Origin of the sequence: Streptomyces sp. NPDC014894 (assembly GCF_043080985.1) — a bacterium.
Taxonomy (GTDB): Bacteria; Actinomycetota; Actinomycetes; order Streptomycetales; family Streptomycetaceae; genus Streptomyces.
This window is the reverse complement of record NZ_JBIBWD010000007.1, coordinates 251,588-309,008: the sequence shown is the minus strand read 5'-3', so window position 1 is coordinate 309,008 and position 57,421 is coordinate 251,588. Positions and strand designations below refer to the sequence as shown.

The following is a 57,421-nucleotide window of genomic DNA, read 5'->3' as shown; positions in this document are numbered from 1 at the left end:
GCCGGATCGGCCTCCCCCGCCCCCGCCCCCATCGCCGTGTCGCGGACCGGGGGCAGGACCGTGTGCGCGATCCCGACCGCCGCGAAGAGCACGGCGACCCCGGTGAACAGGGCTGCGGTCGAGCCGAGGACGAACGGCGCGGCGGCGAGGGGGCCCAGCGCCATGCCCGCGTTGAAGGCGGAGCCGCTCGCCGCCAGCAGCCGGGGGCGGCGCTCCGCCGCGCACCCGGCCACCAGATAGGCCTTGTTGGCGGGCAGGTAGAGCGCCGCCCCGGCCGAGACCAGGAACAGGGCGGTCACGGCGAGCGCGGGCCGGTCCGTCCCCGGCACGAAGCAGGCGAACCCGGCGGTGCGGACGCCGAGCGCGACCAGCATGGCGGCGCGCAGCCCGATCCGGGCGGCGAGCGCCGCCCCGGCGACCCCGCCGCCGAACTGCACCAGCGAGGCCACCGCGAGGACGACGCCGACGACTTCGAGCCCGAACCCCCAGCGCTGGTGGAGCAGCACGGACATGAAGGGGAGGACGGCGAAGCTGCCGAGGGTGATGAGGAAGGACGCTCCCAGCAGCAGGAGCTGGGGCCAGGAGACCCGTCTCACGCCCCTTCTGCCGACTTCATGACCGGCCGTACGGTGGTCGCGGCGCTCCAGGCGCGGTGCTGGGCGAGTTCGGCGGTGGCGGCCTCGGCGAGGACCATTCCGGTGCAGCCGCGCTGGTCGCCGAGGTCGGGCAGCCAGTCGCCGGGCTCCCGTACGGGATACCACTCGATCCCGCCGGGGAAGGCGTCCAGCCCGTCCAGTCCCTCCCAGTCGACGAGCACGCCGGGCCGGTCGGGGTAGACGAGGACGAACGCGACGGCCGGGCCCGCGCCGGTCAGGGCCGCCGGGTCCGCGTCCAGCAGGGCGGGCCTGCGGCCGAGGGTGACGTCGATCAGCGCCTCGTACACATTGGTGTCCAGGGTGCGGCAGAGCGCCTCGCCGATGAGCGCGCCGCCGATCCGGCGGTTGATCTCGACGAGTTCGGGTCCCCGGGCGGTGAGGACGAACTCGACATGGGCGAAGCCCTGGTCGTGTCCGGCCGCCGCCAGCACCCGGCGGATCCAGTCCTCGATCCCGTCCCGTTCGGCGGCCGGCAGGGCGACGGGGAAGGCCGCGCCCTCCTCGCGGACGGCCGGGGTGCGCGAGGTGAGCCGGCTCGACACGCCGAGCAGCCGGATCTCGCCCGCCCAGCTGAGGGTCTCGGCGCTGTAGAGCGGACCGGAGAGGAACGGTTCGGCGAAGAGCCGTCCCTTCAGCGGGACGTCGGCGGCCTCGGCGAGCGCGGCGCGCAGGGCGTCGGCGTCCCGGACGATCCACACGGCCCGGGAGGAGGTGCCGGAGGAGTCCTTGAGCACGGCGGGCAGTCCCACCGCCTCCAGCACCCGTGCGGCGCTGTCGGGGTGCGCGTCGACGTCGACGGCGGTCCTCGTGCTGACCCCGGCCCGGTGCAGGGCGCGCCGGACCTCGGCCTTGTCCCGCAGCAGCCGGACGGCGGCCGGGTCGGGCCCGGGCAGGCCGTACGCGGCGGCGAGTTCGGCGGCGGGGGTGGACCAGGTGTCGGTGGTGTTGATCAGCCCGGCGAGTCCGGGCAGCGCGCCGAGCACCCGGCGTACGGAGGACTCGTCCGTGGTGTCGATGTCGACGATGTCGAGCGCGTCGGCGGGGAGTTCGGCCAGCTCGTGGCGGTAGACGCCGCGGTCGCCGGTGAGCAGGCAGAGCCGGTGGCCCGCCGCCGCGGCGGCCTCGACCGTACGGGCGATCCCGAAGGAGAGCGATTCGAGCGAGGCGATGGTCATCGGGGTCTCCCGGCGGTCGGAGCGATCTCGGCGGAGGCGTCGGCGGCTGCGGCGCGGGCGGCCCCGCCCGCGTGGACGACGGCCTCCACCCGTGCGACGGCGTCCGCCCGCCCGGCGGACTCGGCCCGTCCGCCGGACTCGGCCCGTCCGCCCGGCTCGACGCGCGCGTTCGGCGGTGCGGAGCGCCCCGCCCATTCCATCACCGCCCACGGCGGTCTCAGCTCGGCCAGTTCCCCGATCCGCTCGGGCCGCAGCAGATCCGGGTCCAGGGCCTCCGCGTGCCGGGCGAACACCCGTTCCGCGTAACGGTGTCCGGTGTCGGCCCCCAGCACCAGATGGACGGCGTCCGGATGCCGCTCCGCCTCCCAGCGGGCGACCAGATGCGCGGCCCCGGTGGAGAGCCCGGCGAAGACGGCGTGGCGGCGCAGCAGATCCACCGCGCCGGCCATGGCGTGCCGGAAGTCGAGCCAGTGGACGGTGTCGTACAGCTCATGACGTACGTTTCCGAAGGGGATCGAGCTGCCGATCCCGGCGATGATGGCCTCCGGGTCGTTGTATCCCTCGCTTCCGAAGGTGACACTGCCGAAGGGCTGGACTCCGACGAGCCGTACCTCGCGTCCGGCGGCGCGCAGCGCCTCGGTGAGTCCGCCGGTGGAGGCCCCGGTGCCGACCGCGCCGACGACGGTGAGCGGTCCGGGCGGCAGCGCGGCCTCGGCGAGCGCGGCGAACTCGCGGTATCCGGCGTAGTGCACCGCGTCGTGGTACTGCCGCATCCAGTGGAAGTCCGGCCGCTCCTCCAGCAGGGCCCGCACATGCCGTACGCGCCGCTCCTGGTCGAGCAGCAGACTGCTGGAGGGCGGCATCTGGTCGACGGTCGCGCCGAGGACTTCGAGCTGTGCGCGCATGGTGGCGTCCACGGTGGTGGAGGCCACGATGTGGCAGTTCAGCCCGTAGCGGTGACAGGCCATGGCGAGCGCGAGCGCGTAGATCCCGCTGGAGCTGTCCACGAGGGTCTGTCCCGGTAAGACCCTGCCGGTGTCGAGGAGCGACCGGACGGCCCCGAGGGCGGCGTACACCTTCATCGTCTCGAACCGGGCCAGCACGACCGGGCCCGAGAGCCGTACGAAGTCGGGGTCCTTGAGGGCGTCGGTGATGTGTTCGTGCACGGGTATGGAGGGTTGAGCCATGGTGTTACGGGTCTCCTGGCGTCTGGTCGGAGCTGCCGCGGCCGGGCTCATGACGTACGGCCCTGGACGATGAGCCGGCGCGAGTGCTGGTCGTAGGGTCCGCCGTCGAAGTCGCCGAAGCACCGCACGTCGGTGAAGCCGGCGGCCACGAAGAGGTCGTGGAGTTCGGCGGCGCTGTAGAGGAAGGAGTGGATGGTGGCGGTCCGGGCGGTGTCGCCGCGGACGAGGGTCCAGTCGGTGCGCAGCCGCCGCCAGTCGTCGAGGACGGTGTCGCGCTGGACGACGTACGAGCCGTCCGGCAGGTCCACGGCCTGGGGGCGGCCGATCCACCCCGCGAGGACCTCCTTGCCCATGACGTCGACGATCAGTTGTCCGCCGGGGGCGAGGCTGCGCCGTGCGTTGCGCAGGACCCGGAGGTTGTCGGCGGGGTCGGCGAAGTAGCCGAAGGACGTGAAGACATTGAGGATCACGTCGTAGGCGCCGGGCTCGACATGGTCGAGCATGTCGGCCCGGACGAGGTCGACGGCGGCGCCGGCCCGGTCGCAGAGGTCGCGGGCGCGCTCCAGCATGGCGGGGCTGAGGTCGACGCCGGTGACCTTGTGTCCGCGCTCGGCGAGCGGGACGAGGAAGAGGCCGGGGCCGCAGCAGAGGTCGAGCACCCGGGATCCGGCCGGGAAGTCGAACAGCCGGGAGTCGCGGACGAGCGCGGCCACCGATTCGGCGCGGTCGCCGGAGAACATGGCGGGCGCGAAGTCGACCCAGAGCGTGTCGTCCGCGTACCAGGCGACCGCTTCGTGCCCGTCCGCTCCGGGCCCGTCCGCTCCGGCGCCGTCCCGCCCGGGCCGGTCCCGCGCCGCCCCGTCCCGTACGCCCGTGTCCCGCCCGCCCGCGTCGTGTACGCCCGTGTCCTGTACGCCTGCGTCCCGTACGCCCGCGTCCTGTGCACCGCTAGCCACATGAGCCTCCTCTACCCGTTCGTCCTCTGATGTAGTCGGACGGTGACGGCCCGGAGTTCCCGGCTCTTGTGTGCGCGGGTCATCCACTCCTGTGGACCGGCGTGGCCCCGCCCACATAGCGGACATAAATGGAGAATATTCGCCATACCCTTCTCATGGCGCGGGAGTCTGGCGCCCGGTCGTTCGGGAGTGCAGATGCCGGAGCCGCAGCCCCACAAGCCCGCGCCCGCGCCGCCCGCGCGCCCCGCGGGAACGCTCCGCCGGACCGGCGAGTGGTGCGCCCGGCACGCGGTCGTCGTCATCATGCTGTGGCTCGCCGCCCTCGCCGGACTCCAGGTGCTGCACCACACCCACGGCGGCGACTACTCCGACGACTTCGCCCTCCCCGGCACCCAGTCGCAGAACGGACTGGACGTCCTCACCGAGCACGAGCCCGCCGCCGCCGGCTACAGCGCGCAGATCGTCCTCCACGACGGCGACCGCCCGCTCAGCGCCGCGAGCGGACCGCTCACCACCGTCACCGGCGATCTCCAGAAGCTCCCCGACGTCCTCTCCGCGCAGAATCCCCTCGCCGTCCCCAGCGCCCCCGGCGTCGGCCCGCTCTCCGCCGACGGCCGCACCGCCTACCTCACCGTCCGCTTCGCCGTCCCGCCGTCCACCCTCGGCGAGGACTACCTCCACGGGGTCGACGACGCCGTCGAACCGCTGCGCTCCGCCGGCGTCCAGGTCGAGTACGGCGGCCAGCTCGGCGAACTCGCCCGCCCCATGGCCGACGACCGGACCAGCGAGGCCATCGGCTTCGCCGTCGCGATCGTCGTCCTGCTCATCGGCTTCGGCAGTGTGGCGGCCGCCGTACTGCCCCTGATCACCGCCGTCGTCTGCGTCGTCTGCGGACTGGCCCTGCTGGGGCTGCTCGCCGCCGCCTTCACCTTCGCCACCGTCTCGCCCACCCTGGCCACGATGATCGGCCTCGGCGTCGGCATCGACTACGCGCTCTTCCTCGTCACCCGGCACCGCCAGAATCTGATGAACGGCGACGACGCCGTCACCGCCGCCGGAAAGGCGACCGCCACCAGCGGGCACGCCGTGCTGCTCTCCGGCTGCACGGTGATCATCGCGCTCTCCGGGCTCTGGGTCTCCGGCATCGGCTTCATCGGCAAGCTGGGCCTGGCCGCGGCCGTCACCGTGGTCACCGCCGTGATCGGGTCGATCACCCTCGTACCGGCCTTCCTCGGCCTGATCGGACGTCATATCGACCGGCTGCGGGTCCGCCGGCCGATCGCCGAGACGGACGCCGAACCGGGCGAGACCGTGCAGGGCGGCTGGCACCGGTACGCGATGCGGGTGCAGCGCAGGCCCTGGTGGTATCTGACCGGCGGGGTGGCCCTGCTGGCCGTGCTCGCCTTCCCGCTGCTCTTCATCCAGCTCGGGCACATCAGCGACGGCGCGGATCCCAAGTCCTTCACCGACCGGCGCGCCTTCGACCTGATGTCGTCGGCGTTCGGGCCCGGCTCCAACGGCCCGCTGACCCTCGTCGTCGACCAGTCCGCCGTGCCGCAGCAGGACCGGCAGGCGCTGGCCGCCCAGGCGCAGCAGACCCTCTCCCAGGTCCGGGACGCGGCGACGATCACCCCGCTGACCCCGAGCCCGGACGGCGACGTGCTCGTCGCCACCGCCTACTCCGTCGCCTCCCCGCAGGACGAGAAGACCAGCGACCTCGTGAACCGGCTCGTCGACGACACCCTCCCGAAGGCGGTCTCCGGCACGGACGCCCACACCTACGTCACCGGCGCCACCGCCGCCCAGGTCGACTTCCTCGACATCGTCTCCCACCGGCTGCCGCTGATCATCGCGGTCGTCGTCGGACTCGCCTTCCTGGTGATCCTCATCGTGTTCCGGGGGCTGCTCGTCGCCGTCAAGGCCGCCGTCCTCAACGTGCTGTCGATCGCGGCCTCGTACGGGGTGGTCGTCGCCGTCTTCCAGTGGGGCTGGGGCGGACCGGCGCTCGGGGTCGCGGGCAAGGTGCCGATCGAGAGCTATGTGCCGATGATGATGTTCGCGATCGTCTTCGGACTCAGCATGGACTACGAGATCTTCCTGCTCTCCCGGATCCACGAGGCGTGGCTGCGCACGGGCGACCCCAGGGCGAGCGTGGCGCACGCCCTGGAAATCACCGCCCGGGTCATCACCTGCGCGGCGCTCATCATGGTCAGCGTCTTCGCCGCGTTCGTCATCAGCGACAACATCGTCGTGAAGATGCTGGGCCTCGGACTGGCCGCGAGCGTCCTCATCGACGCCACGGTGGTCCGGCTGCTGCTGGTCCCCGCCGTGATGACGCTGCTCGACGCGCGCGCCTGGTGGACCCCGCGGTGGCTGGACCGGATCATGCCCCACCTGGAGGCGGAGGGCCACGACGAGAGCGAACGGCGGCCCCGGCCGACCGGGGCCGCCGCGCGGTGACCGTCCCCGGGGCCGTTCAGCCGGCCGTACGGTCACCGCGTCCGCGCGCGTGGGCGCACCCCGCGTGCCGCGCGGCCGCACCGCCGGCGCCCGGCCCCGTCCCCGTGCGCGCACCCGGCCCCGTACGGGCCGCCGCATCCGTACGGGCCGCCGCCTCCATCCCCGCGCGCACCGCCCGGCCCGCCGCCGAGTCCGCGTCGTACACGGTCCGGCCGCCGCGCAGCGTCAGCCGCACCCGGGTGTCGCTGATCTCCCGCACGGGGACCCGGGTCACATCCCGGTCCAGGACGATCAGATCGGCCGCCCGGCCCGGCGTCAGCGTCCCGACCCGGCGATCGAGCCGCAGCTGATACGCCGCACCGGCCGTGTGCATCCGCAGCGCCGAGGCCCGGCCGATCCCCTCCCGCTCCGGATACAGCGGCCCCTGGGTCGCGGACTCCCCCTCGCGGTCGATCGCCGTACGGATCTGGTTCCACACCCTCAGCGGATCGACCGGCCAGTCCGAACCGCCCGCGAGCACGGCCCCGGCGCGCTCCAAACTCCGCGTCGGATAAAGCCGGCGATGCCGCTCCGCGCCGATGTACGGGAGCAGCGCGTCCACCGTCCAGAGGTCGCGCATCGCCCATTGCGTCTGCATATTGGCCGGCACCCCGAGCCGGGCGAATCGGGGCAGGTCGTCCGGGTGGACCAGCTGGAGATGGGTGACGGTGTGCCGGGCGTCCCGGCGGCCGCCCGCGCGGAGCACGGCCTCGTACCCGTCCAGCGCGGTGCGCACCGCCCGGTCGCCGATGGCGTGCGTGTGCACCTGCCAGCCGTGGCGGTCGAAGAGCGCGGTCAGCTCCGCGAACTCGCGCGCGGTGGCGTACAGATCGCCGCGCCGGTCCGTCGGCCGCCCGTCGGCGCCGAGATACGGATCCAGCAGCGCGGCGGTCTGCGCGGGGTGCTCGATCACCCCGTCGAGGAAGAACTTGACCGTCCCGAAACGCACTCCCGGGACCGCTCCGTACCGGGCGCGCACCCCGCGCGCCCAGTCGAGCGCCGCGCGCGGGTCCCGTACGTCCGCCGACTCCAGCTGGAGCGCGGGGACGATCCGCTGCGGGAGGCGTCCGTCGCGGGACAGCGCGGCGTAGACGTCGAGTTCCCACTCGGTCGCGGTGGCATCCAGGAAGGTCGTGACGCCCTGGGCGGCGGCGCGGGCCAGCCCGGTGGCGGCCGCGGCGACGAGCAGATCACCGGGGATCGCCGGGAAGAGGTCGGTGACCAGCGACTGGGCGCTCTCCTTGAGCAGCCCGGCGGGCGATCCGTCCGGGTCCCTGACGATCTCCCCGCCGGGCGGGTCGGGGGTGGCCGCCGTGATCCCGGCCAGCTCCAGCGCGCGGCGGTTGGCCCAGGTGTTGTGGCCGTCGCTGCCGACGAGCGCGACGGGGCGGCGGGTGGCGAGCGGGGCCAGCAGCCGGTGGTGCGGCAGAGTGCCGAGGGGCAGCAGCCCCACCGGGTCCCACTCCTCCACCACCAGCCAGCCGTCCGGCTCCTCCGCCGCGCTCGCGGCGAGGAACCCCTCCAGCGTCTCCAGCAGCTCCGGGACCGTCAGCGCGCGGTGATCGAGCCCCGGCCGCACCGAGCGCGCGGCGGCCCCCACCGGATGCGCGTGCCCGTCCACGATCCCGCTCATCACCGTCGCGCCGCCCGCGTCCACCACCTCGGTGTCCCGCCCGGCCCAGCGGCGTACGACCGCGTCCGGTCCGGTCGCCAGCACCGTCCCGTCGCGGCCCACCGCGACGGCCCGCCGGGGGCGTTCGCCGCGTACGCCGGTGAGCACCCGGGCGTTGTGGACGACGAGCGCGGCGGACCGCCGCCGCCCGCCGGAGCCGGTCGCCGCCGCGGTCCCCGAGGCGGTGAGCGCGGCGGCGGCGCCGAGGCCGCCGGCGGTGGACAGCAGCTGTCTGCGCGGGAGTCGAGAGGTCATGGGGCCGCATCCTCAGCGGTCGCCGCCGTGACCGCCAATGGTTTTCGACCTCGCCGGGCGCTCGGGCGGACGGCTGCCCGGCCGGACGGCCGTCGGGCCGTCGGGCTCAGAAGTGGACGATCTTCACCGCCGTCACCACGAGGAGCGGCGGCCCGGCGATGTAGTAGCGCACGAGCGCCCCCGCCACACTGGCCAGCCGCCGGTCCTCCTCCTTCGGCGATCCCGCGGGTCCCGAGCCGTGCCCGTACGGATCCTCCCCGAGCGTCCTCGCGATCTCGGCGTCGAAGCGGAGGCGGAAGGCGGCCGGCATCTCGGCGTGGACCTTGTCGGCGTGGCCCGAGTACTGGATGCGGTACCGGCTCATGCGTCGTCTCCCGGCTCGGGGTCGTTCTGCCGGAGCACCCCGGCGTACAGTTCCGCCTTCACCTGGGCGATCAGCGCGTCCTCCGCCGCGAGTTCCTCCGGCGGATATCCCCAGCGCACGGTGGCGAAGGTCAGTTCGTGCCCCGGCGTACGGGCGATCTCCTCCTCGAACTCCGCGCGCCGCTCCTCGTCCAGCACCGCCCGGATCCCCTCGATCGTCGCCGGAAAGGTGACCGAACCGATCGGGAAGCCGGACCGGTACATCGGCGACGGAGGTTCACCCGTGAGGGGGTCGCGCGGCGGGTTGGTGGGGCTGACGGGCTCGCCGTCCCCGTCCACCACCCCCCGGAAGTCACCGGCTCTCAGCCGCTCGACCGCCTCGGGGTCCTCTCTCGCCGCACCCTCGGGCAGCGCCCAGTCGAGGATCACGTACACCAGACTCGCCCCCGGCGTCCGCACCGCCTCCGCGTCGAACTCCGCCGCCCTCTCCGCCGCGAGCCCCGCCCGCACGCCCCCCAGGCTCGACGGGATCTCCACCCGCCTCCCCGCGAGCGGAATACTCCACACCGGCCCTCTGTACTCGGTCATGACCGGCCCTCATTTCCCTCGGTGCGGTGGGTGTGCGTCTCGTGGCGGTGGTGCGGGCGGCACCTGTCGTGCCTGTAGTGCCACACGGTACGGAGCCCGGGGGTGCGCCGGGCCCGTCAACGGCACCCGCCCGCCGCCCCGTCCGGCTCCCGGGCCACGCTGAACCAGACCGCCTTCCCGGTCGGTCTGCTTCCCCCCAGATACGTCACCCCCCACGCGTCCGCACACGCGTCGATGAGCGTCAGCCCCCGGCCCCCTTCCGCCTCCACACCCGCCCCCGGGGCCCGGTCGAGCGGCGCGGGCCGGTCGTCGTGCACCCGCACCAGGACGGAGAGCGTCGTGATGACCGTGTCGATGCGGATCACGGCCGCGGTGGTGTGCCGGTGCACATTCGTCACCGCCTCCGACAGACACAACAGCACATCCTCCGCCCGCCCCGGATGCGAACCCCGCACCGGCCCGGCCAACCAGGCCCGGGCGCGCCCGGGAGCGGCGCGGCAGTTCGGAATGTCGATACGGATCAGGCCGACTCCGAGCGCCGGTTCATGCGTTAAGGCTGATGAGGGCGTCATGCCATGTCTCCCCACACAGTTGGACCCGCGCCGCCCGTCGCCGTGGCCTGGCCGCGTCCCGGGGCGCGCCCCAGGACGGGGCGCACGGCAGCGGCTGCACTGCGGTCGGTTACTGACGCGCTACGCGGTGCTACGAGGACCATAGGGGGCATATATGCGACCGAGCAACACTGCTCCCTCGAAGGAGGGAATCCGTAGACCGGCACTCCGTTCTCGCGGCACACTCAGCACCGACCAAAGGGGAGGGAACCCATGCCCACGAGGGACAATCCGACCGCACGGCAGGTGCGGTTAGGTTCAGAACTGCGAAAGCTGCGTGATGCCGCAGGGCGGACCGCACGAGAAGCAGCAGGGATGTTGTCCGTCGATCAAGCCAAGATCAGCCATATGGAAGCGGGCCGCATAGGCATCAGCGAAGAGAGACTGCGCCGACTGGCCTCGTTCTACCGCAGCGACGACAGCGCCCTCATCGACGCGCTCTGCGAGATCAGCACCGAGCGGCGCGGCCAGTACTGGTTCGACGACTACCGGGGCATTCTTGCGCCTGCCTTCCTCGACATCGCAGAGCTTGAGTGGCACGCCCGCGCCCTGCGATCGGTGCAGAGCCTGACAGTCCCCGGCCTGCTGCAAACCGAGGAGTACGCGCGGACCCTCTTCACCAGCATCTGGCCGAGGCTGCCCGCCGATGAGATTGACGCACGCATCGAGCACCGCATGAGGCGTGCCGAGATTCTCGACGGCGACGCCCCCGTTCCGTTCGCAGCGATCATTCATGAGGCCGCCCTGCGCATGCGTTTCGGTGGTCGCAAAGTTGCCCGCACGCAGCTCCAGGCCCTTATGGACAGCACCGAGCGCCCCAGCGTCACCTTGCGCGTCATCCCTTTCACCAGCGAGGTGTTCATCGAGGTCACGCAGCCCGTTCTCTACGCGACTGGGGTGGTCCCTCAGCTGGACACCGTTCAAGCCGACAGCGCGTTCGGCAACCACTTCCTCGGCGCGGAAGCCGAGCTGAAGAGGTACAGGATGTTGCTGAACACCGCGAGGCACGCTTCCCTCGAATCGGAAGAGTCTCGGCAACTCATCCACCACATCGCACGCGAACTCTGAAAGGCAGAGCAATGAGCGACCGCATCACGTGGCAGAAGTCGTCCTTCTCCGGCGGGAACGGGCCGAACTGCGTGGAGATAGCCCACCACGACGGCAGCATCCTCCTGCGCGAGAGCGACACCCCCACCACGGTCATCACCACGGACCGTGCCAAGCTCGCCGCCTTCATACAGGGTGTCAAAGCAGGCGAGTTCGACCACTTCCTCGACTGAGAGCCATCCGGCCGGTCACCGGACGACACCCGCCCCATATGGCCGGCCGGACTCACCACCCCGGCAGGGGCGCGCAAAGGCACAGTCCGATTTCGGCCGACCCCACCGCTTCGGGCCTCCAGGCCGGCACAACTGGCCACACTGAAACCGGAGCAGCCACCCATCGCATGAGGACTGAGGCCACGGCCATGGACAGAACCATCCACTGGCAGAAGTCGTCGTTCTCCGGCGCTGAAGGGGCGGACTGCATCGAGATGGCCCGGCTCGCCAGCACCATCCTCCTGCGCGAAAGCAACACACCCACCACCGTCATCACCACCGACCGCGCCAAGCTCGCCGCCTTCATACAAGGCGTCAAAGCAGGCGAGTTCGACCACCTTCTCGACTAAGAGCTGTCCGGTCGATCATGTGACGGAGGCAGACGGAGACGGCGGTGTTGCCTGTTCGCCCGGCGGCTACAGGTGCGCCGACTCCACCCTGCCCGTGAACCGGCCGCCCACTCGGCCGGCGAGCCAATGGACACGGGCGATCTGGTCACCGTCCCGGTCCTGGGCGTGCACGTGGACGGTGTGGTCCTGCGAGGGATCGTCCTGGTAGAGGTCGCGGGAGTTCACTGTCAGCGTGAGGTACGCGTACTTCTGCGAGATCGCCTCCAGCCCCGCTTCGGGAACCGCGGGCCACGCGTCCAGATCCCACCGAACAGCTCCGGCGTCCGACCCCAGAGCGACGATGAAGGGCTCGGCGAGGTGTAGCGGACGACCCCAGTCGAACACGTGGATCGGCAGGCAGTCCGCGGGGTCGTCGCCGGCCTCCGACGAGCCGTGCTCCTTGCCGGCCGACGCCCACCATTCGAGGTCGGGCAGTACGTGACGTACCTGCGCCAGGACGTCCGGCGATGTGATCACGGCTTCGAAGTCGACCTCTCCCTGACCGACGTCTGCGATGTCCAGCAATGCGCGCACCGCACGTATCGCTTCAGGCAGGTCGGCGGTGGTGAGGACAGCGGCCGCGGCAGAGTTGCTCATCCCGGAACCATAGGACGGCGCTGACAGGTCGGCCGAGCGGTTGTGACCTGCCTCGCGGTCGTCGGGACCGGAGCCGTATCGGCGGCGAGGCCACGGTGACGGCGCCGAGGACGACGTAACCGCGTGCGGCAGGGCCAAGGGGGGCCCGCGCCCCGGGCCTTCCCCGCGCCCGGCCCGTGGGGCGGGCGGGCGCGGGGTGGGCAGCGGGTCAGGCGGGGGATTTCTCCGGGGGCGGGGTGGGGAGGGAGATCCCGTGGGCGATGAGCCCGGCGGCGGCGAGGCCGGTCACGGCCAGGGCGCTGCTGATGAGGAAGGGATCGGCGCCGCCCCACGCGGGGGCGAAGCCGATGCCGACGTAGAGGGTGATGCCGGTGGCGCCGCCCAGTTGGTCGGCGGCCCGCTGGACGCCGGAGGCGATGCCCGCGTCGTCCTCGGTCACCCCGGTCACCGCGACGTACTGGAGCCCGACGATCCCGAAGCCCATCCCGGCGGCGATCAGCGCCATCGCCGGGACGAGCGCGGGACCGGACGCGCCGAGGTGCGAGACCAGGGCGATGGCGGCCATCGCCAGCGCGGTGAAGCCGACGCCGGCCAGGACGCAGACCCGCGCTCCCCACCGCCCGAGGAACCGGGGCACCAGCACGGAGGCGGCGATCAGGGAGAGGGCCAACGGCACCATCGTCAGACCGGCTTCGAGCGGGCCCGCGCCCAGCCGGTCCTGGAGGTAGTAGGTGAAGAGCAGGAACGAGGTGGACAGCGCCGCGCTCAGCAGCGCGGTGGCGAGGTTGGCGAGGACGCGCGGCCGGTTGCGGAAGAACCGCAGCGGGACCAGCGGGTCGGGGGAACGGCGCTCGACCCGGACGAACAGGGCCACCGCCGCCACCGCGCCGAGCAGCGCCACAGGCGGGAGCCACGGAGTCGTACCGTCCGACTCGCCCGCCTCGACGACCCCGAGGGTGAACAGCAGCGGGGCCGCGCTCAGCAGAAGCGCGCCGGGGAGGTCCAGGGGCGCGCGCCGGGCGGGCGGCTGGTCGACCGGCACGAGGACCGCCGCCGCGATGAGCACGACCAGGATGAACGGCACGGAGACCAGGAAGATCCACCGCCATCCGAACAGTTCGGTGATGATCCCGGAGACCACGAACCCGAGGACGAGTCCACAGCTCGCGACGGCCGCCCACACGCTCAACGCCCGTGACCTGCGCGGCCCTTCGGGGAACATGAGCACGATCACCGCCATCGCCGCCGGCAGCGCGATCGCCTCGCCCGCGCCCTGGAGCAGCCGTGCCGCCACCAGCAGCGCGAACGACGGGGCGAGCCCGGCCAGCAGGGACGCGGCGCCGAAGAGCGCGGTGCCGAAGAGGAGGACCCGCCGCCTGCCGAGCACGTCGCCCAGCCGGCCGCCGAGCAGCAGCAGCCCGCCCCCCGTGATCGTGTATCCGACGACGACCCAGGTCAGCGCGTGACCTTCGACGCCGAAGTCCGCGCCGATCGAGGGCAGCGCGATATTGACCACGGTCACATCGACCGCGATGAAGAACTGCAGCATGGCCATGCAGCACAGCACCAGCCACGCGCGCACCGAGGAGGATCCCTCCTGGCGCGCAGAGAGAATGCCTGAAAACACCAAGTGCTCCGTTGCTCAGAAGAAGTTCCGAGCAGCACCGACGTGCCGCTTCGGTTCGACCACGAAGCGACAGAGCGTTCAACGAGTGTGAGACGAACGCCCCGCCGCTAGCGGAGCGTCCTCGTCACCGCGGCGGCCGCCGCGCACGAAGCACCAGACATGGCGTCGACTCTACCGGAGGGGTCCCGGGGGCGACCGGCTCCGCGCGAAGTGCCGTGCCCCTAGGGGCCCCGAGGGGGATTTCCCCCCTCGCGGCCCGGGTGGTCGCTCCATGTCGCGGACGCGCGGCCGGCGGACATGATCCGTCCATGACTTCACGGCGAACGAGAATCCGGATGCTGGCCGGTGCGGCCGTCCTCGGCGGGGTGTCCGCCCTGCCGGCCCCGGTCGCGGCGGCGGCCGGCCCCGAGGGCGAGCGGGCGCGGGGCGGGGCCGTCGTCTCCGTCGAGCGGGCGGCCGACCTCACGGCGGAGGAGGTGGCCGGACGACTCCGGGAGGGAAAGATCGAGTCGGACCAGGTCCGCCACGGCGTGACGGCCTATCGGGTCGTCTACCGCACCACCGACAGCGCGGGCGCGCCCACGACCGCGAGCCAGCTCGTCGTCCTGCCCAGGAACGGGGAGCGCCGGCTGTCCGCCGTCTCCTGGCTGCACGGCACCACCGTCCACCGCAAGGACGTCGCCTCGGAGAATCCGAAGTCGAACGACCGCCTCGTGGCCCTGCTGTTCGCCTCGACCGGCCGGGCCGTCTCCGCGCCCGACTACGTGGGCCTCGGCTCGGGCGAGGGCTTCCACCCGTACGGGGATCCCCGGGCCACCGTCGCGGCCTCGGTGGACGGCCTGCGAGCGGCCCGGACCCTCGCCCACCGCGACGGCCGGGAGCTGAAGCGGAAGGTCCAGATCAGCGGGTTCTCGCAGGGCGGCCCCGCGACCATGCTGGTGGGCCGGGCGCTCCAGCGGGAGGGCGCCGACCGCTACTTCAGGGCGGGGGCGCTGGCCCCGGTCGGCGGTCCCTTCCACCTCTCCGCCTTCGAGGCCGCGGCCGCCGATGACAAAATCGACAAATCCGGTCTCTATCTCGCCTACTTCGCCGTCGCCTGGAACCGGATGTACGGCCTCTACGCATCGCCCGGCGACGCCTTCCGCTCCCCCTACGACAGCCGGGTGGAGACTCTCCTGGACGGTCATCACACCGTCGCGCAGATCGTCGCCGGACTCCCGTCGGCCTCCAAGGATCTGTTCACCGAGGATTTCCTCAACAAGGTCCGGAGGCCCGACGGCGTGCTCAAGGAGAGGCTGCGCCCGCTGGACGAGACCTGCGACTGGCGTCCCTCCGTACCGGTGGAGATCTTCCACGGCAGGGGCGACAAGGACGTCGACTTCGGTCACTCGGCCCACTGTTCCGACCAGTTGACGAGGAACGGCGCGGCGCACGGGCTGACCGACGTCGGCGACGTCGACCACAACCGGTCGGTGCGCGAGGCCGTGCCCCGGGTCGTCGCGTTCTTCGACGAGTCGGCGAAGTCGGGCTGAGACCTGCTGAGCCTGCGGCCTGACCGCAATCCGGCCGGCGCTGAACCAGCGTCGCTGACGGGATATGAAGGGCGGGCAGCCGAATTCGCCGGCTGCCCGCCCTTCATGGGGATCTATCCCTCGTCGATCCCGGCCCAGCTTTTCACCTGGCTCCACGCCCACATGCCGACGCCGAAGCCGATGCCCTTGGCGACACCGCTCACCCCGCCACGGGCAGCCGCACCGCCGACCCCGGGCTCCGCCGCCGGCTGCGGGCACTGATGCGCCTGTCCACCCCGAGCCGCCGACGGGGCCTCGATGGCCGGAGCCGCCGGGGAAGTCGTCTGCTGCTCAGGCGGTCGGTTGCTGCTCCTGATCCGGAAAGGCATTGCCGTTCTGTCCTCTCACCCGCGAAGGGGGGTGGAGGAGACCCTGCTCCTTGAAGCGCTCCCACGCACAAAGGTCCGCTCCACCCCAGAAAGGGAGGAAGCGGCGCTCTTATGGTCTGAGGGCCAGAAGATCAGGTCTGCCGATTCGGCACAAGGCTTGAAGGCGGAGCGGCGCTTCGGAGCGGAACACCATCACGATGAGGGCCAGGACGGCCATGAGGGTCAGGCGGTGCCTGACTGTCATCACACGATGTGGGCACGCGTGAGAAAGCGAGGTCAGCAACCCCGGATGTGGTTCTGAACCACGCTTCTCCAGCTCCATGGGCCAATTGTTCCACAGGTGCTCGCCGCCGACTGAGGTGTCACGTATGTGATTTCGGCCCCAGACCGCCGCCGCCATACGTGTCGTACGGAAGAAGGTCGGCCGCCATTGCCTCCGCTGAGCTGGAAACTCGTGCCTCCCGGCCCAGCCGGTCGGCCCACGCCGCCATCGCCACCGCGACCACCACGGGAATCGGCGACAGCCGGACGGCGAGGTCGGGTTGTCCGCGTTCCACGGGCCGAGCGTTCCGGGTCGCCGGACGGCCGGGCCGAGCGCGCGTGTGCTCGGCCGTGCCCGGGTGTGCTCGGCCGTGCCCGGGTGTTCCGGCTCGCGGCGCGGGCCGGAGCGTGATGGACCCCGTACCCGGGCGGCCGGCTCGTCCACGGCCCAGGTCAGGACGTCGCCGGGCGGGCGCCGTGTTCGGAGGCGAGGGCGGTGATGCGGGAGGCGAGGGCGGTGTCCAGGGCGGTGATCGCGTCGCCCGCGTCGTGGGTGGAGAGGGTGAAGGTGAGGGTGGTGTAGAGGATCCGGATGTCGGCGTGGTGATTGGCCTCGTCCTCGGTGGCGGCGACGGCCGCGTAGAGGGCGGGCAGGGCCGCCCGGTCGGCGGTGAAGGCCGCGGTGAGGCCGCCGTGCTCGACGCTCCAGGCGGGGAGGGCGGTCAGGGCCTGGTCGAGGGCGGCGGAGGTCAGCGGGGCGGCGGGCATGGGCGGGCTCCGTTCGGCGGGGACGTACGGCATCGGACCGGGACCGGCCGGACGCCGGGCTCCGGGCGCAGCCTCTCAGAACCGGGCGGTGGGACACGCCGGTCCGGGCGCGGCCCCGCGGAACGGGCCTCGGGACCCACCGGTCCGGCCGAGGGCCAGGGGCCCGGGCCCGGGCCGCGAGTCCGGGCCGCAGGTATCGGCCCCAGGACCGGGCCGCAAGACCCGGCGGCCCCAGGACCCGGCACCGGGGAGGCGACCCGGCTGACGCCGGTGCTCGTCACCCTGCACCCCGGCTCCGCCCTGGAGCTGCCGCTGCCGCTGCCGGACGCGGGCGGCCCCGCTCACTCCCCCGGGGGAACGGGCCGGTAGGTGCACACATGCACCCCCGCGCCGCTGACGGCGCTCGACACCAGCTCCAGCCTGCGCAGCCCGCCGTCGTCCGGGAAGACCGACTTCCCGCCGCCGAGCAGCACCGGCATGATCATGAGCCGGAGTTCGTCGACCAGGCCCTCGCTCAGCAGGGTGCGTACGAGGGTGGGGCTGCCCATCACCAGCAGATCGCCGCCCTCGGTCGCGCGCAGTTCCCGGATCCGGGCGGCGGCCTCGGAGCCGGCGAGGCGCCGGGTGTTGTGCCAGGTCAGATCGGCGTCGGTGAGGGTGCTGGAGACGACGTACTTCGGGAGGGCGTTCATCCGGTCGGCGAACGGGTCGCCGGCCCGGCCGGGCCAGGCCCCGGCCATCGTCTGCCAGGTGCGGCGGCCGAGCAGCAGGCCGTCGGCCTTGCCCAGCGCGTCGTCGAAGGCCCCGCCCACCACCTCCGCGTCGAAGAACGGGTGCGACCAGCCGCCGTGGGCGAAGCCGCCGTCGCCGTCCTCGCCGGGACCGCCGGGGGCCTGTACGACGCCGTCCAGGCTGATGAACTCGCTGATGATGATGCGCACCGGACTCGCTCCTCTGGGGCTGCGGGGGGTTACGCCGGATCAGACGACGACGGCGCTCCGGAATCATCGCCCCTCGGCGATCCCCGCGGTGTGATCCGGAGCACATGTCATGGCGCGGGGCCCGGACGCCGTACGCCGGACCCCGCGCCGTGCACCACCCCGGACGGACTCGGGCGAAACCTGACGAACCCTGACGGACCCTGACGGACCCGGGCGGACCCGGGCGGAGGGGATCAGAGGATCAGAAGGTCAGCTTCCAGCCGCTGATCAGGCTCACACCCCCGGCCGTGGTGTCCCGCGCCCGCAGACTCCAGGTGCCGCCCGCGGCCTCCGCCGAGACGTCCACGTCGTGGTCGGCGGCGAGCGGCGTCAGGTCGTACTGATCCTTCAGCCAGTAGACCGTGCCGTCCGGCGCGACCAGCTCCAGGGAGAGCCGGCCCTGGTGGACGATGTCCACATGGACGCGGACGATGCCGGGTTCGGCGACCCCGGCGACGTCTATCGGCGAGACGGCGGGCGTGCCGAGGGCGCCGCCGCCGGGCGCGTCCGGGATCGGCACGTCGGTGACGTTCTCGAAGACCGGGCCCGGGGGCCTGGGCGCCGGATTCCCGTACCTGGCCCCGACATTGACCGCGGCCCACGCGTCCATGACGCTCCGGTGGGCGGCGGAGGAAGCGCCGTACAGGTCGGCGGCCGCGCTGAGGGTGGCGGCGCGGGCCCCGGCGTAGTCGGTGGTGGAGATCATGTAGACGGTGAGGGCGCGGTACCAGATCTTCGCCGCGGCGGCCCGGCCGATCGGGGTGACCGGCAGTCCGTCGACGGTCGGGCTGTCGTAGGCCACCCCGTCGACGGTCTTCGCGCCGCTGCCCTCGGAGATCAGATAGAACCAGTGGTTGGCCGGGCCGGGCGACGCCGTCGCCCCGACCGGGCCCGGGTCGCCGGGCCGGGTGCCGATCCCGGGGTACCAGTAGTTCGGCGACCGGCCGTCCCGGGCCGGACGGTCCATGTGGCGCAGCGGAGTCCCGTCGCCGTGGAGGTCGAGCCGTTCGCCGATCCGGTAGTCGCCCTTGTCGACGGGGTTGGCCGCGTGGAACTCCGCCCCGGTGGCGAGGATGTCGCTGGTCGCCTCGTTCAGCCCCTGCGACTCCGCGGTGTAGGCCAGCTTCGCGGTCTCCGCGGTGAGCGCGTGGGTCAGCTCGTGGGCGGCCAGGTCGACGCTGGTGTGGACCTTCGTGGTGACGCCGTTGCCGTTCCCGTAGGAGACGCAGAAGCAGTTGCTCTGCCAGTACGCGCCGTTGAAGTGACCCCGGTTGACCCGGGAGGAGGGGCTCTCGCCGTCGTTGCGGGGGCCGTAGCGGGCGTGCACGTCCTTGTAGTAGTCCCAGGTGACCTGGGCCCCGTGGGCGGCGTCCGCCGCCGGGGTCTGGCGGTGGCCCGGAGTGCCGTCGCCCCAGATGTTGTCGGTGTCGGTGAAGAGCCGTGGCGCGTCCGTCCCGTGGTTCATGTCGTACGTCCGGTGCACGCCGTGGTCGGCGGAGACCAGGCTGTACGCGGGCCCGTACTGGAGGGTGCCCAGGGAGACCTGGCCGCTGTACTGCGTATAGCCGGTGCCCCTCTTCACCCCCTCGTAGCGGTACAGCTCGGCCCCGGTCGAGGCGTCGGTGATCACATGGAGTTCGCTGGGCACGCCGTCGCTCCGGACGCCTTCGACGACCGACTCGTGGGCGAGGACCGGGCGTCCGGCGGCGGCCCACACCACCGTACGAGGGGTGTCGGAGACGACGGCGTCGCGGATGCCGTCCTTCTCGGCGCGCGCCAGCGAACCGGCCCTCGCCTCGGCGGCGCCGCGCGCCGGGGTGGTGGTGGGGAGCGAGATCCGGGCCCGGGCGGCCCGGGTGACTCCCTCGACCGCGCCGGACGGGGCGGTGTGCACCACGAGGTCGCCGCCGAGCACCGGGAGGCCCCGGTAGGCGCGTTCGTAGCGGGTGTGCAGGGTGCCGTCGGCGTCCTTGAGGACCTGGCCCGGCAGCAGGGTCTCCGCGCCGCCGAGACCGATCGCGCGGGCGGTCCGCGCCCGGTCGGCGCGGGCGTCGGCCAGCAGCTCGGCGTGGTCGGCGGGGGTGAGCCGCGCCGGTTCCGCGCCCGCCCGGGCACGGGGCTCCGGCACGGCGGCGGACACGGTGGCGGCGGACGCGATTCCGGCCGGGCCGGCGGGCAGCGCCACGGCGAGCAGCGCGCCGGACGCGAGCAGGGCGGCCGCTGCCGACGCCTTGAACGGTGGTCTTCTCACTCGAACTCCTTCTGCGGAGGCCGCGGTCGGCGGCCGGAGGCAGGGCCCGTCCGGCGTGTGTTCCCGAACGGGGCAGAGCGGGAGGTGCGGGGGCTCCATGGGCCTGCACGGGGCCGTTACGGGGCCGTCCCGCCGCACCGGTGTGGCTGCGGGGGTGTGTGGTGCGGCAGTGGAAGAAGCGTTGCACCAAATCCGCCGGCGGTCCGCAGTCTTCCCCGGGTTGGCCATAACCGATCGCCCGCGGGGCCGGGGGCGACGCGCATCGGCCCGGCGGGGGCGCGGAGCCGTCCCGCCGTGGTGTGATGGCGGGGTGAGCCGCGCCGTGGAAGAGACCAACCGCCTGATGCTCAGGGCGCGGGACGCGATGGACCGGGCCTACGCCCAGCCGCTGGACGTTCCGGCGCTGGCCCGGATCGCCCATGTCTCCCCCGCGCACTTCGCGCGCACCTTCCGGACCACCTTCGGCGAGACCCCGCACCGCTATCTCCAGCGCCGCCGGGTCGAGCGGGCGATGTTCCTGCTGCGGGAGACCGGCCGGCCGGTGACCGACATCTGCTTCGACGTGGGCTTCGGCAGCCCGGGGACCTTCAGCCGGACCTTCCGCGACATCGTCGGCCGGTCGCCGAGGGAGTACCGGAAGGAGACGGCGGCGGCGAGCGTGCCGACGTGCTTCACGATGGCGTGGGCGCGGCCGAGCGGCTGAGCGTCCGACGGCTGAGCAGTTCTGGATAAGTTTCCGTCCGGCCGGGCCCGTAGCGTGATCGTCATGTTCAACGCCATCACGCACTCGCAGATATACGTCCTCGACCAGGACGAGGCCCTCGACTTCTACGTCGGCAAGCTGGGCCTGGAGGTCGCCGCCGACATCGACATGGGTCTGATGCGCTGGCTGACCGTCAACGTCCCCGGCCACCCCGAGCGCCAGATCATGCTGGAGAAGCCGGGCGCCCCGGCCATGTCCGAGGAGACGGCCCAGCAGGTCCGCGACCTGGTGACCAAGGGCGCGATGGGCGGCTGGCTCATCCTCACCACCACCGACTGCCGCAAGACCTACGAAACCCTGCTCGCCCAGGGCGTCGAATTCACCGAAGAGCCCACCGACCGCCCCTACGGCATCGACTGCGGCCTCCGCGACCCCTTCGGCAACCGCATCCGCTTCACCCAGCCGAAGACCTGAGAAACGGCCCCGGCCGGGTTCCTGGGGGGGGCGATGCGGGCCGCCGTGACGGGGGGCATGCGCCCCTGCGGCGGGCGAGCGGGGGCGGGGCCTCCGGCAGGCTGCCTGGCGGCACTTCCGCCGCGCTCCGGCCCAAGCCCTGTACGGGACGCCCCGGGCAGGGGGCAGGGCCCCGGGCCGCCTCGCGGCGAGCGGGCACGCGCCCCTGCGGCGGCGGGCGGCGGGGTTTCCGAGCGTCCGGCGGGCCGCCCGCCGCACTCCGGCCCAAGCCCTGTACGGGACGCCCCGGGCAGGGGGCAGGGGGCAGGCGCCTTGGACCGCCTCGCGGCGAGCGGGCGGTCCATCCGGCTGCCCGCCGGACCAGCGCTTCTGCCGCACCCAGCGCAAGCCTTGAAGGACCGGCCCGGCCCGGGCGATGCGGGCCGCCGTGACGGCGGGCGTACAAGCGGGCGGGCGGCCCCCGGCGGGCCGCCTGGCCGTGGTTTGGCCGCATCCGGCCCAGGCCCCGAGGGGCGCCCCGGCACGGGGTGATGCCCCACGGGGTGCTGCCTCCGGCGGCCCGCCGGGGCCGTGGCTCTCCGGGCGGCTGCGGCGATTCTTCACCATCCGCAAGCGGAAGGACCGCAGGGAGACTTCGGTGTCCCCGCCGCAGCCCTACGGCGACTCCCCGAACGGCTCGCCCGCGCGGCCCTGCCGCAGCACTGCCGCAGCTCTCCGGACAGCCCACAGCGGATGCCTCACCACCGCCTCGCGGCGCTCGCCCACAGCTCATTCCGGCAGCCCGCAAGCACACGCCCGCCCGCCCCCGCAGCGACCCGGGCGGCCGCGCAGCGGGAATCCTCCCAGCCCCCGGAGCCCCCGAAGGCGAGCGAGAGCCGCAGGCTCAAGGTGTCAGAAGAACATCCACGCCGGAGTCAGATTCCCATTCACCCCGAACACCACGGCCCCGGCCAGACAGGCCGGCGGATTGTTCGCGACCTGGGCGGCTTCCTGGGGGCTTCCGTAATTCCCCATCCAGCGCCAGGTCTCGCCCGCTCGCTGGGCGGAGAGGCGGGACTTGAGCTGGGTGCCCTCTTCGACCGAGAGGATCTGATCGGATCCGACGCTCCCGTAATCCTGGTCGTTCATCGCGGTCTCCCTTCACGGTGACCTATTTCCAGGATCCGCCTCCGGGGCGGTGCGCGCCACTTCGCCGGGGCGGCTCTCTCCGGGGTCCGGACGGGGGAATCACGTGTCGAGTGATATCGATTCCTGTGCAACCTATGCCCGTTCGCGACGGTCGAAAGAGAAGCACGGTGTGCCGCTTTGGGCGGCGTCCGTTCCCTGTCATCCGTCACGATCGCGATCCGGTGGGGTAGTTCATGAATACACGTAGTGTGACCTGCGGTCTGGCGCTGGTGGCCGCGATCGCGGTCAGCGGCGCGACCATCGCTCCGACGGCGTTCGCCGCGCCGGCCGGGGAGCGGGCGCGGAATTCCGCCCAGACCGCGCGGACGGCCGAGGCGGCCAAGGCGAGCGAGGCGACCGAGGCGGTGAAGTCCGGCGTACAGCCCTCGGCGGCCCGGGCCAAGAAACCGAAGGGCAAGCCGAAGGACGACTTCAACGGCGACGGATATCAGGATCTCGCCGTGGCCGCTCCCCACGCGACGGTGGAGAAGAAGAAGTCGGCGGGCTATGTCTCGGTGCTGTACGGCTCGAAGTCGGGTCTGAGGACCACCGGCAAGCAAGTGGTCCACCGGGGCACTCCGGGAACGCCCGGCATCCCGGCGAGCAACGACGAGTTCGGCAGGTCGATCAGTTCCGCCGATTTCAATCAGGACGGATACGCGGACCTGGCCGTCAACTCCTGGGGAAGGGGCCTGCCCGTCCCGGGTCGCAAGCATCTTGAGGTGACCGTCCTCTGGGGCAGCGCGAAGGGCCTCGGTCGCGGGAAGACCGCCGGATTCGCCACGGACGGGTACAACGAGGCGCTGGTGGCGGGGGACTTCGACGGCGACCGCCGTCAGGACATCGCGACCGCCCACAGCGACGGCGGCCTCATGGTGCTGCACGGACCGTTCAAGGCCGACGGCTCCCCCGCCGGGACGTCGTACACGCCGGAGGTCGACAACGAGGCGGCCCGGTGGGTCGGCGAGCTGACCGCCGGTGACACGAACCGCGACGGGATCACCGACATCGTCGGTCTGCACGGCTGGACGGGCGAGCGGCCCGGCACCGCTCTGATGTACCACTGGAAGGGCACGGCCGACGGCCCCGCCGATCCGCGTGTGCTCGGGAACCACGTCAACGAGGTGGTGAAGGGCGATTCCCTCGACCTCGGGGATGTGAACAAGGACGGCTTCGACGACATCGTCGTCGGCCAGACCGATCTGGACCCCTACGACGACACGGACAAGGCCGGCGGCCGGATCACCCATCTCCCCGGCTCGGCCGGCGGCCCCGTCGGCGTCAAGAGCCGGATCGTCGACCTGAACACCGCCGGTGTGCCCGGGACTCCCGCGAACACCAGGGGCTTCGGCTCGGGCGTGGCCGTCGGGGACGCCGACGGCGACGGGTACGCGGACATCGCGGTCGGGGCGTCGGAGAAACGGGTCTCCGGCAAGATACGGGCCGGCGGAGTGATCACCCTGCGCGGGACCAAGAGCGGACCGACAGGGTCCGGGGCCCGGGAGTTCACCCAGGACACCAAGAACGTGCCCGGCTCCGCCGAGAAGGACGATCTGTTCGGCTCGCACGCCAGGTTCCTCGACGGCGACGGCGACGGCCGCACGGAACTCGCCGTCACCGCGATCGGCGAGAACAAGGGCGCCGGCTCGGTGTGGGTCCTCCCGGCCGGCTCCGGCGGGATCACCGCCGCCAAGTCCCTCGTCTACGGCGGCAAGGCGCTCGGCACGGCCGCCGCCCCGGGCGAGCGGTTCGGCGAGCGGTACACCGACTGACCGGCCGGGACACCGAAGCGGTCTCCGGCGCTCCGGGCCGGCGCGCAGCGCCGGAGACCGCAGCGCCGGAGACCGCAGCGCCGGGTGCCGAAGGCCCGAAGCCGCAGCGCCGGGGCCCCAGGCCCCGGGCCCGTTCCCGATCATGGCGTGATCGACGCATTCCGCCGGGCGGACCGGCCCGCTCCCGTGGTAATCCACCGGGATGGACAATCTTGTGACCGCCCGGCTCGTCCTGCACCCCCTGAGCGCCGCCGAGGCGGAGCGCGTCGCCGTCGGCGAGCCGGGATCCGGCGATCTCTGGGCGGACGGCTATCCCGACGACGGCGACCGGACCGGGGCCATACGGCTGCTCGGACTCTGGGCCGAGCACGGCGATCCCCGACCCTTCGGGGCGTACGAGATCCGGCTGAAGGAAGACGGCCGGGCGATCGGCGGAGTCGGCTTCCACGGGCCGCCCGACGACCGCGGCGCGGTGACGGTCGGCTACGGCCTGGTCCCGTCGGAACACGGCAAGGGGTACGCGTCCGAGGCGCTGCGCGCCCTGCTGGAGCTGGCGCGCGGGCTCGGCATCGCCTGTGTGGAGGGCGACGCGGACCTCGACAACATCGCCTCCCAGCGGGTGATGAACGCCGTGGGGATGCGCCGGGTCGGCGAGGACGAGCGGCTGACGTACTACCGGATCGACTGGCCGGTGGACTGAGTGCTGTGAGCGCGGGAGCCCCCGTTCGGCGCGCGGGCTCCCGCCCGGCGCACTCGGGATCCGCGCGGCGCGGCGCGCGCCGGGCGCTCACCCGGTCGGCCGCCCGGCGCGCGGAGGCACGGGCGGCGCGGCGCGGGCGGGTGAGGGGCCCGGGCCCGGGGCCGTCGGGGAGACTGACCCCACGTGACCGAAGACCCACAGGGAGCGACCGCCATGCCCCGCCCCGCCCTCCCGTCCCGTGGACGGCCCCGACTCGGACGGGCGGCCGCCGCGCTCGTACCTCTCGTCCTGCTCGCCGTCCTCGGGGCGGGCACACCGCCCGCCCCCGCCCCCGTCTCCGCCTTCGCCGGGGAGCGGCGGCCGGCCGGAGCGGGCGATCCGCTGCGGCGGGGGCTGGAGGAGCTGGTGGCGCGGGACGGCTTCCCCGCCGGGCTCGCCGCCGTGCGCGGCGCCGGCGGCGGGCCGACCCGTCACTACACGGCCGGGGTCGCCGATCTGGAGACCGGCGCGGGAGTGCCGGTCGACGGGCGGGTGCGGATCGCGAGCAACTCCAAGTCCTTTCTCGCCACGGTCGTCCTTCAGCTCGTCGCCGAGGGCCGGATCTCTCTGGACTCGCCCGTCGAGACCCATCTCCCCGGGCTGCTGCGCGGCGACGGCGTCGACGGCCGCGAGATCACGATCCGCCGGCTGCTCCAGCACACCAGCGGGCTGCCGAACTACACCGACCACCTCGACCCCGACTGGTTCGCGTCCCGGAACGTCTACCGGGAGCCGCGCGAGCTGCTCGATCTGGCCCTGGAGCACCCCGCGGTGTTCCGGCCCGGGGCCCGCTGGGGCTACAGCAACACCAATTACGTGGTGGCCGGGCTGATCGTCCAGAAGGTGACCGGGCGGCCGGTCCGCGAGGAGATCACCCGCCGGATCATCGAGCCGCTGGGGCTGCGCCGCACCTATGTCCCGGTCGCGGGCGACCGCTCCGTACGCGGTCCGCACCCCCGGGGCTATCACCCGAGCGGACCCGAGGAGCGGCTGCGGGACATCACCGAGCTGGATCCGTCCTGGGGCTGGGCCACCGGGGACATGATCTCGACGCCCGGCGATCTCAACCGGTTCTTCTCCGCGCTGGCGGACGGCAGGCTGCTCGCCCTCGAGCAGCTGCGGCAGATGCGGACCACGGTCGACGCCTCACCGCTCGGCCCCGGCGTCCGGTACGGACTCGGTCTGGTGAGCACCCCGCTGAGCTGCGGCGGGGTGAGCTGGGGCCATGGCGGTGACATCCCCGGCTACAAGACGGTGAGCGGGGCCGCCGACGACGGCCGGGCGGTCACCCTCGCGCTCACGGTCATCCGCCCGAGGGGCCATCCGGCGGTGGCCGCCGCCAACGCGTACTACGACGCGGCGTTCTGCGGACCGGCCGCGTCCGCCCGCGCCGCGGAGTGAGAAACGGCCCCGCCCGGCGGAGGAGTCCGCCGGGCGGGGCCGGTGAGACGTGCGAGGCGAGGCGGGCCGGCAGGACGTGCGGGGCGAGGCGGGCCGACGGCCTTCGGACGGAGGCCAGCAGCCCTCGGTGGGCGGTCAGTTGGTGAAGATGAAGTACTTCCAGGGCCCCCGGGTGGTCGAGTTGACCGTGTCGCCGGAGGATCCGTTGAGGTACGAGGCGCGCACCCGCATCCGGTAGCCGGTGTCGTGCTTGCCGCCGAGGCGGACCCGGGCGACCCCGGTCGAGTCGAGCGCGAAGTACTCCTCGCCCAGGTGGTACCAGTGGCCCTGGTAGTAGTACTCCAGGCTCAGCAGCTCGGAGCGGTTGGCGAACGCCGTCATCCGGGTGGTGATCAGCGGGTCCGCGGTCTTCCGGAAGTAGTGGTACTTCTGGCCCGCGAGCTTGGCCGTCCTGTAGTGCTTGGTCAGCGTCGTCGACACCTTGACCTTGGTGCCGACCCAGCTCTTCGCCGACTTCGGCGCGGTGCGGGAGTCGCCGCCGAAGACGGCGGTGACGGTGGTGTCGCGGGTGAGTCTCACCTTCGCGGAGATCGTGCCCTTGCCGCCGACCTTGCCGGTCTTGACGAGCTTGCGCCCCTTGCCGTCCCCGGCCGGGTCCGCGTACAGGCTCACCGTGCGGTTCTTGTACGTCTTGCCGAGCTTGGCGGTGAAGTCGACGGTGGCGCCGTAGCCGTAGATCTTGTCGTTCTTGTCCAGCGACAGGGTGGTCCCGGCGCGGGAGACGTCGACCTTGTCGGAGGCGGACGTCCCGGCGTGGCGCTCGCCGCCCGCGTAGCTCACCCTGTAGGTGACCTTGCCGCCGGAGTACGGGGTGTCCTTGAAGGAGTAGGCGCCGCCTGCGCCGAGCTTCTTCCTGCCGAGGGACTTGCCCTTCGGGGACTCCGCGTCGGTCCGGACGACCGTGACCTCGGTGCCGGCCGGGAACGGCAGGGACGCCGTCATCTTCCCGTGGACCTTGAGGGACTTGCCCCGGGGGGCCTTCGCGGGCGCGTTGACCGTGAGCTTCGGGAGCGCCTTCGCGGGGCCCTCGAAGGTGCGCAGCGAGTAGACCTCTTCGCTGTTGACGCTCACCGCGAAGAGCCGTCCGGCGGACGGGTCGAAGGCGAGGCCGCCGGGCGCCAGCGAGTCCCCGGCGGTGTGGCGGCCGGTGTTCGGGAAGTCGTACTGCCGCACCGCCTTGGCGACGCCGGGCCGGTAGACGTGGACGTCGGGCGCGTAGGAGGCGTCGGCGCCCGCGGCGAGCGTGCCGCCGGGGGCGATGGCCACCGCGTTGGCGCTGTGCGAGGTGGGGTGCTTGCCCGCCGGGGAGAGGTCCGCGGTCCTGAAGCTCAGCAGGGCGTTGCCGCCGGTCGCGGCGACGACCCGGCCGCCGTCGGGGGTGAGCGCGGTGTCGTGGGCCCGGCTGCCGCTGCGGCCGAGGGCGGTCCGGGTGACCGCCGCGCCGGAGACGTCGTAGACCTCCAGGATCCCCGAGGAGGCGTCGGCCTCGGCGGCGACCAGTGTGTCGGGGGCGGCGGGCGCGGCGGAGAGCAGGGGGGCGCCGACCATGGCGGAGCCGGCGGGCCGCTGGGCGAGCGAGACGACGGGCTCGGCCCCGGAGAGGTCCAGCGAGCCGATGTCGCCGTTGTAGCCGAACCAGATCTTGCCGCCCGCGAGGGCGAGGGTCCTGGGGTCGGTGCCGGCGCCGATCGGGTGGCGGGCGGTGCGGGTGACCGTGCGGGTCTCGATCGCGACGACGCTGTCGTCGCCGGGGACGGCCGCGTACAGCTGCCGGGAGTCGGCGGAGAGGGCGAGTCCCGCCACACCGGGCAGCTGGGCGACGGTGGCCACGACCTTGCCGGTGTAGTCGGTGGCGACGATCTTCCCGGACTCGGGGTCGGACACGAAGACCCGGCGGTGGACGCCGTCGACGACGACGTCGCCCGTGGACTTCACGGGCAGCGTCCGGGCGGAGTCGGCGGCGGCTGCCGTCCCCGCGGCGCCCGCGACGACCGCCGCGGAGCTGAAGAGGACCGCGAGAGCCGTCGCGGCAGAGATGCTGCGCCTGCGCACAGTGATTCGTACCCCCACATGGAATCGCGTGGACACGCGAAGAGACGGGCCGCGCGGCACCCGTGGCGTCGTGGTGACGACGGCTCCCGGGGCGCGGCCTGGTGAAGCGCAGCGTAGGGCATGCTCCCGCCGGATCACACGGCGATTTCGCGCAACGATGTCATCACGGAACGCCGAGGTGGGACGGGCGCCGGGGGCGGCGGAAGGCCGGGGCCGGACGGAACGCCGAGGTGGGACGGAGGGCCGGGGTCAGACCGGATGGCCCGGCCAGCCGAGCAGCCGTGCGCCGATCACCGCCGTCTGGAGGGTGTAGCGGTGGACGGGGTCGCCCGGGTCCGCGCCGGTGAGGCGGTGGATGCGGTCGAGGCGGTAGGTGGTGGCGCGGACGCTCAGCGAGAGACGGCGGGCGGCCTCGGTGGCCACACAGCCGGAGTCGAAGTACGCGGTGAGGGTGTCCAGCAGCGGTCCGGCGCCGCCGCGGGCCTCCCGCAGCGGTCCCAGCACGCTCTCCACCAGATCGGCCATGGCCTGCCGGTCGCGGGTGAGGACGGGGTAGACCAGCAGATCGGCGGCGTGCAGTACGGGGTCCTCCAGGCCCATGCGGTCGGCGAGTTCGAGCGCGTTGAGGGCCTCCTCGTAGGAGTGGACCACACCGCCCGCGCCGGGGTGGGCGCGCCCGATCGCCACCCGGCCGCCGTCCGTGGCCGCGTGGGCGACCTTGGCGAAGAAGCCCAGCACCTCGGTCTGGTCGGCGGGGGCGACGCAGATCACCCGGCCGTCCTTGGTGGTCAGCAGCAGCCCCCGGTGGCCGAAGCGGGCGGTCAGCGAGGACTCGATCCGGCGGGAGACCGGATAGCCGTCGTCGTACGGCTCCCGGCCCTGGGCCACGGCCACCGCGTGGGCGTGCGACAGCAGCAGCCCGAAGCGCTCGGCCCGCTGGAGGAGCCGGCCCAGATCGCTGCTGCCGTGCAGCAGATCGTCGATGAACTCCCGGCGGGCCGCCTCCTCCTGGCGGACGGCCAGCCGCTGGGCCCGCTCATGGCCCTCGGCGAAGGCGTCCACGGCCTGTTCCACGGCGGCGAGGAGATGGTCGGCGGCGGAGCGCGGCAGCAGCGGCCGTACGCCCTGCGCGGCGGCGAGCTGGGCGCGGACCAGCGAGCGCAGCCCCATGCCGGAGTCGGCCGCGCGCTCGCCCCGGGTCCGCAGGGACTCCAGTTCGTCACGGGTGAGCCGCCGGCCGGTGGCGCAGGCGTCCACCAGAATGTGGGTGTAGGCCCTCAGATCCTCCTCGGGTATCTCCTGCCTCACCATGACTTCCCCCCGGTCTTAACGCTTCCCTGACGAACTCGGACAGGGTCGCACGCCGCTTCCGGGGGTGTCGATCGGCATGAAGCACGCGTCAAGACTGCCGGGCGACGGCAATGCGGACGCAGCGGCTCCTCAGGCAGAGTGAGCCAGGGGGCCGGAGCGGGACAGCGGCACGGCGGCTCCCCTGCCGGAGGACGGAAAGATCCGCCGGAGGCGCACAGTCGGTGGAACGAACGTGAGGGGGAGCGGCGATGGACGGTTTCCTCGATGCCGCGCTCGGCTTCCCCACCGTGCTGTTCACGGCGGCGCTCGTGGTGGTGCTGGTCTTCTGGCTGCTGGTCGCCGTCGGCGCGGCCGGTCATGACAGCTTCGACGCCGATCTGGACTCCGGCCCGCTGAGCGTCGGCGGCGTGCCCGTCTCCGTGACGGTCTCCCTGACGGTCGCCCTCGGCTGGTTCCTGAGCCTCGCCGGCTGTGTGCTCCTCGCCGGGGCGGAGGGGAGCTGGCGGCTGCTGAAGGTGCCGCTGCTGCCCGTCGTCCTCCTTCTCGCCTGGTGGCTGACCCGGATCGCCGTCCGGCCGATCGGCTCCCTCTTCCCCGACGAACCCCCGCCGTCCCGGCAGGACTTCATCGGGCTGAGCTGCGTCATCCGCACCGGGCGGGTGGGCGAGGACTTCGGCCAGGCGGAGGTCAGGGCGCGGGACGGCTCCACGGCGCTGGTGCAGGTGCGCCAGAACGGCACCGGCGAACTGGCCCTCGGGGCCACCGGGCTGCTGTACGCCTATGACGAGGCGGGCGAGTTCTTCTGGGTCGCGCCCTACTGAGGCACGGCCGCCGCTACGTCACCCGCCGCTACGTCACCCGCTGGAGCCGCGCCTTTGAGGCGGCACCGCCGGGGCGTCACGCACTGAGGCTCCACCGCCCGGAACGCCGCCCGGAACACCGCCGAAGCACCGCCCGCCCGGCCCACGGCCGCCCGCCGAAGCACCGCCCGCCCGGGCCGGCGGCCGCCCGCCGCACCCCGGACCCGCGCCGGGCCCGCGCCGGACGGCCCCTTCCACTCACCCGCCACCGAACGGGGAACACCCATGAACTCCATCTCTCTCGGCATCGGCGTGCTCGTCGTCGCCGCCCTGCTCATCGCCCTCGCCCTGCTGTTCGCGGTGAGCCGGCTCTTCCGCAAGGTCGAGCAGGGCAAGGCGCTGATCGTCTCCAGAACGCGCAAGGTGGACGTCACCTTCACCGGGCAGGTCGTCCTCCCCGTCCTCCACAAGGCCGAGACCATGGACATCTCGGTGAAGACCATCGAGATCTCCCGCACCGGCCGGGACGGGCTGATCTGCCAGGACAACATCCGCGCCGACATCCGGATCTCGTTCTTCGTCCGCGTCAACAAGACCGTCGAGGACGTCATCAAGGTCGCCCAGGCCATCGGCACCGCCCGGGCCAGCGACCGGGCGACCCTCCAGGAGCTGTTCAACGCCAAGTTCTCCGAGGCGCTCAAGACCGTCGGCAAGCAGCTCGACTTCACCGATCTCTACACCAAGCGCGATGAGTTCCGGGACCGGATCATCCAGGTCATCGGCACCGATCTGAACGGCTACAGCCTGGAGGACGCGGCGATCGACCATCTGGAGCAGACCCCGCTCGACCAGCTCGACAGCAACAACATCCTGGACGCCCAGGGCATCCGGAAGATCACCGAGCTGACCGCCGCCGAGCATGTGCGCACCAATGAGTTCCAGCGCCACGAGGAGAAGGAGATCACCCGGCAGAACGTCGACGCCCGGGAGGCCATCCTCGAACTGGAGCGCCGCCAGGCGGACGCCGAGATCAAGCAGCGCCGGGAGATCGAGACCGTTCGGGCCCGCGAGGAGGCCGAGACCGCGCGCGTGGTGGAGGAGGAGCGGCTGCGGGCGCAGGGCGCGTATCTGAAGACCGAGGAGATGCTCGGGGTGCAGCGCGAGAACCAGAACCGGGAGGTCGCGGTCGCCGCGAAGAACCGCGAGCGGGTGATCGCCATCGAGAGCGAGCGGATCGAGAAGGACCGGCTGCTCGAAGTCATCGCCCGGGAGCGGGAGACCGAGCTGAGCCGGATCTCCGCCGAGAAGGAGGTCGAGGCCGAGCGGCGCGAGATCGCCGAGGTGATCCGGGAGCGGGTCGCCGTGGACCGCACGGTCGCCGAGCAGGAGGAGTCCATCAAGCGGCTGCGCGCCGTCGAGGAGGCCGAGCGCGGCCGGCAGACCCTCGTCATCGCCGCCGAGGCCGCCGCGCAGGAGCGGCTGGTCAAGGACATCAAGGCGGCCGAGGCCGCCGAGACGGCCGCGGTGCACCGGGCGGCGGAGGAGCTGACCCTCGCCGAGGCCCGCAACAAGGCGGCCGACCTGGACGCCCGGTCCCGGATCCGGCTCGCCGAGTCGCTGCGGGCGGAGGCGGCGGCCGAGGGCCTGGCCGCCGTCACGGTCCGGGAGAAGGAGGCCGACGCGATCGAGAGGTCCGGCGAGGCCGAGGCCCGTGCCACCTCGGCCCGGCTCACGGCGGAGGCGACGGGGCTGACCGAGAAGGCCGCCGCGATGGCCGCCCTGGACGAGGCGTCCCGGGGCCACGAGGAGTTCCGGCTGCGGCTGGAGGCGGAGAAGGACGTCCGGATCGCCGGTCTGGAGACCCAGCGGCAGATCGCGGAGGCGCAGGCGACGGTGCTCGCGACCGGTCTGGAGAGCGCGGACATCAGCATCGTCGGCGGCGAGTCCGTCTTCCTCGACCGGCTGGTGCAGTCGATCTCGCTCGGCAAGGGCGTCGACGGATTCGTCGACAGCTCGCGGACCGCGCGCACCCTCGCCGGTCCCTGGCTGGACGGCTCGGCCTCCTTCACCGGCGATCTGACCTCGGTGCTCGGCGCGGTCTCGACGGACGACGTCAAGAACCTCTCCGCGTCCGCGCTGCTGATGAAGCTGCTGAAGTCCGACGGCGGCACGGCCGACCTCGGCGGACTGGGCGATCAGGTCAAGCGCCTCCTGGAGAGCGCCGGGACCCCGGCGGCGAACGGGAGCGAGGCCCCGCCCGCCGTACTGACCGGACAGGGACAGGGCTGACCGCTCAGGGACAGGGCTGAGCCAAGCCCTCACACAGCTCCGCAGCCGCCGCGCGGGGGGCGGCGGCTGCGGACCCCGTACACACCTCCAGGGAGCTGGACGACATGGACACCGGTACGCCCGCGAACACGGGCCCCGACGCCCGCCAGGACGCCGACGCCGCCACCGACGCCGACACCGCCGCCGTCGCGGGCCGGACCGGTCCGGCGGACCCGGCGGCGGGCGCGGCCATGGACTCCGCCGCGTACGACGTGCTGCGCGACCGGCTCCACCGGCGCGCCGGCGAGCTGGCCCGCCGCGCCGAGGCCCTCGACACCGCCCGCGCCGAGACCTTCGGCTCCGCCGAGCTGACCCTCGCCGGGACCGGCCGGCTGCGCACCGGCGCGCCGGGCCTGCCCCGCGACCTCGCCGCCGTCGGCGACGCGCTGCTCCTCGGCCAGGACCCGCCCGCCGCGCTGACGCCCCGCACCGGCGTCGGCGAGGTGTTCGCGCTGTACGACCGCGAGCTGAACCCGCTGCCGGACGACGCCGTCCCCGGGCTGCTCGACGATCCCGCCTTCCTCTCCGAGTTCAGCGCGCTGTGCCGCTACTACCAGGGCGCGCGGCTGCTCCAGCTCCACCAGCGCGAGGACCGGCTGCTCGCCGTCTTCTCCACCGGCGGCGCCGACATCCGGGTGCTTCGCTGGTCGACGGAGCACGGCCGGATCGGCTTCCTGGACGCCCGGGGCGAGCGCGACCACGTCTTCCCGCCGCCGTACGACCTCGACTGGACGGAGACCACCCGGGACGACCATCTCCCCGGCCGGACGCCGCTCGTCTCCCTCGGCGGGGAGCTGTTCCTCTCCACCGCCGGCGGCTTTCTCACCCTCAGCGCCGAGGGCGACACCGAGACGCCCGACGTGCTCCACCGCGAGCCGGTCGACGAGCCGCTCCAGTCCCTCGCCGACGCCGAGGTCGGCTACGCCCGGGTCGGGGCGCTGCTGCTGGTGCGGGTGCTGCCGTATCACGAGACCGTCCGGCGCCATCTCGTCTTCAACACCCTCACCAAGTCCGTGACCAGGATCGACGCCATCGGCCAGTCCTGTCGCCGGCTCCCGGGCGACGAGGGCGTCGTCTTCCCCGGCGGCTACTGCCTGGCCGCCACCGACACGGTGAAGACGTTCGAGGCCGACACCGAGGGGCTGGAGTTCGCGCGGGCCGTGCGCTCGCCGGGCGGCGAGGACACGCTGTTCGTCTTCCGCTCCCGCACCGGCGGCCGGGGGCTGCTGCTGCCCTACAGCACCATCCGCGAGGAGGTCGCCGCCCCGATCCCCTGCCTGGGGCACGCCCTCTTCGACGACGGCACGCTCATGGTGCTCCGCGAGACCGGCCCCGAGCCGTCCCGCGCCCATCAGACGCAGCTCTGGTCCACCCCGTACGTCTCCGAGGACCTCCCCGCGCCGGCCGGTGACGGGCCGCTCGCCCGGATCGGCAACGCCGACCTGGTGCGCGGGGTGGCCGACTGTCTGGCGATCGCCCGGCAGGCCCGGGAGACCACCCCGGCGGCCGAGGTGTACGAGACCCTCGTCGCCGCCTGCGTCCGCGCCGCCGACCGCCACCACTGGCTCGGCGACCCGGAGGCCGGGGATCTGCGCACCCCGCTGGCCGAGCTGCGGGCGACCGCGGCCCGGGTGCTGGAGGAGTTCGCCACCGTACAGAGCCTCACCCGGCGGGCCGCCGACGCGCTCGCCGACGCCGGGCAGGACATCGAGCGCCTGATCCGCCGGGTCCGGGGCGAGGCCCCCGCCACGGCCGAGGAGTGGATCGGCCGCATCGGCGAACTCCGCGCCCGCCAGGGACGGCTGCTCACGCTGCGCGAGACCCGGTACATCGACGCCGGGGCCGTCGAGGCCCTCGCCGCCGGCGTCGCGGACGCCGTCGCCGCCACCGCCCGCCGGGCCGTCGCCTTCCTCCGCCGCGAGGACTCCCTCGCCGGATACCACGAGGAGATCGGCGCGCTCGCCGCCGAGACGGGGTCCGTGACGACCGTCGCGGACGCGGGCCGGCTCGGCGAGCGGCTGGAGGAGCGCTCCGCCGGGCTGCGGGCGCTGAGCGAGGCGGTCACCGGTCTCGACATCGCCGACACCACCGTGCGCACCGATGTGCTGGAGCGGATCGCGGAGGTCCTCGGCGCGGTCAACCGTGCCCGCGCCGGGCTCACGGCCCGCCGCCGGGAGCTGCTCGACCGGGAGGGACGGGCCTCCTTCGCCGCCGAGTTCGCGCTGCTCGGCCAGTCGGTGACCGGCGCGCTCGCCGCCGCCGACACCCCCGAGAGCTGCGACTCCCAGCTCTCCTCGCTCCTGCTCCAGCTGGAGGAGCTGGAGTCGCGCTTCGCCGAGCACGACGCGTTCCTCGCCGAGATCGGCGAGAAGCGGACCGAGGTGTACGAGGCGTTCTCGGCGCGCCGCCAGACCCTGGGGGACGCCCGCGCCCGGCGGGCCGACCGGCTCGCCGAGTCCGCCCTCCGGGTGCTCGACGCCGTCGCCCGCCGGGCCTCCGTGCTGGAGAGCGCCGACGCCGTCCACGCCCACTTCGCCTCCGACCCGATGGCCGTCCGCGTCCGGCGCACCGCCGACGAGCTGCGCGCCCTCGGCGACCAGGTGCGCGCCGACGAGCTGACGGGCCGGCTCAAGGCGGCCCGTCAGGAGGCCGCGCGGGCGCTGCGCGACCGTACCGAGCTGTACGCGGACGGCGGCGACACCGTCCGGCTCGGCCGGCACCGGTTCACCGTCACCACCCGGCCGCCGGAGCTGACCCTCGTCCCGGACGGGGACGGGATGGCCCTCGCGCTGACCGGCACCGACCACCGGACGCCCGTCACCGGGGCCGAGTTCGCCGCCACCCGGCCGTACTGGGGGCGGACGCTCGCGTCGGAGTCGCCCGAGGTCTACCGGGCGGAGCATCTGGCGGCCCGGCTGCTGGAGCCCGCGCGGACCGCCGGCGATCTCTCCGCGCTGGTCCGGCGGGCGGCCGAGGCGGCCTATGACGAGGGGTACGAGCGCGGGGTCCACGACCACGACACGGAGGCGATCCTGCGGCTCGCGCTCCGGCTGCGCGAGGGGGCCGGACTGCTGCGGCACCCGGCGGACGCGCGGGCGGCCGCCCAGCTCTTCTGGGCGTACGGGACGGATCCGGCAAGGCGGGATCGGTGGAGCCGGCAGGCGGTGTCGCTGGTGCGGGCCCGGGAGCTGTTCGGCGCGGCCCCGGCGCTGGACGCGCTGCGCGCCGAACTCGCCGGGGCGATGGGCCGGTCGCGGACGGCGGGCCTCGCCGGGGAGCGGGGGCCGGGGCCGGCCGCCGCCTATCTGGTGGAGGAGCTGGCGTCCGGCGAGTCCTTCGTGACCAGCGCCTCGGCGACCGCGTTCCTGGACGGGTTCCGGCGCGCCGCGCGGAGCGACGACCCCGGTCCGGACGCCCCCGCCCCGGACCCGGCCGGCCTCCTGGACCGCTCCCCGTACGACGAGGACGTACGCGACCGAATCGCCGCCGACGACCCCGTGACCGCGCACCGGCTGATCGAGGGGTGGCTCGCCGCCTACGCCGCCGCCTCCGGGGAGGAGACCGACCCGGGGGACCTCGCCGAGGCGGTCGCGGTCGAACTCTGCGCCGGACTCGAACGCCGTCTCGTGAACGCGCCGCTGCGCGGCACGGCGACCGGGCTGCTCGGCACGCACCCCCGGATCGCCCGGGGCGCGCTGACCCTGCGGCTCGACGAGTTCCTCACCCGCACCGCCGACTTCGCCGGCCGGGACGTCCCCGGCTACCGCGCCTACCAGCGGCTGCGCGGCTCCCTGGTCGAGGCCGAACGCGCCCGGCTGCGGCTGTCCGAGCACCGGCCCCGGGTGATGTCCGCCTTCGTACGGAACCGGCTGGTGGACGAGGTGTATCTGCCGCTGGTCGGGGACAGCCTCGCGCGCCAGCTCGGGGCCGCGGGGGACGCGCGGCGCACCGACGGCGGCGGGCTGCTGCTCCTGCTCTCGCCGCCCGGCTACGGCAAGACCACGCTGATGGAGTACGTCGCCGACCGGCTGGGGCTGCTCCTGGTGAAGGTCGACGGTCCGGCGCTCGGGCGCACGACCGTCTCGCTCGATCCGGAGCAGGCCCCGAACGCCGCCGCCCGCGCGGAGGTCGAGAAGATCGCCTTCGCCCTGTCGGCCGGGAACAATGTGCTGCTCCATGTGGACGACATCCAGCACACCTCTCCCGAGCTGCTCCAGAAGTTCATTCCGCTCTGCGACTCGACCCGCACCCTGAACGGCCGTGATCTGCGGGGGAAGCGGTTCGCCGTCTGTATGACGGGCAATCCGCACACCGAGTCCGGGCAGGCGTTCACCATCCCCGACATGCTGGCGAACCGGGCCGACGTGTGGAATCTGGGGGAGGTGGCGACCGGCAAGGAGGACGCCTTCGCACTCAGCTTCATCGAGAACGCGCTCACCTCCCACCCGCTGCTCGCGCCGCTGGCCGGTCGGGAGCGGGCCGATCTCGAACTCCTGGTCCGGCTGGCCTCGGGCGACCCGGCGGCCCGGCGCGACCGGCTGGTCCACCCCTACGCCCCGGCGGAGCTGGACGGCGTACTGGCGGTGCTGCGGCACGCGCTGACGGCCCGTACGACGGTCCTCGCCGTGAACGAGGCGTACATCGCCTCCGCCGCCCGCTCCGACGAGTCCCGCACCGAGCCGCCGTTCCGGCTCCAGGGCTCGTACCGGAACATGAACAAGATCGTGCGGCGGATCAGCCCGGTGATGGACGACGCCGAGCTGGCGGCGGTCGTCGACGACCACTACACCGGCGAGGCCCGCACCCTCACCACGGGCGCGGAGGCCAACCTCCTCCGGCTCGCGGCGCTCCGAGGGACGCTCACCCCGGAGCGGTCGGCCCGCTGGGCCGAGATCCGTTCCGCGTACATCCGCTCCCGGGACGGCTCCGGGCCCCGGTCCGAGCCGCGAGCGCTCCCCTCGCCGCCGGAGCCGACGGCGGATCCGGCGGCGGATACGGCAGCGGATCAAGCGGCCCTGACAGCCCTCACGGCTCGGATCGCCGCGCTGGAGGCGGCGTTGGCGGAGGGCCGTTGAGGGGGCCGCGAGCCCCGGGCCGGCCGCTGGGCCGGGGGTACGGGGGGTACGGGGGTACGTCGGCGGGCGGCTGGCCGGCGGGGGCGCCCGGGGGCGGTCCGGCCCGCCGGACGGGGTGTCAGCGGGCCGCCGGCCGAGGGCGGTCGTCCTGGGGCGCGGTGACAGCCCGGCGGGTGGATCGTTGACGGTGGGGGCGGACCGGGTCGGGGCCGCTCCGGGCGGAGGAGTCCGGAGGCGACGGGCCGGCGGGCAGGCGGGCCGGGAAGTCGGCGGGCGGACAGGCGGGCCGGGTGCGGTCGGCAGAGGCTGCCGGGCGGGGCGGAGGCGGCCTGCCGGACCGGCGGGCTCATCGGATCCGGATCCGCGTCTTTCATCCACACCCTGTGGACAACTTTTCCCTTCCCGCGCCCGCGTTCACTAGAGCGATCGCTCTAGTGAACGGGTTCCGGCGCGGCACGGACGCAGGACACGCGGCGGACGGCTTCTCCAGCCCGGTGGAGCTGCCGAGGAAGCCGTCCTGCCAGCCGGCCTCGCGGCCCTGACGCGCCGGGCGCCGCGCTCCGGTCAGCGCGGGCAGTGGGCGTCGCGCGCCGGCCGCTTGCCGGTGGTGAGGAACTCGGTCACCGTGCGGTCGCCGCAGGCGTTGCGCAGCCCCAGATAGACCCCGTGCCCGCCCTGGTCCACCGAGACCATCCGGGCCCGCCGCCCCAGCGCCTCCCGCATCTTCAGCGCGCCGAAGTGCGGGGTGGCCGGGTCCCTGAGGCTCTGGATCATCAGAATGTTGGAGGGGCCCTCGTCGGTGATCCGGTCGGGCTTCTCGGCCGGCTCCTTCCAGAAGGAACAGGGCATGAGATTCGCGGGCATCCCCGCCGTGAGCGGATACCGCGCCCGGTTCTCGGCCACCGCGCGCTCGTACGCCCCCACCGACGCCGGCCAGCGCACATCGTTGCAGACGACCGCCATCGAGACGGCGGCCTCCTCGTCCGCCATCGGTCCGGCCAGCGCGCCCGGCAGCACGGGCACGCCCTCCGGATCCCGGACGGACCGCACCAGCCGACCGAAGGACTCGAACGAGTCGTCGTGGTAGAGCGCCAGTTGCAGGGCCTGCCGCAGCCCGTTCCCGGTCAGCGGCACCCCCTCGGTCGTCGTCCTCCTCGGCTTCCGGTCCAGCTCCGCCGCCAGGGCGAGCACCAGCGGACGGACCTCCTCCGCCCGGCGCGCCAGCCGCAGCCCCCGGGCGTCGCGCGCCGGATCGGCCGCCCACGCCGCGAAGTCGGGGAATCGGTACTCCGTCGCCCGTGCCATGTTGGCCAGCCAGTTCCGCGCGACCCGGTCGGGATTCGGGTCGCCGCTGCTGTCCAGCACCCAGCGGTCGGTGCGCTCCGGGTGCTTCTGCGCGTACAGCGCCCCGACGTACGCCCCGTAGGAATTCCCCCAGGCCGACAGCTTCTCCACGCCCAGCGCCCGCCGCAACAGCTCGATGTCCCGCACCTGATTGGCGCTGGTGAGGCTCCGCAGCTCCGGCCCGCCGTGCTCCGCGCACTCCCGGGCCACCCGGCGCGCCCGGTCCGCGTTCTCCGTGATCTTCCCGTCGGGGCCGGGCCACGGCCGGAAGTTGACCGTGAAGCGGTCGGCCTCCGGCAGCCGGCAGCTCGCCGTCGTACTCCGCTTCACTCCGCGCGGATCCAGCGTGACCAGGTCGTACGCCCCGTTCATCTCCTTCAGCAGCGCCTTCCCCTTCTGCGCCAGCCGGTCCACCCCGGAGGACCCTGGTCCGCCGGCCAGCACCAGCAGCGTGCCGCGCCGCGCCTCGGGCCGGTCGCTCTCGACCCGCGACACCACGACCTTCATCCGGGGCCCGTCCGGCTTCTCGTGGTCCACCGGCACGGACAGATCCGCGCACAGCTGGTTCTCCGGCCCGCCCGGCTGCGCACAGCCGGTCCAGCGCGGAGCGGGGGCCGGGTCGCGTATTCCGGCGTCCCCGGCCCGGGCGCCGGGCGCGGCCGCCGTGGTGAGGACCGCCGCCACGGCGGAGGCGGACAGGACGAGGGCGAGGCTGCTCGTGGGCAGTGACGTCATCATGTCCACAGACTCGCCGAGCCGTCGGCTCCGGCCCATCCGGCGGCCCGGTCGGACGGAGGTGGGGGTAGCCCCCGGGGGAAAACCCCTACGGGACAGGGGAGTTGACGCTTCCGGGGTGCCGCGCGTCGGTCCCGGCGCAGTGGAAGGGCCCGGTCCGCAGGCCGGTTCGGTGGTGGATGCGGACCGGGCCCCGCTGGGGCGCCGGGAGTCTCAGATGAGGTCTCGGCGGGGGTTGTCGTCGGGGTGGTAGACCGAGAGCGCCCAGATGATGAACACATCGATCGCGATCATGATGACCGCCCAGATGGGCAGGTAGGGCAGGAACAGGAACTGCGCGATCAGGCTGAGAGACGCGAAGAAGATGCCCGCGTACCGCGCCCAGGCCATGTTCTTGAGGACCCCATAGCCCACGATCACCAGGAGGATCCCGAGGATCAGATGGATCCAGCCCCATCCGGTGAGGTTGATCCGGTAGACGTAGTCGCCCACCCGGCCGTACACGTCGTCCTCGCCGACCGCCGCGATGCCCTGGAGGATCGCGAGCACCCCGTTGCAGACCATCAGGATTCCCGCGAAGACGACGCCTCCCACCGCCCAGCCGCTGTTGTGGCCCGTGTCGGGGCCCCGGGAGGCGTTCGGCGGCGGAGTCCCGGCCGGTCGCTGTGATGCGTGGCTCATGGGACCTCCCTTCCTTGTCCCCGTACGCCCAACGCGAACGGGGATTCGAGCGTCAGCCCGCCCTGGTGCCACCGCCATCCGGATACACCCGTTCGGGTGAATCTGAGGGTCCGGAGGAGCCCGATCCGCCTTCGTGGCCTGGGCCACGGGGGTCGCCTGGGCCGCCGGGGCCGCCCGACGCGTCCGGTCGGCCTGCCCGGCCGGAGCCGCCCGGGCCGCCCGGCCCGTCCGCCGCCAGGAAGTCCACCAGGGCCACCGCCAGGAGCAGGGCGAGCGCCAGCCCCGCCACCACCCACCCGGTGGGGTGGCTCCACAGCAGATACGCCAGCACCGCGCCCGCGACCGGCGCCCACACCGCCCACCGGCGGTGACGGCGCAGCCACGGTCCCACCGGCCCGGTGCGCAGCCCCGCGCGGTCGGCCACACCGCGCAGCGCGGCGATCGCGGAGTGCCACAGCCGGCGTACGGAGACGGCGCGCCGGCCCGGTCCGGTCAGCCAGGCCGCGAGGGCGACGACGATCCCGAGGAGCACCGTCGTCCGTACGGTCGTCCGCAGGAAGCGGACGAGCGCGTCGTACACGGCGGCCGCCGCGGGCTGGGAGACCCCGCTCGGCAGCCGGTCGAGATAGACGGCGCGGAAGGCGGTCAGCGCGAGGCCGAGGAGCGCGAGGGCCGCGGCGGCGCCGAGGGCGGCGGTGACGACGGCCCGGCGGCGGCGGACGGCGAGCAGCACTCCCGCCACGACGAGGACCAGGGCGAGCACCGGCAGCCAGAGGCCCGCGAGCTGGAGCAGCCGGAACCAGGTCTTGAGCTTGCCGATCTCGTCCGAGCGCAGCACCACGAACGAGGTGTGCACCTCGGGGATCTTCGCCGCGGCGGCCATCCCGTCCGCCGTCAGCCGCTGCTTGACCTCGTCGACGACCGGCGCGAGATCGATCTCCACCGCCTCGTCCGTCAGCTCGATCGCGCCGCCTCCGCCGCCGGTCAGCGCCTTGTCCACGGCGGCGTGGGCCCGGCGGTTGGCGTCCTTCCACAGCCGCTGGAAGGCGGCGGACGAGACCACCGCGTCCGCCTTGTCGTGGACGAAGCTCCGGAACGCGCCCTCCAGCGAGTCGCCCAGCCGGCCCAGGGCCTTCTCCAGGCGCGGCCGGTCGGCCGGGGCCACGCCCTCCAGCAGGGAGTTCAGATCGATGTGGCGCATCACGGCGTCGGTGACGCGGTCCGCCGCCGCGTCCTGGACGGCGGGGTCGGCGGCGAGCGGGGCGACGGTGGCGACATAGCGGTCGGTGTCCCCGACCTCGTCGGCGGTCCAGGCGGCGACGGCGCCCAGCGGGGCCAGCGCGCAGCCGAGGAGGATCAGCAGCACGGCGAGGAACGAGCGCGTCCGGTGGCGGGGGCGGGGCGGGTCCCCGCGCTCCTCCAGCGCGGCGATCCGCGCCCGGAGCCGTACCAGCTCGGTCGCGTCCTCGGTACCGTCCGACGCCATTCGCCGCCTCCTCCGCCACGGTCCAGGGAACGCGGGACGGCGGCGGACGGCGAGCCGCGGCGGGCATCCGGGTGGGGGCGGGTCCGGCGGGTCACCCGTACGGGCCCGTCCCCGCGCCGAGCGGTTCCGGCTCGCCTTGCATGGAGGCATGCGTATCTCGTGCGGGGACGGGCCGGCCGCGCCGGGCGGCGGGCCCGGATGAGCGCGCCCGACGACGAGCCCGGAGGACGACCCGTACCCGGAGCGCATCCCGTACCCGAGGGCCCCGGCCCGCCGAAGGCGCCCGGGACCCCGGGCCCGCCGGACGGACCGCGCCCGTCGGACGGACAGGACGGACCGGACGGACCGGACGCGGCGGGTCCGGCGGATCCGGCGGGTCCGGCGGATCCGGCGGCGGCACCGGGAGCGCCCGGGACCCCGGAGGCGGCGGCAGGCACCGCCGAGGCGCCTGAGACGCCCGGGGCGCCGGGCGGGGAGCCCGTCCCCACCGGACCGGACGCCCTCCGCGCCATCCTCCTCAGCCGCGGCTACGGCAAGCTGCTGCTCCTCTCCGTCCTCCTCGGCGTCCCCATCGCCCTCGCCTGCTTCTTCTTCGTCAGCCTCCAGCACACCTTCCAGCACGGCGTCTGGGAGTCCCTCCCCCGCGCCGTCGGCCACGACGAAGCGCCCTGGTGGTGGCCGCTGCCCGCGCTGCTGCTGGCCGGGCTGCTGCTGGCGCCCGTGGTCACCCGGCTGCCGGGCGGCGGCGGACATGTGCCCGTGGAGGGCCTGGGCGGTCCGCCGCTCGGCCCGAGCGCGCTCCCCGGGGTGGTCTTCGCCGCGCTGGCCACCCTCCCGCTCGGGGTCGTGCTGGGGCCCGAGGCCCCGCTGATGGCGCTCGGCAGCGGGCTGGCCCTGCTCGCCGTACGGTCCTCCCGCCGCGCCGAACAGCCCAAGGCGGCCCTGGTCCTCGGCACCGCCGGGTCCACGACCGCCATCTCCACCATCCTCGGCGGGCCCCTGGTCGCCGCCGTGATGATGGTGGAGGCCGCCGGGCTCGCCGGTCCGCGGCTGGTCGTGCTGCTGCTGCCGTGTCTGCTGGCCAGCGGCGTCGGCGCGCTGGTCTTCACCGGCTTCGGCGAGTGGACCGGGCTCTCCGTCGGCGCGCTCGAACTCCCCTCCGTACCGCCGAACGTCAACCCGGACGCCGGGGACTTCCTCTGGGGCGTCCCCGCCGCCGTGCTGATCGCGCTGATCGTCGGCGGCGCCCACCGGCTCGGACATCCGGCCGCCCGCTGGACCGCCGCCCGGCACACCGGCCGCCGCACGGTCGCCGCCGCCCTCGCGGTCGGCGTGAGCATCGCCGCGTACGCCCTGATCACCGGCCGGTCCCCGGCCGAGGCCGCGCTCTCGGGCCAGGCGACCCTGGGCGCGCTCGCCGCCGACCCGCACTCCTGGCCGGTGGCCGCCCTGGTGATGCTCGTCCTGTGCAAGGGGCTCGCCTGGGGCGTCTGTCTGGGCGCCCTGCGCGGCGGGCCGATCTTCCCGGCGGTGCTGCTCGGCGCGGCGGCCGGGGTGGCGTGCGCGGGACTGCCCGGACTCGGCGCGACCCCGGCGCTCGCGCTCGGCATCGCCACCTCGGCGTCGGTGGTGACCCGGCTGCCGGTCACCAGCGCCGTGCTCACCGTGCTCCTCATGGGCGGCGACGCGAACAACCAGATGCCGCTGATCGCCGTCTGCTCCGTCATCGGCTTCATCACGGCACAACTACTGGAGCGCCGAAGCGGAACCGGGACATCATGAGGTCCACACGACGGTGAGCAGCAAAGACAGGGGTGGGAATGGACGATCGCGAAATACTGTCCGGCGGGGTCAACGAGGTCATACGCATCGGGAGACGGGTCCGGCGGCCGACCGGCCCGTGGTCCCCGCTCGTCCATGAACTCCTCGGCCATGTGCGGTCCCGGGGATTCGTCTCCGCGCCCGCCGTGCACGAGGTGACGCCGGACGGCTTCGAGGTCCTCGACTTCATCCCGGGCGAGGTCAGCGGCTATCCGGCCGGGCCCGCCGCCGCCTCCCGGGCCGCCCTGGAGAGCGCCGCCCGGATGCTGCGCGCCTATCACGACAGCACGGCCGGCTGGGCGCGGTGCGCCACGGCCGAGGGGTGGATGCTTCCCGCGCGCAGCCCCGCCGAGGTCATCTGCCACGGGGACTACGCCCCCCACAACTGCGTCCTGGACGGCGTCCGGGTGGTCGGGATCATCGACTTCGACACCGCGCACCCCGGGCCCCGGCTCTGGGACATCGCCCACGCGGCCTACCGCTGGGCGCCGCTCACCGCGCCCGCCAACGCGGACGGCTTCGGCACCACGGCGGAACAGGCGCTCCGGGCCCGGCTCTTCTGCGACCGGTACGGGCTCGACCCGGCCGGCCGCGCCGGTCTGCTCGACGCCGTCGTGGAGCGGCTGCACGCGATGGCGGCGTTCATCCGCGCCCGGGCGGCGGCCGGGGACGCGGCCTACGCGGGCCATCTCGCGGCGGGCCACCACCTCCAGTACCTCGCGGACGCGGAGTATCTCCAGGACCGGCGGCCGGAGATCGAGGCGTTCGTCCTCGACGACCGCTGAGCCTCGGCACGCGTACGTACGTATGCACACGCACGGGGGGACCGCTCCCGGATCAGGAGCGGTCCCCCCCCCTGCGTGTGCCGCCTCGCGCGGGAACCGGGCCGACGGACGGCCGTCGGTGACACACTGTCGCCCGGTACTCCGAAGGAGCCGCACCGTGCCGATGATCCGCAAGCTGCGCCGAGTGATGCGCCGCGCCTACCGCCGCACCGTCGACCTCAGCCATCCGGCCCGCTCCCCGCTCGGCAGCACGGTCGTCAACTGCGTGGTGTACGACAAGGGCGTCCGGCGGCCCTGCGACGGCGACGCCCGCGAGGCCCTGCGCCAGGTCCGCGAGCGGGGCAGCGGCTTCGTCTGGATCGGTCTGCACCAGCCGACCGAGATCCAGTTCGCCGTCCTCGCCGAGCTGTTCGGACTCCATCCGCTGGCCGTCGAGGACGCGGTCCAGGCCCATCAGCGGCCGAAGACCCAGCGGTACGGAACGGACGGCGGCGAGACCCTGTTCACCGTGCTCAAGACCTGCCGTTACGTCGGTCATGAGCAGCTCACCACCGCCAGCGAGGTGGTGGACACCGGCGAACTCATGGTCTTCACCGGGTCCGACTTCGTGATCACCGTCCGGCACGGTCCGCACGGCTCGCTCGGCCCCGTGCGCGAGGCCCTGGAGGCCCGCCCCGATCAGCTGGCCAAGGGCCCGGCCGCCGTGCTGCACGCCATCGCCGACCAGGTCGTGGACGACTATCTGGACGTCGTCGACTCCGTGCAGCACGATGTCGACGCCGTGGAGACCGCCGTCTTCAGCGAGGACGCGCGACGCGCCGACGCCGGGCAGATCTATCTGCTCAAAAGGGAGTTGCTGGAGCTGAAGCGGGCGGCCGGCCCGCTGGAGCGCCCGATGCGCGCGCTGGCCACCACCGCGCTGCCCCCGGTCGGACCGGACATCCAGCCCTACTTCCGCGACGTGGTCGACCATCTCGCCCGGGTGAACGAGCAGATAGGCGCGTACGACGCGCTCCTCGACTCGATCCTCCAGGCGCATCTGGCACAGGTGACCGTCGCCCAGAACGAGGACATGCGGAAGATCACCGCCTGGGCGGCGATCATCGCCGTGCCGACGATGGTCTGCGGGGTGTACGGCATGAACTTCGAACACATGCCGGAGCTGCGCTGGACCTACGGCTATCCCGCCGTCCTCGCCCTCATGGCCACCGCCTGCGCCCTCATCCACCGCGCCTTCCGCCACAACGACTGGCTCTGATCCCCCGCACACCGAACATTCCCACCCCACCCGGCCCACACAGCCACAGACCGGCGCCGGCATTCCCTCCCCACCCGGCGCACAGTCAAAGCCCGGTGCCGGCAATCCCACCCCACCCGGCGCACAACCACAGACCGGTGCCGGCAATCCCACCCCACCCGGCCCACAGCCACAGACCGGTGCCACCATTTCCAGCCCGTCCGGCGATTGAGGACAAGCCCGCACCACAAGCGACGACCACCGCCAAGCCCCCGCACCCCAACCCGGCAAGGCCCCCGCACACACCCCCACCCCCCTCAGAGCAACTTCACGAAAAGCCCCAACGTCAGCAACGCGACCAAACATCCGTACAGCGCGAGAGTCAGAGACCGCGCCTCGTCGGAGGGGTCGCTCCGCCCGGCGCTGGAGAGACGCAGCGCCGAGGTGGCGATCAGCAGCATCGCGGCGGCGCAGAACGCGGCGACCACGGGAAACGGAATCACGGCGAGCAGGGTTTCGATCACCCGGCGACCGTCTCACGCGCGCTCAAGACCCGCACCCGGAAGTACTCCGTACCGGTAAGGGCGTTGGCGGCCGGGCCGGGCGGGGGCGGCCTTCACCGGCGGCCGCTCCGCGGGCTAACGTGGGGGCGGAACTCCGGGAGGCCGCCATGGACGCCAAGCTCAAGACGAGCATCGGCGGAGACCCGGTCGAACTCCCGGGCACGATCGCCGCGATCCGCGCCTCGATGAGCGCCGAGCGGGCGGCCGCCTTCGACCGGGAGATCGAGCATCTTCCCGTGATGGATCTGCCCACCGCGCTGGTGCGCTGGGCGCTGGCCGCCACCTCGGCCGACGCGGAGGACGCCGAGCTGTTCGAACGGCTCGCCCGGGGCGAGGACATCGGAGCCGTCCCCGTCGAGTTCGCCGGGCCGGAGGTGGCGTGAACCGCTGCCGTGTTCAGTACGCACCGCCGGCGGACCAGTCGCGCGGAGCCATGGGCTCCGCCCTGCGGGCCAGATTCGACACGGCGATGCGGCGGCTGGCCGCCGATCCCTATGGGCACGGCTCCACGCCCATCACCGGCGACCCCGACCGCCGGGAGGCGACGGTCGCGGGGGCTGTCGTTCGGTATTACGTCAGTGCGACGGTGTTGACGGTGTCGGTCGTGCGCGTCGTCTACGTCTGACCCGTGCGGGAGTTGGGCCGAGCACGGTCCGAGACCCCTTTCCCATACTTCCGGTGAGATAGGTCGGACAAGCGTCTTATTCACCCCTTCGGGTGATTCTTGCCCTCTCTGGGTCAGCTGCGTCCTACCGTGCGAATGTGGCGGCAATTGAGCAGTTGAGCGCACTGGGGATCGCGGCCGTTCTGGGTTCCCAGGGGGTGATGGCGGCTGTCGCTTCGGGCGGGCCGCCGGAGAGACCCTTGACAAGTGCGGCGGCGCCGGCCGGGAGAGCGGCGCCGGCCGGGGCGCGGGGCGGTGTGACGACTGCGCCGGACGGCCGAGTGCCGGGGCCCCGCCCGGGGGCGTCCCCGGAGCCGGCGATACGGGCGGCCGGCCCCGGAGCGCCGTCCCCGTCCCGCGTCTCGGCGTCGGCGTCCGCGCGGGTGTCCGTGCCGGGGATCGTGTGCGTCTGCGGGTCGGTGTCCGGCAGCGGGCCGAGCCCGGTGTCGGTACGGGTCTCGGTGTCGGTGCGGGTGCTGCGGCCCTGTCCGGACCCGTCCCCGACACCCCCGCCGCTCCCGAGCCCCATCCCCACGCCCCCGCCGCTCCCGAGCCCCATCCCCACGCCTCCTCCCCTGCCGAGCCCCGTCCCCACCCCGCCGCCGCTGCCCAGTCCCGTACCGACGCCCACACCGACACCCACCCCGACGCCGACGCCCACACCCACGCCGACCCCGACACCGACCGCGCCTTCGCCGACCCCGACCCCGTCGCCGCCGTCGTCGTCGACCGGTCCGTCGGCGGCCCCGTCGGCCGCGCCGTCCCCCGGCGTCCCGACCGCCGCCCCGGCCACCCCGGAGTCCACGGCCCCGGCCCGGACCGCCCGGCCGGGTGAGACCGCGGTCGCCGCCCCGCCGCCCGCCGCCGGGCCGTCGCCGGTCGTCACGGCCCGCGTCGAACCCGTACGCCGGTACCGGCCGGCCGCCGAGGGTCCCCGGAGCCACTCGATGCCCCTGGTCGTCCTGGTGCTGATCGTCACCGTCCCGGCCGTACTCGCCGCCGTCATGCTGCGCCCCCGGCGCAGACGCGGCTGAGGCCGCGCCCCCGGCCCGGACCGGAGCCGGGGACCGGGCCGGGGGCCGGGACCGCAAACGAGCCGCCTCCGCCGCCCCCGCCGCGCGGCGGCCCCGGCGCAGAACTGCCCACACGTACAGAGCAGCACACAGAGCAGACACGGAGATCACCATGGCCGAATGGCTGGTCCTGTCCATCGCGATGACCACGGCGTGCGCCCTCGTCCTGGGCATCGCCCTGCTGAGCCAGAGGAGACTCGGTCCCCGGGCGTCCGGGGACGGGGAGGGCGAGGGCGAGGGCCCGGCGCAGCAGACGCCCGACGTCCTCGAATACACGACGATGATGATCGGCGTCGTCTACGCCATCGTCCTCGGCCTCGCCATCGCCGGCGTCTGGGAGGCCCGCGGCGCGGCCCAGGACGACGTACGGCGGGAGGCGCAGGCCCTCCACGAGATCACCCAGCGCGCCGAGGTCCTCCCGAGCGAGGTCCGGGAGAAGATCCGCGCGGACATCGGCGGCTATGTGTCGTACGTGGTCGACACCGAGTGGCCCCGGATGATCGCGGGCGACGGGCTGTCGCCCCACGGGGCCGAGCTGCTCGACGCCGTACGGAAGGACATCGCCGGCCGGATGCCCGCGAACGATCTGGAGGCGCAGGTCTACCAGCCCATGGTCGAACAGGCCGCCGTCGCCGCGGACGCGCGGAGCACCCGGGAGCAGAACGCGGGCTCCACCCTCCCCGGCGTGGTCTGGTTCGGGCTGATCATCGGAGCGCTGGTGACGGTCGGGCTGATCTTCACCATGCGGATGGGGCGCAGCGCCCGGGAGCTGCTGATCGCCGGGCTCTTCAGCGCGCTGATCACCTTCCTGCTCTTCCTCGTCTGGAACTTCGACGCGCCGTTCGGCAGGACGGGCACGGACTCGGCCGACGCCTTCCGTGTGCTCTTCCCCGGCTCGACGTGACCTCGGTCTGCCTTCGGCCTGGCTTCGGTCTGGCTTCGACGTGGCTTCGATCTGCCTTCGAAGGGCTTGCGTGAGGCTCTGACCTGCGGACTCGATGGGCGGAATAGCCAGGGAGGGTCTCTCGTTGTAGAGTTTGGTTCAACATTCAACCATTCTGGACATCGAGAGGTGAGCCTCATGCAGTTCGGCATCTTCACCGTCGGCGACGTCACCACCGACCCGACCAACGGGCGCACGCCGAGCGAGCACGAGCGGATCAAGGCGACCGTGGCCATCGCGCAGAAGGCCGAGGAGGTCGGACTGGACGTCTTCGCGACCGGCGAGCACCACAACCCGCCGTTCGTGCCCTCGTCCCCGACGACCCTGCTCGGCCATGTCGCGGCCCGCACCGAGAACCTGATCCTGTCCACCTCGACCACCCTGATCACCACCAACGACCCGGTGAAGATCGCCGAGGACTACGCCTACCTCCAGCACCTGGCGGACGGGCGGGTGGACCTGATGATGGGCCGGGGCAACACCGGACCGGTCTATCCCTGGTTCGGCCAGGACATCCGTCAGGGCATACCGCTGGCGATCGAGAACTACGCGCTCCTGCACAAGCTGTGGCGACAGGACGTGGTGGACTGGGAGGGCAAGTTCCGCACCCCCCTCCAGTCCTTCACCGCGACCCCGCGCCCGCTGGACGGCGTACCCCCGTTCGTCTGGCACGGCTCCATCCGCTCCCCGGAGATCGCGGAACAGGCCGCCTACTACGGCGACGGCTTCTTCCACAACAACATCTTCTGGCCCATGTCCCACACCAAGAAGATGGTCGAGCTGTACCGGAAGCGGTACGCGCACTACGGCCACGGCACACCCGAGCAGGCCATCGTCGGTCTCGGCGGCCAGGTCTACATGCACAGGAACTCGCAGGACGCGGTCAGGGAGTTCCGCCCGTACTTCGACAACGCGCCGGTCTACGGCCACGGCCCCTCGCTGGAGGACTTCAGCGAGCAGACCCCGCTGACCGTGGGCACCCCGCAGCAGGTCATCGAGCGGACCCTCGGGTTCCGCGAGGCGGTCGGCGACTACCAGCGACAGCTGTTCCTGGTGGATCACGCGGGACTGCCGCTCGCGACCGTGCTCAAGCAGCTCGACATCCTCGGCGAGGAGGTCGTGCCGGTGCTGCGCAAGGAGTTCGCCAGGCTCCGCCCGGCCGGAGTGCCGGAAACCGCTCCGCTCCACCCGGCGGTCACCGCCGCGCGCGCCAAGGAGGCGTAACGATGACGACATTGAAGCTGGTGGCGGTCTCCGCCGGGCTGAGCGTCCCGTCGTCGACCCGGCTGCTGGCCGACCGGCTCACCGAGTCCGTGCGCGGCGCGCTCGCCGCCGGGCACGGCGCGGAGGTCGAGGTCCGGGTCGTGGAACTGCGGGAATTGGCCGTTCCGATCGCCAACCACCTGGTCACCGGGTTCCCCTCGCCGGAACTCGGCGAGGCGATCGAGGCGGTCACGGAGGCCGACGGACTGATCGCGGTCACCCCCGTCTTCACCGCCTCGTACAGCGGGCTCTTCAAGTCGTTCTTCGACCTGATCGAGCCGGACGCGCTGACCGGGAAGCCGGTCCTCGTCGGCGCGACCGGCGGCACGGCCCGGCACTCGCTGGTGCTGGAGCACGCGCTGCGCCCGCTCTTCGCGTATCTGCGGACCGTCGTCGCGCCGACGGCGGTGTACGCGGCCTCGGAGGACTGGGGCGGCAACGGCGACCCGCTCACCGACACCCTGCCGGTGCGCATCCGCCGGGCCGGCGAGCAGTTCGCCGCGCTGACGGCCGCGGCGGAGCGCAGGACGGTGGACGAGGCGCCGGTCATGTCCTTCCCCTGACCCGGGACTTCCGCCCGGATCCGGGACCCCGGCCCGACCGGGTACTTCCCCCGGTCGGGCGGGGACTTCCCCCGGCCGGGCCGGGGTCCCGGCCCTCCCGGGGGCGCTTCCCGGGAGGCGGAGGCGGCGCGGGCGGCCCGTATCTCATATGCGGACTGTCAGTGCCGCCTCCTATGGTCTTGGGCATGGCCCCTGTACTCATCGGACGCGAACACCCCGTGAGCGTCCTCCGGACCCGGACAGCCCGGGCGGCGGACAGCCACGGGGGCCTGGTGCTGGTGACGGGAGAGGCCGGGATCGGGAAGACCGCGCTGGTCACCGAGGCCGCCGACGAGGCCAGACGGCTCGGCGCGCTGGTGCTCGGCGGCTCCTGCTGGGATTCCGACACCGCCCCCGGCCACTGGCCCTGGGTCCAGGTGCTGCGGGGTCTGAGACGCGGCACGGAGGAGTCCGAGTGGGCCGAGGCCGAGCGGGCCGCGGGCGGCAGGCTCTCGGTCCTCCTCGGCGAGGACCGGAACACCGCCCCGGCGCGCGAGGGCGAGGAGAGCTTCCCGCTGTACGACGCGGTGACCACCGCCCTCGTCACCGCCTCCCAGCGCCGCCCCCTGGTCGTCGTCCTGGAGGATCTCCACTGGGCGGACCCCGCCTCGCTGAAGCTGCTGGAATTCGCCGCGCAGCACGCGTGGTTCGAGCGGCTGCTGCTGATCGGGACGTATCGCGATGTGGAGGTCGAGAGCGCGGACCATCCGCTCCAGCGGCTGATCCTGCCGCTGGCGGCGCGGGCCGCCGCCACCGTCACCCTCACCGGCCTCGGCCGGGACGAGGTGGCCGCCCTGATCGCGCTGACCGGGGGAGCCGAGCCCGCCCCCGAGCTGGTGGACGAGGTGCACCGGCGCACCGGGGGCAATCCCTTCTTCGTGGAGCAGACCGTCCGCCTCTGGCGCGGCGGCGGCCCGGTGTCGGCCGTCGCGCCGGGCGTGCGCGAGGCGGTCCGGCGCAGGCTGGCGCTGCTGCCCGGCGAGGTGTGCGCGCTGCTGGAGGCGGCGGCCGTGCTCGGCCGCGAGTTCCACCGCCAGGTGCTCGCGGCGACGGTCGCCGCGCCCGTCCCCCATGTGGACCGGCTGCTGGAGCGGGCCGTCGCCGCCCGGCTGATCACCGTACGGACGGGCGGCCGGTTCGCCTTCGCCCACGATCTCGTACGGGAGACGCTGTACGCGGCCCTGGACGAGGGGCCGCTGCGCGCGCGGCACGCCGCCGTGGTCCGGGCGCTGGACGGATCGCCGGTGCTCAGCGAGAAGACGTTCCCCGCCGATCTCGCCCGCCACGCCTATCTGGCGGGCGACGAGCTGGAGCGGGAGACCCGGGTGGAGCTGCTGGCCGCGGCCGCCCGGGACGCCTCGGGCCGGCTGGCGGCCGAGGAGGCCGAGGGCCACTTCCGGCGCGCGATCGAGGCCGCCGGGGACGACCGCCGCCGTATCGCGCTCCTCCTGCTCGAACTGGGCGGCGCGCAGTGGCACCAAGGGGAGGTCGAGGGCGCCTGGCGCTCTCTCGACCAGGCGGTGGAGCTGGCCCGCGAGCTGCCCGACCCCGCGCTGCTGGCCCGGGTCGCCATCACCCTCCACCAGCACGAGAGCACCGGCGCCGGGCGCACCGCGAGCACCCGGCTGCTGCGGGACGCGCACCGGGCGCTGATCGGGGGCGGCGGGGCGGATCCGACGGGGCTGTCCACCGAGACGATCGCCCAGGATCTCGCCGTGGAGTCCGCCGCGCTGGCCCGCGGCGACGCGGACGACGACGCGCTGGCGTTCTCCCTCTGGGCGCGGCACGACGCGATCTGGGGCCTCGGCACCAGCGCCGAACGCCTCGCGCTCACCGCCGAGATGATCTCCCTCGCCGGGCGCTCCGGCGACACCGAGCTGGAGCTGCACGCGAACTCGATGCGCTGGGTCACCCTGCTGGAGCTGGGCGACCCGGGATACGCGGAGCAGCTGCGCGTCTTCGGCGCGCTCGCCGAGCGGATCGGACAGCGCCGCCACGAGCTGTCGCGGGCGATCGACGAATCGCTGGTCGCCGCGCTCACCGGGCGGTTCGCGGAGGCCGAGAAGCTGCTGGCCGAGGTGGTCGAGGCGGTCGAGGGCAAGCGGCGCCAGGAGCCGTACGCCTACACGGCCGGTCATATGCGCTGGTCGGCGCTGCTGCTCCAGGGCCGGTACGAGGAGGCGCAGCGGGCGCTCGGCGAGGTGGAGGGGGTGGCCCATCCGTATCCCGCGCTGCTGGCCGGGCTGACGGCGATCGAGCGCGGCGATCTCGCGCTCGCGCTCCGCGCGGCCGACGAGCCGGAGGTCCGCCCCGACCGGCTGCCCCGGGTCTTCCAGCCGCTGGCGCTGCGGCTGCGGGCCCAGGTGGCGGCCGCCTCGGGCGACCCGGCGCGGATCGCGGAGGCCAGGGCGGCGCTGGCCCCGCACTCCGGGCAGTGGGTGGTGTCGCTGTACGGCTGTGACATCGGCGGTCCGGTCGATCTCTGGGTGGGGCTGCTGGACGCGGCGGCGGGCGACCGCGCGTCGGCGGTGGCGGCGCTGACCGCCGCGTACGAATCGGCCGACCGGATGCGGGCCCGCCCCTGGTCGGTACGGGCGCGAGCGGCGCTGCTGACGGTGCTGGGCACGGGGCTTCCCGCCGACGCGGGCCGGGGGACCGGGGCGGGTGCGGGGCCGGGTGCGGGTGCGGGTGCGAGTGCGGGGGCGGGTGCGGGGCCGGGTGCGGGTGCGGGTGCGAGTGCGGGGGCGGGTGCCGGGCCAGGTGCGGGGCCGGGTGCGAGTGCGGGGGCGGGTGCCGGGCCAGGTGCGGGGCCGGGTGCGAGTGCGGGGGCGGGTGCCGGGCCAGGTGCGGGGCCGGGTGCGGGTGCGAGTGGGGGTGCGGGTGCCGGGGCGGGTACCGCCTCGGGTACGGGACCGGACTCGGCCCTTCTCTCCGACGCGGACGCCGACGCTTCTCGACGTGCCGCCTCCGGGGCGGACAGGGGCTCGGGGACGGGACCGGGGACAGGACCGGGGGCAGGCTCCGGCTCGGAAGCGGGCAGGGGCTTCGGCTTCGGCTTCGGCTTCGGCTTCCGTACGGGTACGGGTACGGGGGCGGGCTTCGGGATCGATGTGGAGGAGCTGGCCGCGGGGGTGCGGCGGGACGCCGGGGAGCTGGGGATGAGGCATCTGGCCGAGATCGCGGGCCCGGCGCCCGGCGGCGGACCGGGGAGCGGCGGACCGGGGAGCGGCGGCGGACCCGGCAGCGGCGGACCGGGGAGCCCCGCCACCGGGGCGCGCGTTTCCGGCGACCTCGGGCCGGGCCCTGACCGCCCGGCCGGCCCCGGGGCGAAGGGCCGCGAGGAGCCCGCCCCGGCCGAGCACCGGTTCCGGCGGGAGGGGGCCGTATGGGCGCTCTCCTTCGGCGGGCGGGAGGCGCACATGCCCGACGCGAAGGGACTGCGGGACCTCCACACCCTCCTGGGACGGCCCGGCGACGATCTCTCCGCCGTCTCCCTCCTCGCGCCGGAAGCCGGCCCGGCGGCCGTCGCCGCCCGGAGCCTCGGCGGCGATCCCGTCCTGGACGAGCGGGCCAAACTCCACTACCGGCGGCGGCTGGAGCGGCTGGACGAGGAGATCGACCGCGCCGCCGAGCTGGGCGACGACCGCAGGGCGCGGGAGTTCACCCGGGAACGCACCGCCCTCCTGGACGAGCTGCGCACGGCGGCGGGCCTCGGCGGGCGCACCCGGCGACTGGGCGACGAGGCCGAGCGGGCCCGTAAGACGGTCACCGCGCGGATCCGGGACACCCTGCGGAAGCTGGAGCCGGTCCACCCCGAACTCGCCGCGCATCTGCGGGAGTCGGTGACGACGGGCGCGTACTGCTCCTACCGTCCGGCGAAGCCGCTGTCCTGGCGGCTCTGACCGACGCCGGACGACGCCGTCGGCCAGAGCCCGCGGTCAACACCTGCGATCAACGCCCGCGGTCGGAGCCGGCGGTCGGAGCCGGCGGTCGTCTTCCGCCGGTCAGCGCCCGCCGGTCAGCGCCCGCCGGGCGCGGCGTCCAGCGCCTTCGCGGCCCGAGCCCGCGCCCCCGCCTCCGTCTCCCCGGCCGCGCCGCCGGTCTCCGGGACCCGGACCACATCGGCGACGACACAGGCGATGTTGTCGGGGCCGCCCGCGTCGTGCGCGAGGGCGATCAGGGCGTTCACGGTCTCGTCCGGGTCGGCGACGGTGGCGAGCGTGTGGTGGATCCGCTCCTCCGCCACGGCCGTGAACAGCCCGTCCGAGCAGAGCAGATACCGGTCCCCGGGCCGGGCCTCGTACAGCCGGAGATCCGGCCGGGAGGTGTGCTCGCCGCCGTCCAGGGCCTTCAGCAGCAGTGTCCGCTGCGGATGTGAGGCGGCCTCCTCCACGGTCAGCGAGCCCGCGTCGATCATCGACTGGACCACGGTGTGGTCATGGGTGATCCGGGAGAGCAGCCCGTCGCGCAGCAGCTGCACCCGGGTGTCCCCGATGTGCACGAGCGCCAGCCGGGAGCCGGTCCGCACCAGCGCGGTCAGCGTCGTGCCGGAGCCGTCCAGCGCGCCGATCGCCGAGTTGGCGCGCGCCACGGCGTCCTCCAGCGCGTTGAGCAGATCACCGGCGCGCGGCGGAGCGGAACCGGCCGGCTCCTTGAGCGCCTCGATCGCCGCCGCGCCCGCCGACGCGCCCAGATCGCCGAATCCGTCGGCGACGGCGAGCAGCCGGGAGTCGGCGTGGGCGAGGTCGTTGTTGGCGGTGCGGACGATCCCGCGGTCCGTGCGGGCGGCGTAGCGAATTCCGAGCGAGGTCATGGCGTCGGTTTCCTTCCCCGATGGCGGTGAGAGCTGATCGGCGAGGAAGTGCGCCAGATCCCGGCGGGCGGCGGTCTCCGCCTCCACCCGCGCCCAGTGGGCCCGTACGGCCCGGGCCGCGGCGGCCGGGTCCGGCTCGTGGAGATCGCAGATCTCATGGATGCCGACGATCGGCATCCCGATCCGCCGCAGCCAGGCCACCAGCCGGGCCCGCTCCAGCTGCGACCGCTCGTAGTACCGGTATCCGGTGTACGGGTCGACGTGCGCCGGGGGCAGCAGCCCCAGCTCGTCGTAGCGGCGCAGCGCCTTCGCGGTCAGCCTGGACGCCCGGGCGAACGCCCCGATCGTGAGCCGATCCATGGGTTCCCTCCTCGCACCGGGCGGTGGCCCGGCGGATTCGATGCTGGGCCTTCCCCGGGGAGGAAGGTCAACGGCCCGGCGTGAACCGCCCCCCGAGGGACCCGCCTTGAGCGCGGGCATCCGCGCCGGGCGGGCATACGGCGGCGGGCATACGGCGGCGGGCATACGGCGGCGGGCATACGGCGGCGGGCATACGGCGGCGGGCATACGGCGGCGGGCATACGGCGGCGGGCGTCCCCGGCCGGGCCCCAGGCCCGTCCGGCGGACGCCCGCCGTCTCCCCATGACCCCCGCGCACGGGGTCACTTGCGGTTGTAGAGCCGCATCGTCAAGGTCCCGAAGACCACCACGAAGAACGCGGACCAGCCCAGCGACCAGGCGATGTCCGCCGCCGGCCACTCGCCCGCCATCAGCTCGCGCACCCCGGTGGCGACATGGGTCACCGGGCTGTTGTTCACAAAGGCCTGGAGCCAGCCGGGCATGGTCTTCGGGTCGACGAAGACATTGCTCAGGAAGGTCAGCGGGAAGATGACCATCATGCTGACGCCCATCACCGACTTCTCGCTCCGCAGCAGCAGCCCGAACATCGTCCAGACCCAGGAGAAGGAGAACGCGAAGAGCACCAGCAGCAGCACGCCGAGCACCACGCCCACCGGCCCGCCGTCCGGCCGATAGCCGATGATCATGCCGACGGTCAGCATCACCACGGAGGCGATGACATACCGCACGACATCGCCGAGGAGATAGCCCACCATCGGCGCGGGCCGCCAGATCGGCAGGGTGCGGAACCGGTCGAAGACGCCCTTGCTGATGTCGGTGTTGACGGCGACGCCCGTGTACATCGTGATCATCACGACGCTCATGGTGAGGATGCCGGGCAGCAGGAACTGGATGTACTCGGTGGTCGACCCGGCCAGCGCGCCTCCGAAGAGGTACGTGTACATCAGCACCATCATGATCGGGAAGGCCGTCACATCGAAGAGCTGATCGGGCACATGCTTGATCTTCAGCATGGTGCGCCAGCCGAAGGTGAGGGACGCGGAGAGCGCGCTCGGCTTGGCCGGCCTCTCCTTGTTGACCAGCAGCGCGGCGAGATCCTCGGCCTTGGGGGCGTCG

At 73.6% G+C, this 57,421-nt stretch carries 45 protein-coding genes (2 of these 45 cut by a window edge); 23 read left to right on the top strand and 22 right to left on the bottom strand.

Annotated features, from left to right (window positions below):
- The 4 genes in view from ACF089_RS19120 to ACF089_RS19105 are tightly spaced (at most 47 nt apart) and all read right to left on the bottom strand, a layout consistent with a single transcriptional unit that may run on beyond the window.
- Positions 1-596, bottom strand: the 5' portion of a protein-coding gene (locus tag ACF089_RS19120) for an MFS transporter (RefSeq protein ID WP_392027866.1). The gene continues 703 nt to the left of window position 1, outside the view; the window shows 596 of its 1,299 coding nt (coding positions 1-596); it begins with the start codon at positions 594-596; the stop codon falls past the left edge of the window.
- Entirely contained in the window at positions 593-1,831 is a 1,239-nt protein-coding gene (locus ACF089_RS19115) for an ATP-grasp domain-containing protein (protein WP_392027863.1), read from the bottom strand. Before ACF089_RS19115 ends, ACF089_RS19120 begins: the two co-directional genes overlap by 4 nt.
- Entirely contained in the window at positions 1,828-3,018 is a 1,191-nt protein-coding gene (locus tag ACF089_RS19110; RefSeq protein WP_392027861.1) for a pyridoxal-phosphate dependent enzyme, read from the bottom strand. Before ACF089_RS19110 ends, ACF089_RS19115 begins: the two co-directional genes overlap by 4 nt.
- Positions 3,019-3,065: 47 nt before the next feature.
- On the bottom strand, positions 3,066-3,758 hold the full coding sequence (locus tag ACF089_RS19105; protein WP_392028179.1) for a class I SAM-dependent methyltransferase: 693 nt from the start codon (positions 3,756-3,758) through the stop codon (positions 3,066-3,068).
- 411 nt (positions 3,759-4,169) lie between these two features.
- Between ACF089_RS19105 and ACF089_RS19100 the strand changes: the two genes are divergently transcribed.
- Positions 4,170-6,434, top strand: coding sequence for an MMPL family transporter (locus ACF089_RS19100; protein ID WP_392027858.1), 2,265 nt, complete (start codon positions 4,170-4,172; stop codon positions 6,432-6,434).
- A gap of 16 nt (positions 6,435-6,450) precedes the next feature.
- On the opposite strand, the gene ACF089_RS19095 is transcribed toward ACF089_RS19100, so the two are convergent.
- From ACF089_RS19095 to ACF089_RS19080, 4 genes are all read right to left on the bottom strand, one after another.
- Positions 6,451-8,400 carry an amidohydrolase gene (locus ACF089_RS19095; protein WP_392027855.1) on the bottom strand — a complete coding sequence of 650 codons (1,950 nt, stop codon included), beginning with the start codon at positions 8,398-8,400 and terminating at the stop codon, positions 6,451-6,453.
- Positions 8,401-8,506: 106 nt separating this feature from the next.
- Complete coding sequence (locus ACF089_RS19090; RefSeq protein WP_392027853.1) at positions 8,507-8,764, bottom strand: hypothetical protein; 258 nt, start codon at positions 8,762-8,764, stop codon at positions 8,507-8,509.
- Complete coding sequence (locus tag ACF089_RS19085) at positions 8,761-9,351, bottom strand: hypothetical protein (RefSeq protein ID WP_392027851.1); 591 nt, start codon at positions 9,349-9,351, stop codon at positions 8,761-8,763. Before ACF089_RS19085 ends, ACF089_RS19090 begins: the two co-directional genes overlap by 4 nt.
- Before the next feature lie 116 nt (positions 9,352-9,467).
- Entirely contained in the window at positions 9,468-9,923 is a 456-nt protein-coding gene (locus ACF089_RS19080; RefSeq protein WP_392027849.1) for an ATP-binding protein, read from the bottom strand.
- A gap of 252 nt (positions 9,924-10,175) precedes the next feature.
- Here ACF089_RS19080 and ACF089_RS19075 point away from each other — a divergent pair, with 252 nt between their 5' ends.
- From ACF089_RS19075 to ACF089_RS19065, 3 genes are all read left to right on the top strand, one after another.
- Positions 10,176-11,030 (top strand): helix-turn-helix domain-containing protein, encoded by an 855-nt coding sequence (locus ACF089_RS19075; protein WP_392027846.1) that lies wholly within the window; start codon positions 10,176-10,178, stop codon positions 11,028-11,030.
- A gap of 11 nt (positions 11,031-11,041) precedes the next feature.
- On the top strand, positions 11,042-11,242 hold the full coding sequence (locus tag ACF089_RS19070) for a DUF397 domain-containing protein (protein WP_392027844.1): 201 nt from the start codon (positions 11,042-11,044) through the stop codon (positions 11,240-11,242).
- Positions 11,243-11,430: 188 nt separating this feature from the next.
- Positions 11,431-11,631: a DUF397 domain-containing protein gene (locus tag ACF089_RS19065; RefSeq protein WP_392027842.1), complete on the top strand. Its 201-nt coding sequence runs from the start codon at positions 11,431-11,433 to the stop codon at positions 11,629-11,631.
- Between the two features lie 66 nt (positions 11,632-11,697).
- On the opposite strand, the gene ACF089_RS19060 is transcribed toward ACF089_RS19065, so the two are convergent.
- Entirely contained in the window at positions 11,698-12,267 is a 570-nt protein-coding gene (locus tag ACF089_RS19060) for a hypothetical protein (protein ID WP_392027839.1), read from the bottom strand.
- Between the two features lie 208 nt (positions 12,268-12,475).
- Positions 12,476-13,822, bottom strand: a complete 1,347-nt coding sequence (locus ACF089_RS19055; protein WP_392028177.1) for an MFS transporter — start codon at positions 13,820-13,822, stop codon at positions 12,476-12,478.
- Between the two features lie 380 nt (positions 13,823-14,202).
- Here ACF089_RS19055 and ACF089_RS19050 point away from each other — a divergent pair, with 380 nt between their 5' ends.
- Entirely contained in the window at positions 14,203-15,426 is a 1,224-nt protein-coding gene (locus tag ACF089_RS19050; RefSeq protein WP_392027836.1) for a lipase family protein, read from the top strand.
- Between the two features lie 1,082 nt (positions 15,427-16,508).
- Here ACF089_RS19050 and ACF089_RS19045 read toward each other — a convergent pair.
- From ACF089_RS19045 to ACF089_RS19035, 3 genes are all read right to left on the bottom strand, one after another.
- Entirely contained in the window at positions 16,509-16,823 is a 315-nt protein-coding gene (locus ACF089_RS19045) for a 4a-hydroxytetrahydrobiopterin dehydratase (protein ID WP_392027834.1), read from the bottom strand.
- A 341-nt stretch (positions 16,824-17,164) separates the two neighbouring features.
- A complete protein-coding gene (locus ACF089_RS19040) occupies positions 17,165-17,764 on the bottom strand; it encodes a dihydrofolate reductase family protein (protein ID WP_392027831.1) in 600 nt (199 codons plus the stop codon).
- Between the two features lie 241 nt (positions 17,765-18,005).
- Entirely contained in the window at positions 18,006-20,054 is a 2,049-nt protein-coding gene (locus ACF089_RS19035; RefSeq protein ID WP_392027828.1) for a M4 family metallopeptidase, read from the bottom strand.
- Positions 20,055-20,364: 310 nt separating this feature from the next.
- On the opposite strand from ACF089_RS19035, the gene ACF089_RS19030 reads away from it, so the two are divergent.
- Together ACF089_RS19030 and ACF089_RS19025 are read left to right on the top strand one after the other, a co-directional pair.
- Positions 20,365-20,757 carry a helix-turn-helix domain-containing protein gene (locus ACF089_RS19030; RefSeq protein ID WP_392027826.1) on the top strand — a complete coding sequence of 131 codons (393 nt, stop codon included), beginning with the start codon at positions 20,365-20,367 and terminating at the stop codon, positions 20,755-20,757.
- A 63-nt stretch (positions 20,758-20,820) separates the two neighbouring features.
- Positions 20,821-21,231 (top strand): VOC family protein, encoded by a 411-nt coding sequence (locus ACF089_RS19025; RefSeq protein ID WP_392027824.1) that lies wholly within the window; start codon positions 20,821-20,823, stop codon positions 21,229-21,231.
- Between the two features lie 891 nt (positions 21,232-22,122).
- On the opposite strand, the gene ACF089_RS19020 is transcribed toward ACF089_RS19025, so the two are convergent.
- Complete coding sequence (locus ACF089_RS19020; protein WP_392027821.1) at positions 22,123-22,359, bottom strand: hypothetical protein; 237 nt, start codon at positions 22,357-22,359, stop codon at positions 22,123-22,125.
- 233 nt (positions 22,360-22,592) lie between these two features.
- On the opposite strand from ACF089_RS19020, the gene ACF089_RS19015 reads away from it, so the two are divergent.
- From ACF089_RS19015 to ACF089_RS19005, 3 genes are all read left to right on the top strand, one after another.
- A complete protein-coding gene (locus ACF089_RS19015) occupies positions 22,593-24,170 on the top strand; it encodes an FG-GAP-like repeat-containing protein (RefSeq protein ID WP_392027818.1) in 1,578 nt (525 codons plus the stop codon).
- A gap of 202 nt (positions 24,171-24,372) precedes the next feature.
- On the top strand, positions 24,373-24,870 hold the full coding sequence (locus ACF089_RS19010; RefSeq protein ID WP_392027816.1) for a GNAT family N-acetyltransferase: 498 nt from the start codon (positions 24,373-24,375) through the stop codon (positions 24,868-24,870).
- Between the two features lie 183 nt (positions 24,871-25,053).
- On the top strand, positions 25,054-26,310 hold the full coding sequence (locus tag ACF089_RS19005) for a serine hydrolase domain-containing protein (protein ID WP_392027814.1): 1,257 nt from the start codon (positions 25,054-25,056) through the stop codon (positions 26,308-26,310).
- 135 nt (positions 26,311-26,445) lie between these two features.
- On the opposite strand, the gene ACF089_RS19000 is transcribed toward ACF089_RS19005, so the two are convergent.
- Together ACF089_RS19000 and ACF089_RS18995 are read right to left on the bottom strand one after the other, a co-directional pair.
- Positions 26,446-28,422, bottom strand: coding sequence for a YncE family protein (locus ACF089_RS19000; protein ID WP_392027812.1), 1,977 nt, complete (start codon positions 28,420-28,422; stop codon positions 26,446-26,448).
- 249 nt (positions 28,423-28,671) lie between these two features.
- Positions 28,672-29,733, bottom strand: a complete 1,062-nt coding sequence (locus tag ACF089_RS18995) for a PucR family transcriptional regulator (protein WP_392027809.1) — start codon at positions 29,731-29,733, stop codon at positions 28,672-28,674.
- A gap of 248 nt (positions 29,734-29,981) precedes the next feature.
- On the opposite strand from ACF089_RS18995, the gene ACF089_RS18990 reads away from it, so the two are divergent.
- The 3 genes from ACF089_RS18990 to ACF089_RS18980 all read left to right on the top strand — a co-directional run bounded on the left by ACF089_RS18990 (position 29,982) and on the right by ACF089_RS18980 (position 37,936).
- Complete coding sequence (locus tag ACF089_RS18990; protein WP_392027806.1) at positions 29,982-30,554, top strand: hypothetical protein; 573 nt, start codon at positions 29,982-29,984, stop codon at positions 30,552-30,554.
- A 264-nt stretch (positions 30,555-30,818) separates the two neighbouring features.
- A complete protein-coding gene (locus tag ACF089_RS18985) occupies positions 30,819-32,822 on the top strand; it encodes an SPFH domain-containing protein (protein ID WP_392027804.1) in 2,004 nt (667 codons plus the stop codon).
- A gap of 104 nt (positions 32,823-32,926) precedes the next feature.
- Entirely contained in the window at positions 32,927-37,936 is a 5,010-nt protein-coding gene (locus ACF089_RS18980) for a DNA repair ATPase (RefSeq protein ID WP_392027802.1), read from the top strand.
- A 564-nt stretch (positions 37,937-38,500) separates the two neighbouring features.
- Here ACF089_RS18980 and ACF089_RS18975 read toward each other — a convergent pair.
- From ACF089_RS18975 to ACF089_RS18965, 3 genes are all read right to left on the bottom strand, one after another.
- Complete coding sequence (locus ACF089_RS18975; RefSeq protein ID WP_392028175.1) at positions 38,501-40,015, bottom strand: alpha/beta hydrolase; 1,515 nt, start codon at positions 40,013-40,015, stop codon at positions 38,501-38,503.
- A 213-nt stretch (positions 40,016-40,228) separates the two neighbouring features.
- Positions 40,229-40,696, bottom strand: a complete 468-nt coding sequence (locus ACF089_RS18970; protein ID WP_392027799.1) for a hypothetical protein — start codon at positions 40,694-40,696, stop codon at positions 40,229-40,231.
- Between the two features lie 52 nt (positions 40,697-40,748).
- The gene (locus ACF089_RS18965; RefSeq protein WP_392027796.1) at positions 40,749-42,182 is read right to left on the bottom strand and encodes a hypothetical protein; all 1,434 of its coding nucleotides are present in this window, start codon (positions 42,180-42,182) and stop codon (positions 40,749-40,751) included.
- 198 nt (positions 42,183-42,380) lie between these two features.
- Here ACF089_RS18965 and ACF089_RS18960 point away from each other — a divergent pair, with 198 nt between their 5' ends.
- The 3 genes from ACF089_RS18960 to ACF089_RS18950 all read left to right on the top strand — a co-directional run bounded on the left by ACF089_RS18960 (position 42,381) and on the right by ACF089_RS18950 (position 46,046).
- The gene (locus ACF089_RS18960; RefSeq protein WP_392027794.1) at positions 42,381-43,964 is read left to right on the top strand and encodes a chloride channel protein; all 1,584 of its coding nucleotides are present in this window, start codon (positions 42,381-42,383) and stop codon (positions 43,962-43,964) included.
- A 38-nt stretch (positions 43,965-44,002) separates the two neighbouring features.
- On the top strand, positions 44,003-44,788 hold the full coding sequence (locus ACF089_RS18955; RefSeq protein ID WP_392027792.1) for an aminoglycoside phosphotransferase family protein: 786 nt from the start codon (positions 44,003-44,005) through the stop codon (positions 44,786-44,788).
- Between the two features lie 163 nt (positions 44,789-44,951).
- Positions 44,952-46,046: a magnesium and cobalt transport protein CorA gene (locus ACF089_RS18950; RefSeq protein WP_392028173.1), complete on the top strand. Its 1,095-nt coding sequence runs from the start codon at positions 44,952-44,954 to the stop codon at positions 46,044-46,046.
- 296 nt (positions 46,047-46,342) lie between these two features.
- Here ACF089_RS18950 and ACF089_RS18945 read toward each other — a convergent pair whose 3' ends face one another.
- Positions 46,343-46,549, bottom strand: a complete 207-nt coding sequence (locus ACF089_RS18945; protein WP_392027790.1) for a hypothetical protein — start codon at positions 46,547-46,549, stop codon at positions 46,343-46,345.
- A gap of 146 nt (positions 46,550-46,695) precedes the next feature.
- On the opposite strand from ACF089_RS18945, the gene ACF089_RS18940 reads away from it, so the two are divergent.
- The 7 genes from ACF089_RS18940 to ACF089_RS18910 all read left to right on the top strand — a co-directional run bounded on the left by ACF089_RS18940 (position 46,696) and on the right by ACF089_RS18910 (position 55,035).
- Entirely contained in the window at positions 46,696-46,971 is a 276-nt protein-coding gene (locus tag ACF089_RS18940; protein ID WP_392027787.1) for a hypothetical protein, read from the top strand.
- 50 nt (positions 46,972-47,021) lie between these two features.
- A complete protein-coding gene (locus ACF089_RS18935; protein ID WP_392028171.1) occupies positions 47,022-47,213 on the top strand; it encodes a hypothetical protein in 192 nt (63 codons plus the stop codon).
- 442 nt (positions 47,214-47,655) lie between these two features.
- Positions 47,656-48,087, top strand: coding sequence for a hypothetical protein (locus ACF089_RS18930; RefSeq protein ID WP_392027784.1), 432 nt, complete (start codon positions 47,656-47,658; stop codon positions 48,085-48,087).
- A gap of 350 nt (positions 48,088-48,437) precedes the next feature.
- A complete protein-coding gene (locus ACF089_RS18925; RefSeq protein WP_392027781.1) occupies positions 48,438-49,229 on the top strand; it encodes a hypothetical protein in 792 nt (263 codons plus the stop codon).
- A 177-nt stretch (positions 49,230-49,406) separates the two neighbouring features.
- Entirely contained in the window at positions 49,407-50,492 is a 1,086-nt protein-coding gene (locus ACF089_RS18920) for an LLM class flavin-dependent oxidoreductase (protein ID WP_392027778.1), read from the top strand.
- A gap of 2 nt (positions 50,493-50,494) precedes the next feature.
- Complete coding sequence (locus ACF089_RS18915; protein WP_392027775.1) at positions 50,495-51,094, top strand: FMN reductase; 600 nt, start codon at positions 50,495-50,497, stop codon at positions 51,092-51,094.
- Positions 51,095-51,279: 185 nt separating this feature from the next.
- Complete coding sequence (locus ACF089_RS18910) at positions 51,280-55,035, top strand: ATP-binding protein (protein WP_392027772.1); 3,756 nt, start codon at positions 51,280-51,282, stop codon at positions 55,033-55,035.
- Between the two features lie 116 nt (positions 55,036-55,151).
- Here ACF089_RS18910 and ACF089_RS18905 read toward each other — a convergent pair whose 3' ends face one another.
- Together ACF089_RS18905 and ACF089_RS18900 are read right to left on the bottom strand one after the other, a co-directional pair.
- Entirely contained in the window at positions 55,152-56,306 is a 1,155-nt protein-coding gene (locus ACF089_RS18905; protein WP_392027769.1) for a MerR family transcriptional regulator, read from the bottom strand.
- A gap of 301 nt (positions 56,307-56,607) precedes the next feature.
- Positions 56,608-57,421 carry the 3' portion of an ABC transporter permease gene (locus ACF089_RS18900; RefSeq protein WP_392027766.1) on the bottom strand. 53 nt of this gene lie beyond the right edge of the window, so only the last 814 of its 867 coding nucleotides appear in the window; the start codon falls outside the window, past its right edge; it ends in the stop codon at positions 56,608-56,610.

Bases quoted from the DNA above. Each gene is read 5' to 3' on its own strand.
- ACF089_RS18960 (WP_392027794.1), top strand. From the start codon at position 42,381: ATGAGCGCGCCCGACGACGAGCCCGGAGGACGACCCGTACCCGGAGCG.
- ACF089_RS18985 (WP_392027804.1), top strand. From the start codon at position 30,819: ATGAACTCCATCTCTCTCGGCATCGGCGTGCTCGTCGTCGCCGCCCTG.
- ACF089_RS19085 (WP_392027851.1), bottom strand. From the start codon at position 9,351: ATGACCGAGTACAGAGGGCCGGTGTGGAGTATTCCGCTCGCGGGGAGG.
- ACF089_RS19115 (WP_392027863.1), bottom strand. From the start codon at position 1,831: ATGACCATCGCCTCGCTCGAATCGCTCTCCTTCGGGATCGCCCGTACG.
- ACF089_RS19060 (WP_392027839.1), bottom strand. From the start codon at position 12,267: ATGAGCAACTCTGCCGCGGCCGCTGTCCTCACCACCGCCGACCTGCCT.
- ACF089_RS18990 (WP_392027806.1), top strand. From the start codon at position 29,982: ATGGACGGTTTCCTCGATGCCGCGCTCGGCTTCCCCACCGTGCTGTTC.
- ACF089_RS19075 (WP_392027846.1), top strand. From the start codon at position 10,176: ATGCCCACGAGGGACAATCCGACCGCACGGCAGGTGCGGTTAGGTTCA.
- ACF089_RS19025 (WP_392027824.1), top strand. From the start codon at position 20,821: ATGTTCAACGCCATCACGCACTCGCAGATATACGTCCTCGACCAGGAC.
- ACF089_RS19090 (WP_392027853.1), bottom strand. From the start codon at position 8,764: ATGAGCCGGTACCGCATCCAGTACTCGGGCCACGCCGACAAGGTCCAC.
- ACF089_RS18915 (WP_392027775.1), top strand. From the start codon at position 50,495: ATGACGACATTGAAGCTGGTGGCGGTCTCCGCCGGGCTGAGCGTCCCG.
- ACF089_RS19020 (WP_392027821.1), bottom strand. From the start codon at position 22,359: ATGAACGACCAGGATTACGGGAGCGTCGGATCCGATCAGATCCTCTCG.
- ACF089_RS18940 (WP_392027787.1), top strand. From the start codon at position 46,696: ATGGACGCCAAGCTCAAGACGAGCATCGGCGGAGACCCGGTCGAACTC.
- ACF089_RS18920 (WP_392027778.1), top strand. From the start codon at position 49,407: ATGCAGTTCGGCATCTTCACCGTCGGCGACGTCACCACCGACCCGACC.
- ACF089_RS18955 (WP_392027792.1), top strand. From the start codon at position 44,003: ATGGACGATCGCGAAATACTGTCCGGCGGGGTCAACGAGGTCATACGC.
- ACF089_RS19095 (WP_392027855.1), bottom strand. From the start codon at position 8,400: ATGACCTCTCGACTCCCGCGCAGACAGCTGCTGTCCACCGCCGGCGGC.
- ACF089_RS19045 (WP_392027834.1), bottom strand. From the start codon at position 16,823: ATGCCCGCCGCCCCGCTGACCTCCGCCGCCCTCGACCAGGCCCTGACC.
- ACF089_RS19065 (WP_392027842.1), top strand. From the start codon at position 11,431: ATGGACAGAACCATCCACTGGCAGAAGTCGTCGTTCTCCGGCGCTGAA.
- ACF089_RS18925 (WP_392027781.1), top strand. From the start codon at position 48,438: ATGGCCGAATGGCTGGTCCTGTCCATCGCGATGACCACGGCGTGCGCC.
- ACF089_RS18965 (WP_392027796.1), bottom strand. From the start codon at position 42,182: ATGGCGTCGGACGGTACCGAGGACGCGACCGAGCTGGTACGGCTCCGG.
- ACF089_RS19050 (WP_392027836.1), top strand. From the start codon at position 14,203: ATGACTTCACGGCGAACGAGAATCCGGATGCTGGCCGGTGCGGCCGTC.
- ACF089_RS19055 (WP_392028177.1), bottom strand. From the start codon at position 13,822: ATGGCCATGCTGCAGTTCTTCATCGCGGTCGATGTGACCGTGGTCAAT.
- ACF089_RS19010 (WP_392027816.1), top strand. From the start codon at position 24,373: ATGGACAATCTTGTGACCGCCCGGCTCGTCCTGCACCCCCTGAGCGCC.
- ACF089_RS18980 (WP_392027802.1), top strand. From the start codon at position 32,927: ATGGACACCGGTACGCCCGCGAACACGGGCCCCGACGCCCGCCAGGAC.
- ACF089_RS18995 (WP_392027809.1), bottom strand. From the start codon at position 29,733: ATGGTGAGGCAGGAGATACCCGAGGAGGATCTGAGGGCCTACACCCAC.
- ACF089_RS19100 (WP_392027858.1), top strand. From the start codon at position 4,170: ATGCCGGAGCCGCAGCCCCACAAGCCCGCGCCCGCGCCGCCCGCGCGC.
- ACF089_RS18935 (WP_392028171.1), top strand. From the start codon at position 47,022: ATGGGCTCCGCCCTGCGGGCCAGATTCGACACGGCGATGCGGCGGCTG.
- ACF089_RS19105 (WP_392028179.1), bottom strand. From the start codon at position 3,758: ATGTTCTCCGGCGACCGCGCCGAATCGGTGGCCGCGCTCGTCCGCGAC.
- ACF089_RS18950 (WP_392028173.1), top strand. From the start codon at position 44,952: ATGATCCGCAAGCTGCGCCGAGTGATGCGCCGCGCCTACCGCCGCACC.
- ACF089_RS18970 (WP_392027799.1), bottom strand. From the start codon at position 40,696: ATGAGCCACGCATCACAGCGACCGGCCGGGACTCCGCCGCCGAACGCC.
- ACF089_RS19110 (WP_392027861.1), bottom strand. From the start codon at position 3,018: ATGGCTCAACCCTCCATACCCGTGCACGAACACATCACCGACGCCCTC.
- ACF089_RS19080 (WP_392027849.1), bottom strand. From the start codon at position 9,923: ATGACGCCCTCATCAGCCTTAACGCATGAACCGGCGCTCGGAGTCGGC.
- ACF089_RS18905 (WP_392027769.1), bottom strand. From the start codon at position 56,306: ATGGATCGGCTCACGATCGGGGCGTTCGCCCGGGCGTCCAGGCTGACC.
- ACF089_RS18975 (WP_392028175.1), bottom strand. From the start codon at position 40,015: ATGACGTCACTGCCCACGAGCAGCCTCGCCCTCGTCCTGTCCGCCTCC.
- ACF089_RS18910 (WP_392027772.1), top strand. From the start codon at position 51,280: ATGGCCCCTGTACTCATCGGACGCGAACACCCCGTGAGCGTCCTCCGG.
- ACF089_RS19015 (WP_392027818.1), top strand. From the start codon at position 22,593: ATGAATACACGTAGTGTGACCTGCGGTCTGGCGCTGGTGGCCGCGATC.
- ACF089_RS19070 (WP_392027844.1), top strand. From the start codon at position 11,042: ATGAGCGACCGCATCACGTGGCAGAAGTCGTCCTTCTCCGGCGGGAAC.